This is a genomic window from bacterium (assembly GCA_021371935.1).
In the GTDB taxonomy this organism is placed as follows: Bacteria; Armatimonadota; UBA5829; order UBA5829; family UBA5829; genus UBA5829.
The window spans coordinates 1-57,671 of sequence record JAJFVF010000007.1; the positions used below are offsets into that span (position 1 = coordinate 1).

Here is a 57,671-nt window from a genome sequence, read left to right on the forward strand (position 1 = left end):
TTTCCTGGTGACCATACCGGTGGGGGTCCACCCGTTCCCATTCCGAACACGGAAGTTAAGCCCACCAGGGTCGACAATACTTGGGCGTTAGGCCCCGGGAAAATAGATCGTCGCCAGGGCTAAATTAAGGGGTTGCTCCGATTTGGAGCAACCCCTGTATTATTCAACCTAAATTGTATATTGCACAATCGATTTATTTTTTTATTATACGCCAGTAATAGAAATTCCGCTCTTGAGTCTTTGTCACGGTCATAAACGAGACATGACCATCGCAAAAACAGAAATTCCCACCTTTATTAGACCCGCTGGAGTGATAATACCAAAATTGTCCGACTGAACCCGTATCATCATTAGTCCAAGGTTCAGCAGACCAGTCGCCGTCCTTGTTTTCTGATACAAGAATTGTTCTGCTTAATAGTGGAACACTTGTCAACTTCCTGTATCCAACATATGCAGAAGCATCATCTGTCATTGTGATATAGACATTGATACCATAATGACCAGTTATCAGTGGACCAGGCACTCCATTGACTTTTATTGAAGAATCGTTAATGCCTTGTATTGGAGCATATACCGGAATTGGGCACAAGAGCACCGAATGGTTTTTTAAGTATTTTTTTTCAAGCCTGGTGCGCCAAGTGCAAGTCAGCCAACTATTCATATTACTGTTATCTACATCCCATGCTGCTGGCGTATAGCCATTGTTATCGTCAACATACATGTTCATTGCTTTACTGATCTGAGACATATTGTTGAGACACTTAGTCTTGTTCGCAGTGTGCTTGGCTGATGTGTAAACAGGAAACAGCATTGCTGCCAATATTGCTATAATGGCAATAACGACCAGCAGCTCGATCAGTGTGAAACCTTGATTCTCTCTCCCCATCGTTGATCCCTATTTTCGTGAACAATTGCCTGATTTGAGATATCAGACCGGCCCACCCGCAGTCCGAAAGGCCTGCCAGCAAGATCAGTGCTAATTACATGATGTGTTTGAATATGTTTTATTGTGCTATAATACGATACAATTAGCGCATCAAATTGTGTATCAATGTATTATGGGTTGCTTGTAGCAAATTGTCAAGGGTCATTGTTTGTCGGCTTCAAACATATTGACAAAGCCTCAGCAATATGACACACTGAGAGAGCGGATAGGATTCCTGGCAGCGTAACAAGTTCGTGCAAGGCAATAATCTGCTGATAACAAGCCCTACATGGAGGTATTTCGTGTATCGTCTTCTTTTCCTTCCCCTCATCTTATTTACTCTAATTACATGTGCACTGGGCGATGAAGTAAGTCTTTCATCTATCGACATCCAATCCATCCAACCAAATGTCAATCTGATTTCCAACGGCAGCTTCGAAGAGGTGGGTGCAGACGGCATGCCCAGCGGATGGCGATGGAACAAGGGGGATGTCGATGCTTCCTGCATAGTCGACAAGACATCGGCTCTGGACGGACGAATATCTCTCAGGATAACAAACACCACTCCCGCCGATGCTGGTATCAATGCTGATTTATCAATTTCCAAGCCAGTCGATCTTGAGCCGGGCAAACAATATACACTCAGCGCATGGACTAAGTCATATAATCCCGGTTTCACGCGGATATTCGGCAACGAGAATCTACAATATCGCATCATCATTCCCGCGACAAACGGCAAGTGGGAGCGCGTGTCGCTAACTTTCACTCCGACAGAAAAGGAAAGGAACTTTGAGATCAGTATACTCTCCAGGGGTGAGACGGACGGTATCTGGCTCGATGATATACGGCTTGAGCAGAGTGCGAGCGCATCTCTTGGGAATCCGAGTCTCGGTTCAAGCAAAGACATACGTCTATGTGCGGACAAAAGAGACGTAGAGATAATGACCGAGGGCGCTTTCAGTGTTCCCTTTTTAGTATATGCTTCCAGGGCTTTTTCTGGAGTAGTTAAGACTGACATGTCCGGCAAGCACTTTTCAAAGCATGTGGACATCAACCCGGGGTTCTCAAAGATAGTCATCAACGGTGTTTCGGAGAGTGCCGGCTATGGGACGAGGAAACTATCGCTGCGACTTCTTGAATCAAATAAACTGACAGCCTCAGCTTATGCTAATGTTCAATTCTTTTCGACACCATATGTAAAGTCCCGCCTGCAGGTTCTAAAACAGGAACTGTTATCTTTCAATTCAAAGCTCAAACAGCTAAAGGCTTGCAGGCAGGATATCTCATATCCTATGGTGAGCTACACGGTGCTGCAAAACTCAATCAACTATGCAATACCCGATGCGGATGCAGGCCGGATTAAGCGAGCGGTTTCGCAGCTTTCCGATATGGATCGAATTGAGAAGCAGTTAAAGGATGGCCTAAATCAGGCATTAGCAGGCAAGCTTGTATTTCCATCTGTCCCAAAGTGGACTGGTGATACCCGGCCTACCATAAAAGGAAGCTCATTTATTGCGCCGACAACCACCTTCGGCAACCCCGGAATCGAGATGCGTCCGGTCTTTTTCAATGGATATGGTCACTTTGCCCTTGCCCAATCGGACATAGGAATGTTTCCGAATATGGGGATAAACATCATCCAAATGGAAGCTGTGCCTATGGATGTTTTTAAGGAAGAGGGCAATCCCAAGAATCTCGGCCTCAATATTGCAAAGACTCTCGACAGGGCGCAGCAGGCAGGAGTAGCACTCAATCTACTCCTATCACCTCATTATATACCCAACTGGATGTTCACCAAGTATCCCGAACTGCGGAAAAAACGTGAGGGTTTCATTCAATATTGCACTCACTCTCCAAAAGGCATGGAACTGCTTAAGGAGCATATAGCACTAATAGTAAACCCGATCAAGGACAAGCCTGCGCTTCACAGCATATGTCTTTCCAATGAGCCTCGCAATGAGGAGGAGCCGTGCGAGTATGCGACGAGCGAATGGCGTATATGGCTCAAGGCTCGTCATGGTGACATTGATGTGCTCGATAGCCGCTGGGGAACGCAGTATGCAAGTTTTGACGATATAGAGCTGCCTGATCCTTTCAAGCTGGAACACGAAATCCCGACGCCCATGTGGTCCGACTACATCCGCTGGAACCAGGAGTTTTTCACGAGTTGGCACAAGATGCTGGCCGATGCTGTTCATGCCATTGCGCCGAATTTGCCGGTGCATTCCAAGGTTCAGTCGACGACCATGTGGACAACACCCGAGGTTATTTACGGCAACGATCCATATCTATATTCGTCAATTATGAATATAAGTGGCAACGACGGCATCAACATGTATACATACGGTGAGCAGCGGTTTGCCGGTGAGTGGCTCTCGAACGCTCTGACATACGATTTGCAGCGGTCGATGAAGGACGTTCCCATATACAATTCTGAGAATCATATAATGTGGGAATTTGATGAAAGGGAAGTTCCATCCCGACACATTCATACGGCGCTGTGGCAGCAGGCGATCCATGGCCAAAGTGCGACCACTCTATGGGTCTGGGAGACTGCAGATGCTCCAGATATTGAGGCGAGGCCGTTTTACGGTTGCATATTGTATCGGCCTGCGGACGCCAGGGCTGTCGGAATAGTCAATTGTGACCTGAACCGCGCCGCCAGAGAGGTCACGGCTCTGCAGGAGGCTCCTTTCCAGGTGGAAATTTTATATTCGACAAGCGCGATGGCATATCGCGAGAGGAGATATGAGCCATGTTTGAAGGACCTCTATACTGCTCTGGACTTTTCTGGTGTCAAGGTAGGGTTTATTACTGAGAGGCAGTTGGAGAACGGCATTATGCCCAAGACATCGGTGCTCTTTGTGCCGGATGTCAGGCGTCTCTCGAATGCCGCATTTGAAGCTTTGAAGAATTACAAAGGGAAAGTAGTGATGCTTGGCGACCAGTCTCTCGGATTTGATGAATACGACAAACCTAGGGTTGACCGGCTCTCATTCACATCAATACCTTATAACAAGACAACGACCATGTGCAATCTCTGGAAGTCGGTATCATCTGAATTGACAAACCTGGGTCTACGTCCTCGCATCGAGGTGCTGGATGAAAAGGGCGGATATGTATGGGGAGTGGAATGGCGTCAAGTCGATACATCCGACGGTACACTTATCAATATGTGCAACTATCTGAATGAACCGGTAAAGATTAAGCTCTGTTCAAAAGGAAAAAGCGTAAAGGCCGTTGATGTGCTTAAGAGTAAAAGTGTATCGGGAGTAATCAAGCTTCAGCCGCTCGAAACACGACTCCTTAGGGTGGTGGACAAATAAATGACCAAAAGGATACTGCTGCCTGCGATTTTTTTGCTTTGCACATTATGCTCGATGGCATACTGCGATGACGTGCGCCTTACGTCCGTGAAAGTGCAGACGGCTAAGGCTAATGCCAATCTGCTGTCCAACGGCGGCTTTGAGATTCTGGACGCTAACGGCATGCATTCAGGTTGGAACTGGGGCAAACACAACACTGACGCAACATGTGTCGTTGATGAGAGTTCGCCTTTTGACGGGCGGCGCTGCCTGAAGATAACCAACACTGTCCCATTGGAGCCGGGTCACACTGCGCTGTTGTCGATGGCTGAAGACATTGCGATCGAGCCGGGCAAGACCTATACTCTGAGCGCATGGGTCAAAACGAATGATGCGGTGCTCGGGTTTATCACAGGTGACAAAGCTTGGCGGTACCGTGCGATGCTGCCGAACACCAACGGCAAATGGAAGCCTGTGTCATTGACATTTACGGCGGACAATGCCGATAAGGCGTTCAATGTATGCGTGCAGATAGAGAGCCCGACGACTGGTCTATGGATTGATAACGTCAAGTTCGAAGAAGGCAGCTGTGCCACATACGATGCGCTGCCGGGTGGGTCGAGCGAATCGGTTGCGTTATGGCCTGAGAATAAGAATGTCGAGATGATGACTGACGGCGCGTTCAGCGTGCCGTTTGCTCTCAAGGTCGCCAAGCCTTTTAAGGGCACGATTAATGTGAGCCTCTCTCAGCCCAAGAAGAGTATTACGCAGCGAGTGAGCCTGAAGCCTGGTGTCTATCAGGTTGTCGTAAACGGGGAATCAAATACCGCAGGATATCAGCCGAGGATAGTCAAAGTCAGTGCGATTAAGGGTAGGCATGAACTTGCTTCGGCTACGACAAGCGTGCAGTTCCATTCATATGCGTATACCAAGGCTCATCTGCAATCGTTGAAGCAGAAACTACCCACCCTTAAAGCGAATCTGGGTGAGCTGAAGAAGCGCGGGCAGGATGTGTCCTATCCTATGGTGAGCTATACCGTTCTGGAAAACTTTACGGGCTATGCCGAGCTTGATGCGGACAAGGACGAACTCAGGCGTGCAGTGCTGCAGCTTTATGATATGGAGAAGATGGAGTCACAGCTTGAGGAGCAGCTTTCTCAGGCTTTGGCGGGTAAACTCACATTTGCAGCAGTCCATCGCTGGACAGGGGATGCCCGTCCGGTTATCAAAAGCAGTTCGTTCATCGCGCCGACGGTGACGCCCGGCAAGCCCGGACGCGAGATGCGCCCCGTGTTTTTCACGGGCTACGGTCACTTCGGCCAGGTGCAGGCAGATATCGAGAAATTCCCCAACTACGGCATCAATATAGTTCAAATCATAGCAGGTCCATGGTGTGTATTCCCCGAGGAGGGCAGGGTCGATGCCGGTCATGCCGAGTCGATCAAGGAAGTAATGGATCGCGCTCAAAAGGCAGGGGTCGCAGCAAATGTGCTGATAAGCCTGCCTTGGATTCCAACGTGGGATGCAGCAAAGATACGTGCCCGCGGAGGTGACCCTGATCATTATCTGCGTTCACCAGAGTGTCGGGACTTTACCCTTGCTTATTTGCAGGAGCTGATCCCAGTCATAAAGGATCATCCGGCTCTGCACAGCATATGCCTGACAAACGAGCCGAGTTACAGGGACGATGCATCCGAGTATGCCGTTCGTGACTGGCATGCATATTTGGCCGAACGCCATGGTGATATCAATACTCTAAACAGCCGGTGGGGGACAAACTACTCGTGCTTTGAAGAGATCAAGCTGCCTTATATGGACAAAGATGCCAACAATCCTGCGGGCAGGCGACTTGATTGTGTCCGCTGGAACGATGAATTTTTTGAGGGTTGGCACAAGTGGGTTGCCGATGCAATTCACAAGATTGCGCCTGATTTACCCGTGCATGCCAAGACACAGACCTTTACGATGCTGGATTATTCGTATGCAGATTACGGCAATGACGCCTATCTATACGGCCAGGCGACAGACATAAACGGCAACGACAGTATGAACTGGTACAGCTTTGGCGGCGGCGAGTTCGCGCAGGGCTGGATGCAGCATACCAGGGGTCATGACCTCCAGAGGTCGGTTAAGGATGCGCCTGTGTTCAATTCAGAGAACCATCCGATAGGCGATAAGGAGATCAGATATATTCCAGGCGAGCAGGTGCGCACAACCATCTGGCAGGAAGCCATCCATGGCCAGAGCGCCACAACCATATGGGTCTGGGAGCGCACATTCGATAGGCTCTATGACTTCGCCGGCAGCATAATGCACCGACCCGCATGCGCTGCAGCTGCTGGCTTGGTGAATCTGGACCTCAACCGTGCGGCATATGAAGTCACAGCTCTGCAGCAGTCTCCTGTGCAGGTTCAGATACTGCAAGACACCAGCGCATCGGTGCTGGATGGCGAAAGCTATGACACATGCTCGATCAAGACATATATGGCTCTGGGCTTTTGCGGCGTCAAGATAGGCTTCATCACTGAGAGGCAGTTGGAAGACGGCATATTGCCGAGCGCGCCGGTAGTTTTCGTGCCGAACGCCAGGCATTTGTCCGATTCGGCATTCCGCACACTGCAAAACTACAATGGCCGTGTGGTGATGGTTGGCGATGGGCTGCTTACATGTAATGAATATGGTCAGAGTAGGGAAGAGATGATTCCTGCGCGGATGATGTCGTATATCCCGACAAAGACAACTGCCCGCGACCTCTGGAAGCTGCTGCTTGCCAAACTGCCGCAGTGGGGCGTGAGCAACAAAATCGAAGTGACCGATGTAGATGGCAGCCCGGTTTGGGGAGTTGAATCCAAAGAGGCCGCTGTGGACGATGGCACGGTGATCAACCTTTGCAATTATCTGAACAAGCCTGTCAGCGTCAGGCTCCGGTCAAAAGGAATTGATATACAAGCTTTGGATGTGCTTACAAGCCAGAAAGTATCAACTATTCGGCTTGAGGCTCTTGAATATAAACTGGTCAAAGTAAACAACAAAGCCCGCGGGATATGAGGTGAAAACGTGTACAAGCTTCTAGTTATCGCAACAATGTTGGCTACAGCATGCAGCTGTGTTTATGCAGACGATGTCAAGCTGTCGGCCATAAGTGTCAATCCAAACAGCATAAACGCCAATCTGGTCACAAACGGCGGCTTCGAGCAGATCGTAGATAACTCTCTGCCGACCGGCTGGGGCTGGAACTCGAACAACACAGACGCAAGCTGTGTGGTGGAGACCGGATCGGCTGCAAGTGGTCAAAAGTCACTGAAGTTCCTTAACACCACGCCTATGGAGGCTGCATACACCGCACTGTTGTCCGGGTCGGATGCGATAAAGATCGAGCCCGGTAAGCCCTATACAATCAGTGCATGGGCAAAGACGACCGAACCCGGCCTTGCTTCGATAATTACGGGCAATGCCTGGCAGTATAGGCTGACCCTTGAGTCGACAGGCGGCAAGTGGGAGCCTTTTTCGATGACGTTCGTTCCAGGTGATCTGAGCAAAGAGCTTAATATGTATTTTCAGATCGAGAGCGCGACAAGGGGCATATTGCTCGATGATGTGAAGCTCGAAGCCGGTCCGCGCGCCACATTTGCCGCTGTGCCCGATGAACTGCGGGGAAGCATCGGATTGTGGTCGGCGAGCCGCCATATGCAGGTGACGAGAGAAGGTAAGTTCACTGTTCCGTTTGTTCTTTACGTTCCCAAAGACATTTCCGGCATACTTGTAGCAAGCATCTCTACATCCAAATCACGCATCGACCGGTCGGTCAGCCTGAAGAGGGGCATATATCAGATAGATGTGGACGGTCTGGCTTCGAGCGCCAATTTTGATCCGAGACAGGTCAATCTCCGCCTGGTCGAGGGAAATGCGCAGGTGGCCACCGCAAGTGCAAATGTCCGATTCTATTCCGCAAAATATGCGAAGGCATGCCTTGATGAGATAGACAGCAAACTGCCGGTCCTTAAGGCCGATCTGGAGCTTATTAAGGCCCGCGGCGAGGATGTATCATATCCTCAGGTCTCATACACCGTGCTCGAAAACTTCGTCGGCTATGCACGTGAGGACGATGAAAATGGCGATACCAGGCGTATGATCGAGCAGGCAGACGAGATGAGGACCATACTCACCTCTCTTGAGTCCGATATTTCCGATGCTCTCGCGGGCAAACTTACATTCCCCGCCGTTCCAAGATGGACAGGCGACACACGCCCGGTCGTGAAGGGCAGTTCATTCATTGCTCCTACTACTACTCCCGGCAAGCCTGGCCGCGAGATACGTCCGGTGTTTTTCACCGGGTATGGTCACTTCGGCCAGGTCCAGAATGAGGTGGAGAAGTTTCCGTATTACGGCACGAATATCATACAGACCGAGACTGCTCCAAGTGATGTTTTCCCATCCGACGGGGTGGTCAACGACGGTCCCGCCCAGTCGATGTTGAAACTGCTCGACCGTGGTCAAAAGGCCGGTGTGGCAGTCAATCTGCTTATCAGCCCGCACTATATGCCGCAGTGGGCGTATGAGAAATATCCCGATCTGAAGAAGCAGCGCGAGAGCTTTATACAATATTGCACGCACGACCCGGACGGCCAGGCACTGCTCAAGAAGTATGTCTCGATCATTGTCACGCCGATCAAGGATCACCCGGCTCTGCACAGCATATGCCTGTCCAACGAGCCGGTCAATGTCGAAGAACCGTGCGAATATGCCGCGAGTGAATGGCGCGCATGGCTAAAAAGTCGTCATGGCGATATAGCCACACTCAATTCCAGATGGAAGATGGATTACGCAAGTTTTGATGATGTAATGCTCCCCAACTTGTTTGCCGCGGATTGGAAGACCCCGACCGGCAGATGGGTAGACTTTGTCCGCTGGAACCAGGAGTTCTTCACCTCATGGCACAAGATGCTTGCCGACGCTGTCCATGCCATAGCGCCCAATGTTCCGGTCCATGCAAAGGCCATGACCTATACATTTTCTGATCCCAGCGGTGTCAAGTATGGCATCGATCCATATCTGATGAGTTCCATAAGCGACATCAACGGCAACGACACCATGGACTGGTGCAATTTCGGCCAAGGTGATTATGCGCAGGGCTGGATGACTCAGGCCAGAGGTTACGATCTTCAAAGGTCGGTCAAGGACGCCCCGGTTTTTAACTCCGAAAACCACATTATGGGCGACAGAGACACCAGATATGTCCCAGCTTCACAAGTCCGGTCATCGCTGTGGCAGGGGGCGGTTCACGGCCAAAGCGCCACCACAATATGGCTCTGGGAGCGCACGCTTGATCCTGACAGCGTTTTCTACGGAAACATAAAGGATCGTCCCGCCTGCGCAAAGGCTGTGGGGATCGTTAACTACGATCTGAACCGAGCAGCATATGAGGTCACTGCGATCCAGCAGGCCCCTGTTCAGGTGCAGATCCTGCATGGCATCAGTTCTCTCACCATTGACGGCGTTGACTATAGCACATGCGCGATGGAGCTTTATATGGCTCTGAGTTTCACCGGGGTAAAGATCGGTTTTGTGACCGAGCGTCAGTTGGAGGATGGGATTGCTCCTACGGCACCTGTGCTGTTTATCCCCAACGCAAAATACTTGTCCGATTCGGCATTCAAGACATTGCAGAAATATAAAGGCAAGCTGGTGACTTTGGGAGCCGATCCACTTGCGTATAACGAGTACAGCTCGCCAAGACAGACCAAGCTGCATGCTCAGAAAATCGACTACGTGCCGGGCAAGACTTACGCTGACGGCCTATGGACAACACTTCTGGCCAAGCTGCCTGACTGGAATATAAAGCCGCATGTCAAACTGACTGACTCCAAGGGCAGCCCTATATGGGGTGTGGAGTACCTCCAGGCAAATACTGCTGATGGAACCATAGTCAACCTCTGCAACTATCTCAATAACGCGGAGGATGTCAAGCTATCGGTAAACGGTAAGACTGTCAAGGTGATAGATATACTCACCGGCAAGCCAGTCACAGGTGTCATAAATCTCCAGCCTCTCGAAGTCAGGCTGGTAAAGATCGAACAGGTTGGAGGAAAATAAATGCGCAGATTATTATTAGCAGTCATAGCGTTATTTCTTGTTTGTCCGGCTGTCGCTGCAGTCGAGCCTGGGCTAAAGAGTGCGGATCAGATTAAGGTGGGTCTGGACGTCATAGAGAAGTCGCTGCCGTCCATAAAGGCAGATCTTTGCAAGCTGGAAGACGGCGGCCAGGATATCTCATATCCGATGGTCAGCTATACCGTGCTTTCAAATTTCATTGGTTACGCAAGAGAAGATGTCGATAAGAACGAAGTCAGGCGGGCATCGTATGCTCTGACGGACATGGAGTGGATGAAGCGTAAGCTCGAATCTGAGATATCCGGCGCATTGAGCGGCAAATGCAAGCTTCCCGCCGTGCCCAGGTGGACGGGCGACGCTCGTCCGGTAATCAAAGGCAGTTCTTTCATTGCCCCGACAACGACGCCCGGTAAAGCGGGCCGCGAGATGAGACCCATATTCTTCAACGGCTTCGGTCACTTTTCAGAGGTCTGCGAGTCTGTTGGAAAATGGACGGGCTACGGCACCAACATAATTCAGTTCGAGACCGGTCCGACAGTCGTGTTTCCCCAAGAGAATAAATTGGGTGATCCGACCCCCGGCATCTTGAAAATCCTTGACGAGGCGGAAAAGGCACGGGTGGCCGTAAACTTCCTGCTCAGCCCGCATTATTTTCCGGACTGGATGTTCGCGAAATACCCTGAACTCAGAAAGCAGCGCGAATACTTTTTCCCGATGTGCCTGCATGCTCCTGAGACTAAGGAGTTGCTCAAGCGCTATGTCAAGCTGGTTGTCGAGCCGATCAAGGACCATCCTGCGCTGCAGGCAATCTGCATTTCAAACGAGCCGCGCAATGTTGAGGAGCCTTGTCAGTATGCGAACGAGCAGTTCCATGCATGGCTCAAGGACCGCCATGGTGATATCGCCACTCTGAACAGCCGCTGGGGCACCAGTTACACCACTTTCGATGAGATAACGGTCCCGAACCCGTTCGCTGGTGCTGAGGCCGAAAAGCCTATGTGCAGGTGGGCTGATTTTGTCCGGTGGAACCAGGATTTCTTCACTGCTTTCCACAAGATGCTTGCCGATGCGGTCCATGAAGTTGCACCGAATATGCCTGTGAATGCCAAAGTTCAAAGTGCCACGTTTGGCTGTGCAAGTGAGCTTAAGTGCGGCAATGACGCATATCTTTATGGCACGATCACCGATATCAACGGCAACGACAGCAACTGCTATTATTCTTTCGGTGGCGGTGACGACGGCTACGCCAACGAATGGCTGGAGAATGGCATATATTACGATTTGCAGAGGTCTGTGAAAGATGCTCCGGTTGAAAATTCCGAAAACCATCTCATTCGTGATCGCGAGACCAGATATGTTCCGCCGGAGCATATTCGCACTGCTTTATGGCAGGAGGCGGTCCATGGCCAGAGTGCGACCACAATCTGGGTCTGGGAGCGCACATTCGACCAAAAGAGTGATTTGTACGGCAGTATAATGCAGCGGCCGGGCTGCGCGCGGGCAGTGGGTATAGCGAACCTTGATCTGAACCGCGCGGCATACGAAGTAACTGCGCTGCAGCAGGCTCCGCCGCAGGTGCTGATTTTGCATGACACCAGCGCTCTTATCTATGACAAGGAAGAGTTCGACAGGTGTATGTTCAGGACGTATATAGCGCTCAATTTCACCGGCCTCAAGATAGGTTTCGTGACAGAGCGTCAGCTGGAGGCCGGTATAGTCCCGACAACATCCGTTTTGTGTATACCGAACGCCAGGCACATTTCCAACGCCGCATTTGACGCCCTAAAGAAGTATAAGGGTCACATCATAATGCTTGGCGATGAGTCTCTGGCGTATGATGAGTTCGACAAGCCCAGGTCGGAGAAACTTTCCGGTGACGTGATTCCGTTTACGAGGGCAGGTACAGGCTCAAAGGAGCTTAAAGCCGCTCTGGTTTCAAAAATGAGCGCATGGAATGTCGTTCCGAATACGAAAGTTGTGGATGAAAGCGGAAACACGGTCTGGGGTGTTGAGTCGCGTGAAGCTAAAACATCGAACGGCACGGTGGTCAATCTGTGCAACTATCTGACCACGCCCGTCACTGTCACACTCATACATAACGGCAAACCAGCCTGCTCGACTGAGGTTCTCAGCGGCAAACCTGTATCGGCGCAAATAACACTACAGCCTCTTGAAGTCCGGCTGTTGAGAGTCAAATAATGACGCGAGAGGGAGGCAGACATATGCACAGATTACTATTGATTATGGCAGCTTTATGCTTGTCATGTTCAACTGTGTCTTATGCGGACGAGGCTAAGGCCGACAACACTCAGGCTGCCACAATAAAGGCCGGACTGCAGGCAATTGAGGACTCTCTGCCTCCCATAAAGGCCAATCTGGACAAACTCAAATCGCGCGGCCAGGATATATCTTACCCTATGGTGAGCTATACTGTGCTGCAAAACTTTGTTGGATATTCCAGGGAAGAGACCGATTACGGCGATATAAAGCGTGCTGTCGATCAACTCTCTGAGCTTGAGTGGATCCAGCGCAAACTCAAGTCTGATATATCGCTTGCTCTGGCCGGTAAGCTCAAGTTCCCCATTGTCCCAAGGTGGACAGGTGATACCAGACCTGTAATAAAGGGCAGTTCGTTCATTGCGCCCACAAAGGTTCCGGGTAAATCCACTCGTCAGATGCGACCGGTGTTCTTTAACGGCTACGGCCACTTCAGCCAGGTTCAGGACGACATCGAAAAATGGCCGAACTACGGCATCAATATGATCCAGTTCGAGACCGGTCCTATGATCGTATTTCCCGAAGAGGGAAAGGTGAAAGATGTCACACCGGACCTGCTGAAGACTCTTGATAGGGCGAAAAAGGCGGGTGTGGCGGTGAACCTCCTGCTCAGCCCGCATTACTTCCCGGAGTGGATGTTCAATAAGTATCCCGAACTCAGGAAACAGCGCGAATATTTCCTGCCTATGTGTCTGCATGCTCCCGAGTGTAAGGAATTCCTCAGACGCTATGTCAAGCTTGTTGTCGAGCCGATCAAGGATCACCCGGCCCTGCACAGCATATGCGTATCGAATGAGCCGCGCAATGTCGAGGAGCCTTGCAAATATGCAAATGAAGAATTCCGTGCCTGGCTCAAAGCTCGCCATGGAGACATCGCAACCCTAAATGGCCTGTGGAGGACAAGTTATGCCGACTTCGACGAGATAACTGTGCCGAACCCATTTAATGAACAGGAAGCCCAACAGCCCATGTGCAGGTGGGTAGAGTTTGTCCGCTGGAACGAAGAGTTCTTTACTGCATGGCACAAAATGCTTGCCGATGCGGTCCATGAGGTCGCGCCGAATGTTCCTGTGCATGCCAAGGTCCAGAGCTTTACACTTGGAGCTTCGAGCGAGGTCAAATGCGGCAATGACGCATATCTTTATGGTAAGATATTCGAGATCAACGGCAACGACAGTTCCAACAATTACGATTTTGGGAACAAGGATGATTATACGGACGCATGGCTGTCGAACAATATGTATTACGATTTGCAGAGGTCGGCAAAAGATGCCCCCGTCTTCAATTCTGAAAATCATATAGTTGAGGAAGGCAACGCAACTGCCGTGCCTGCCGAGCATATCCGCACGGCTTTGTGGCAGCAGGCCATACATGGGCAGAGTGCCACCACTATATGGCTGTGGCAGCGCGCAATCAATCCAAAGACCGAACTTTACGGCAACTTCATGCAGCGCCCATCATGCGCGAGGGCGGTCGGCATAACAAACCTTGACCTGAACCGTGCGGCCTATGAGGTCACAGCTCTTCAGCAGACTCCCGAGCAGGTAATCATTTTGCAGTCGACCAGCACCGCCACCTATGAAAAGGGTCTCAGCGACAGCAGCCTCTTCAGGACCTATATCGCGCTCAACTTTATGGGCATGAGGATAGGGTTCATCACTGAGCGGCAGTTGGAGGACGGCATAGTGCCCAAGGCCGGCGTGCTTGTTATTCCAAACACCAGGCATCTGTCGAACGCCGCTTTTGAGACACTCAAGAAGTACAAGGGCCACGTTATGATGATCGGCAACAGCAGCCTTGCATACGACGAATACGACAAAAAAAGGTCGGAGACAATTAAAGGTGAGATAGTGCCTTTCATCAGGGAGCAGACAAAGACCAAGGACATATACAGGGTGCTTAAGACACACTTTGCTGTGTGGAAAGTTGGCCCGAAGACGACGGTGGTGGATGAAAAGGGTGATTCTATATGGGGAGTGGAGTGGCGTGAAGCAGAAACTGCCACTGGCAGGGTAGTCAACTTGTGCAGCTATCTGACCACTCCCGTGACAATTAAGCTGCGCGCCAATGGAAAAGATGTCAAAGCAGTAGATGTCCTCACGGGCAAAGCCGTGTCAGGGGTGATAAAACTCAAACCTCTTGACGTGCGGCTGTTGAAGATAAAGAAGTAGAGTGGGGCAGTGGGAAGCTGAAAGTGGAAAGCAGACAGTTGATAGGCGGCGATTTGGAGATCGCCGCCTTTTTTGATCGGCCTTACTGGTCGAATGCTTCCTTGACAAGCTCAACTGCTTACTACATAATAGCACTTGGCGGAAGCTGAAGAAGAACATGGAGGTATTTGATGTATCGTTTCTTTGCCACGTTTGTTGCTTTGTGTGGAGTATGCACATGCGCATATGGCGCTGACGTAAACCTTGCGTCCATTGGTGTGCAATCGGCCAAGGCGAACGCAAATTTGATATCCAACGGCAGTTTTGAGCTGCCGAATGGAAAAGGGCTGGCCAAGTGGTGGAATTGGGGCACGAGATGGTCTGCCGATACGACCTGCACATTGGACGAGACGACTGCCGTCAGCGGGTTTGCCTCGCTCAAGATCACGAATAACACTCCTCTTGAATCGCCATACACAGGGCTTCTATCATACGGCAAGACTGTTGCCGTAGAGCCGGGCAAACCGTATACATTGAGCGCCTGGGTCAAGTCAGAATGTCCCGGTGTGTCGTCGATATGTGCGGGCATGGGCTGGCGATACAGAGTGACTCTTCAGTCGACCGGCGGCATCTGGCGGCCGTTTTCTATGACGTTTACTCCCGATAATGCCGACAAAGGCAATCTCGGCATATACGTTCAATCCGAATCTCCGACAAGTGGTCTGTGGCTCGACGACTTCAAGCTCGAACAGAGCGATCATGCAACCTATGACCAAGTTCCCAACGGCACGGCGTATATACTCCAGTTGTGGCCTGAGAGCCGGGATATGGAGCTTCTGACCGATGGAAGCTTCAGCGTGCCTTTCTTGTTGAACGTTACGAGAAGCATAAATGCCGTTCTTGAGGCATCAATATCCAAAAAGAGCATCAAAAAAAGTGTAAGGCTTGAGCCTGGGCTGGTGCAGATAATGGTCGGCGGCACTTCAAGCAGCGCAAAATATACGCCAAGGGTCGTAACCTTACGCATCCTTGACGGTGACACGGAACTTGCTTCAGCCGGGACCACTGTCAGGTTCTATTCTCAGTCATATACCAGAGCTGGTCTGCAGCGCCTTGAGCAAGTATTGCCAAGTTTGATGACAAAACTTGAACAGCTAAAGACCCAGGGTCAAGATATTTCTTACCCAATGGTGAGCTATACGGTGCTGGAAAATTTCATCGGTTATGCGAAAGAGGATGTCGATAAGAACGAAGTCAAGCGCGCATCCGAAGCTCTTTTCGACATGGATTCTATCGAGCAAAAGCTGGACAAGGAGATATCCGAAGCTCTGTCGGGTAAACGTGCTCTTGCCTGCGTTCCGAGATGGACGGGTGATGCTCGCCCGGTGATAAAGAGCAGTTCTTTTATAGCTCCGACAGTGACACCGGGTAAATCCGGGCGCGAGATGCGTCCCGTATTCTTTACCGGCTATGGCCATTTCGGTCAGGTGCGTGCGGATATGGAGAAGTGGCCGAATTATGGGACTAATATAATCCAGATCGAGGTCGGACCATCGAGCACTCTGCCCGAGGAGAATAAAGTAAATGACCAGCCTGCGCGCGACTTGTTGACATTGCTGGATAGAGCGCAGAAGTCTGGAGTCTGCGTAAATCTGCTGCTCAGCCCGCATTATCTTCCGGGATGGGTCAAGGACAAGATGCAGAGCAATTCCAAGAATGCCTGGATGCACTATATCAACCGTGACCCAGTTTGTCGAGAGATGATAAAGCGGCATGTGGGTGCGCTGATTCCGTTTATCAAGGATCATCCGGCTCTCCACAGTATCTGTGTTGCGAACGAACCGACTTCCTACGGCGACAACTCCGAATATGCCAATGCGGACTGGCATGTCTGGCTAAAGGATAGACATGGCGATATCAAGACTCTGAATGATCGCTGGGGCACTGATTATGCGTGTTTCGAGGATATAAAGCTGCCGTATGCGCCTTGTGAGACCGAGAAGAACCCTATGGGCAGGTGGCTGGACTGTGTGCGGTGGAACCAGGAGTTTGTTGCAAGCTGGTATCAGATGCTTGCGGATGCGGTGCATGAGATTGCGCCAAACCTGCCCGTGCATATGAAGATCCAGACACCGACCCTATTGGGTTATGCTGATCCCCAGAGCGGCAACGATCCATACCTCATTGGCCAGGTAAATGATATCAACGGCAACGACTCCGTGAACTGGCCGAGTTTTGGCGGTGGAGAGTTTGCTCAGAGCTGGATGACCAATGCAAGGGGCGAAGACCTCCAGCGGTCTGTGAAGGATGCTCCGGTGTTCGACTCTGAGAACCACATAATCGGCGACAGAGACACGCGGTATATTCCTGGCAGTGTGGTCAGGGCAGCATTGTGGCAGCAGGCGATCCATGGCCAGAGCGCGACCACCATCTGGGTTTGGGAGCGCATATATGACAGGACGCATGACTTTGCAGCCAGCATTATGCACCGTCCGGGGTGTGCGGAGGCCGTCGGCATCACCAATTGTGATCTGAACCGGGCTGCAGATGAGGTCACCGCACTCCAGCAGGCTCCAACGCAGGTGCTGATCCTGCATGATACGTCTGCCATGGTCTATGATGGCGAGCCGTATGATACATGTTCAAAGAAAGCATACATGGCTCTGGGCTTTTGTGGAGTAAAGATAGGTTATATTACCGAGCGCCAATTGGAAGCTGGAATTGTGCCGACTGCTCAGGTTGTGATGATTCCTTATGCTAAGCATCTATCTGACGCGGCATATCAGACTCTGCAGGCGTACAGAGGCCGAATAGTAATCCTTGGCGGAGATGACACTCTCGCATATAACGAGTATGACAAGAAGAGGTCGTCAAGTCTTGACGCGCAGAGGATCGCATACATTCCGAGTGTAACAAGTGAGCGCGACCTCCATGCCCGGTTCCTGTCGCAGTTGTCGGAGTGGGGAATTGCACCGAGGATAATGCTTGTAGACGACAAATCTGATCCCGTATGGGGTGTCGAATGGAAAGAGGTCGCAACTGCTGGTGGAATCCTGGTCAATCTATGCAATTATCTAAACGAGCCTGTAAGTTTAGGGTTATCCGACAAGGGTAAAAGTATAGGTGCAGTTGATGTTTTGAGTGGCGCAGAGGTGTCCGGTACTATTAAGCTGCAGCCTCTTGAAATCAAGCTGCTGCGAGTTAACCCGAATTATGCTTGTCGAGCATATTTCGGGTCCGGGCCGCGCATCATTCACGTTTCTCGTGAATAATGCGCGTTAAGAGTTGAACCTGACCATCAGTTTTTTCGTCTAATAATATAGATGGGGTAAATATCTCTTGTTACATGCAAAAAGAAAATATTTACCCTTGACAAGTTACTGAAATCAACCCATAATGTATATGTAGGTGCGATGCAATAACAATTGCAACATCAAGAAACACCGTAGTTCTGGCAAAGCGGTCAAGATATATTGGCAGTCGCACTGTGGGCGGGCAAATAATATTTGCCTAGGAGGAATCTGCTATGAGGAGAGGGTTTACTTTAATTGAGTTGCTTGTTGTTATCGCTATTATCGCCATACTTGCGGCGATACTGTTCCCCGTCTACACGAATGCAAAAGAACATGCTAATGCCACAAAATGTTTGAGTAATCTAAAGCAAATTGCAACTGGTGCTTTTATGTATTGTGATGCAAACAATGGCAAAATGCCATTAACCCAACCGCAAACTGGTGCCCATACCTGGTGCGGAGTTGGGCCTAGTGGAGCGTCCGATTGGCATGCGGAAAATGGAAGCCTTTTCAAGTATGTAAACAGTGTAGAAGTATTTCGTTGTCCTACTCTTTACCCCAAGTATCATATAGAAGTTACCTATGGAATGAACCAGGATCTTCAAACACAAAATTTGTCAGCTGATACTAGTGGTCGTGCAAGTCAGATCATGATGTTTCTTGAAGAAGAACGTAGCAACGATGGTAATACTGCGTGGGAGGATTTGGATTCTGATCCGGTAGGTATAACTCACTACAAAGGAGCCAATCTAGCCTATTGTGATGGTCATGCCGTATATAAGACGCAGCCTGTGTTATTAAAAGAAATATTAGCAAAGAAATGGTTGCCCAATCATAGATTAAAGGCAGATTAATTATTATTGGTGCGTGTAAAATCCCTCCAGCCTAAATAGCTGGAGGGATTTTTATTTTCAACCCATATTCCCCTATACTGAAGGACATGCGAGCATAATTGCAGAACGAAGTGGAAAGCGTCATTTTGACAACAAGGAGTTAAACTCAAATGTCTGAAGCAATCCCGGAGCCGGAATATATGGTCGTGGCTCCATATTCACCCGAGCATCCAAGAAACGGTGAGGGTGACATCATTCTTCTCAATGACGGCAGTCTTCTGCTGGCATACGGCAGATGGAACGGCGGCGGCGGCGATTTTAATTTTGCGGAGGTTTGGGGCAAGACTTCGACCGATGGCGGTAGGACTTGGGGCAATGACCGCTTGATTGTTCCCAACGAGGGCAAGGTTACCACTTTTTCCACTGCTCTGCTGCGCCTTGCCAATGGCGAGATACTGATGTCGTCTCTGAGCAAAGACTCTATGGAGGACTGCTCGATTTTCTTGCGAAAGTCCAGTGATGAATGCAAAACTTGGACGCCTCGCATCAAGTTCGAGACGCCGGATGGATATTCTGGTTATACCGGGATGAACAATGGACGATTGATCCAGCTAAAGAGTGGCCGCATACTTGGTGCCGGATTTGACGGATGGGTTAACGATCGCCCATTCGTTGCATTCACATTGATATCGGATGATAATGGTGACAGTTGGCGCGCGAGCAAGAATTATGTCAATATCCGAGATATTGACCCGACAAACAAGGATGGCGCGCAGGAACCCGGTGTCATAGAGCTTGCAGACGGCAGGATCATGATGTGGATACGCAACAGCCTCGGCTATGTTGCGAAAGCATATTCAACAGATCAGGGCGAGACTTGGAGCAAGCCAGAGCTTATAGAGCAATTGGAAGCGCCGCTTGCTCCGGCGAGCATAAAGAGGCTGCCTCAGACAGGTGATCTGCTGATAATTTGGAATAACAACCAGAAAGCTCGTCGCCCACTCAATTCTGCTATTTCAAGGGATGATGGCGAGACCTGGGAGAATATCAAAGTTGTTGATGACGGCGATGCAACATCATGGGGATTTGCATATACCAGCATCACACCGCTGGACGATATGGTTTTGCTTACATACTGGAATGGTGATAACTCGAACCTGAAGCTGGCTCGTATGGATTACAGGTGGTTTTATCAAAAAGGCTGAGTAAAAAAGGCCGTCTCATAAACATTGTTTAGAGACGGCCTTTCCGTGTCATACATCAAGTATGAGAGCAATTACCAGCGATCACCGCCTCTGAAGCCGCCGTCATTCTTCTGGGACTTGCGGATCTCCCTGCATGACTTGCAGCGAATCGGTTCGCTGAAACCTCTTGACTGGAAGAACTCCTGTTCGCCTGCGGTGAAGATAAAATTCTGACCGCAGTCCTTGCACTTGATTTCTTTGTCTTGGGACACTTGTTTACCCCCTGGGTATGTTTTAATGACTTCTGTGGAACGAAAGGACTTTTCGAGATGGGTACCCAAGGACTAAACTTTCCTGTTGCCATATCTTTGAGCCCGGCTCCCAGGCCCGGAATGTTACCCGGGTACAGAAGCGTTGTCTTATTATTATAACATGCAATTGCGAGTTTTGGGATAATTATTTGATCGACATCTGCTGTTGACGGGAAAGATTGCTATATATGTTATGATATAACAGATGAAGATACCAACGGATGATATCGACACACGCATATTGGACCTGACACAGGCTGAGTTTCCGCTTTATCCGGCTCCTTTCGAGTTGATCGGCAAAATGCTCTCGATTGATGAGGATGATGTGCTGGCTCGGATTGCGAGGATGAAGTCCGGTGGAATAATCAGGCAGATCAGCGCGATTTTCGATTCGGCCGCGCTGGGATATCACAGCGCACTTATCGCTTTCAAGGTATCGGATGAATTACTTGACCGTGTTGCAGCCGGAGTATCCATGCACGATAGTGTCAGTCACTGCTACAGCCGTGACTCTGACTACAACCTCTGGTTCACTTTGACAGTTCCTCCCGAATGTGATCTTCATGCCGAGCTTGCTACACTCACATCACTCGATGGCGTGATGAGCCATATGCTGCTTCCTAACGTAAAAGTATTCAAGATAGGTGTTATTTTGAAGATGAGCGGAGGAGAACAGGGAGCGGTGAGCAGAAAGCAGACTCCTGACTCTTCCGGCGGAGAGTGTCGGTGTGTGAGCGCTATTCCCATCAATATGGAAAACCAAGACTTCAAAACAGCCGTCCGTGCGCTTCAGACAGACCTGCCGCTTGTATCAAGACCTTTTGCCTGTCTTGCAGATGCTTTCGACATACCTGAGGACAAATTGCTGAACGTTGCGCACAGGTTACTTCAAAATTCAGTAATGCGCCGTTACGGAGCCGTTCTCAACCATCGTATGGCAGGATACACGTTCAATGCGATGGTCTGTTGGTTTGTTTCACCGGATATGATAGATGAGGTCGGTATAAGATTCTCTAAACATCCGAGTGTCAGCCACTGCTATCAGCGTCCCACATATCCCGATTGGCCATATTCCATATACACAATGATCCATGCCAGGTCCCAGGAAGAACTCGACAGGATCGTTGCCGACCTTGTGACAATATCCACAAATGCCGACCACCTAGTTCTCACAACTCTCAACGAATACAAAAAGCAGCGTGTAATCTACTTCCCATAGTGCCTTAACAGATCAATTATTTCTTGACTATTGAACAAACCTGGGCTAAACTACGCATGCATATTTAAGCTTGCATGTCATGGTCAAGAAAGGTGATCCCAAATGCGCAATTGGATAACAATCAGTCTACTACTCATAATGAGTGTGTGCTCTCATGCCGCTACCCTGGTCGATATTCCACTCGATCAACAGATAGATATAGGGCTGGGAGACGCGATAACGGATTATACGAGTTTTGAAAGCGACCAAGACGGCGGCTTTGTGCGCAAAAATTTGACTACAGGAAATGGCGCTGCCGGATATTATTGGGGACCGAACGTGGACCTGGTAAAAGCGGGTTATGGTCCATATGTGGACATGTCGGCTGACGAGACCGTCATTCAATACACAGCACGTTACTGTCAGGACTACGGCAACACCAACCCATATGCTGATGCGCCTATCTTCATCACTCTCATTGATATCAACGGCTACCAGCGCGGCCTCGGCATATCCTATGGACCGAGTCCTGATCCGCATTACCCGACTTGGATTACCTGCACGGATGATGGCTTCACGGCTGAGTGGCCCGATGATGATGATTTCGATTTGTCAAGGGTTGTAGCAATCAACTTCTGGGGAACCGATTGGGCAGGCATTGGTCAGGATTTCATCGACATCAAGAATCTGACAGTGCTCGACTCCACTGTGCACAACACCACTCCGGTCGGTCAGGTGAAGTTACTCGATGATGATGAAACGGTGGAAATTTACGGTTATGTAAGTGCATCGTTCGAGTCACAGGACTGCTTCTATGTTCAGGACAGTCTCATTCCGACCGGGATTCAGGTCAGATACAGCGGAGTCTTGCCCAGCATAGATGCAGGCGCATATGTATCGGGAACTGTCCAGACTGATCCCGACACAGGCGAGATGTATATCGATGCTTCAGTCTGGTTGCGCGGTGTCTCGGGTACGACTGAGCCGTTATGCATGCCAACGCGTTCTCTTGGTGGAGGAAGCCTCAGCAGACAGCAGGGCGTCTATGAAGGCGTGGGTCTCAATAATGTAGGGCTTTTGGTCCGAATTGCGGGCAAAATCACCGGTGTAAGCGAAGATGACGATTACGCCTATATCTCTGACGGTTCGTCCCTGACCGGCGACGGCGAATATGACGGAGTCAAGATAGATATCACAGGTGTCCCCGTATGGCAGAGAAATGCAATTGCCGAGAATAATAAAGCCATCGTCACAGGCATATCGAGCATATACCTCGGGTATGACAGCAACAAACATCGCACGATTCGCATAAGGCAGGCGTCGGACCTGATTAATCTCGACAGCGACGGCAACGAACCAAGGACGATGCGTGTTCTGGCTGTGAATTTCGATCCCATCTGTCCGGGATACGATTATATGATTACGCACGAGATTTTTGGCTGGAACGACCCATATCTTATTGCTCAGGGTTACATTGGCGATCTTTATGACGCAAGCGAAGGCTGGTGCAATTATGAGATAGTTGACTGGTTCGATGCCGACTATCATCCGTACTTCGAGGATGGTTTTCAATATAGTGCTGACGACTATGTATACGCATGGATGAACAGAGAGACCGATCCTATGCATGAGGGCACAGCCGATTACTACCGCCTGATCTCAGACACCACATATCCGCACAATCAGCCGTATACCATTGCCGAGCGCATCGCTAATGATGAGATAGACGAGGTATTCTTCTTTGGCGCACCGTCGGGCTTTGCCGGTTGGGAGGCTGCTATGGCGGGCCCTGACCCGTTCTTCGTGAACGGTGGAACCTACACCGTCTCCGAGGCAGGGCGCAATTTCGTGATGATGGGGTTTAATTACGAGCGCGATGTCGATTGCATGCTCGAAGACTTCTGCCACAGAACTGAATGTGTAATGAGCCATGTCTATTCACCGACAGACTGGTGGCTTCCGACCTGGCCCGTCACTAACAACTGGGACGCATTCAGGATGTACGATCAGATCGAGGCCGACCAGGCCGCATGCGGTATTTGTCATTATGCCCCTAACAGTGAGTCTGACTACGACTGGGGCAACACAAATTATGTCTGGAGCACATGTGACGACTGGCTGTATAACTGGCCGAACCTGCTGGGGGACGTCACCCAGCGGCTGGTGAACTGCAGCGAATGGGGCTATGGCGACATGCGGCTCCATCACATTTGGTGGCTGCAGCACCTGCCCAATAAGGCCGGTGTCAATTCAGACGGCAAGCAGAATAATTGGTGGAAATACTCCTGTGATTTTAACAACTATGCTGAAAGCCGTTGAGTCATATAAAACAACGAAAGGGAAACGGGATGAAGAGGTATTTGTTGAGGCTGGGTTTGTTTTTTATGCTGTGTGCGGTTAGCTGTATGATTGGACGCGTCATGGTGGTTCTGGATGCCAGAAAAATAGCTTCAGAGCGCGAGTCCAAAGCACGCACTATAGCCGCAAATATTCATGACAGCAGTGATGTCGATGCGCTCGGTGATCTTGTCGAGTTGATAACTCTTCCTGTGAAGCCGCCTCTGCCGCAGCTCTCTGAGAAAACGGGTTGGGCAGCAAATTTGGTCGGTCTCAAGAACGGGGATCAGGCTTTTAAGGATGCGGAAAAACATAAGCAGACTTTTGCGCTGTGGTTTGCGACTGTTTATTCTTATGTGAAGATGCAGAAGTCGATAGGCATGAGTCCTGTGCCGATCACAAAGGCTGAACTCGACAAAATCACAGTTCTTGCCGGAGCGAGGGTCATGGACAAATACTCCGGCATTATCGGACTGATGAACATTGGGTTCGCGGTTTGCATATTGTTGAGTGTGGTGATGCTGACATTTTGGTCGAGACCCTCAAGGAAGAAAAAAGTGGCATTGGATATGCAAGAGCCTGTCGACGAGGAGACTGCAAATGAAGAACCGTCCGGAGGCAGTGATGAGACATAGACAACTAACACTATATATCATTATGGCAGTATTAGCGAGCATATGCAGCGAGGGAACGACCGCTCCAAGTCGTCTCGAACAGATTCAGCAAAGAAAGGCGATTATTCAGCAGTATATAATTCCCGCAGCCACTAAGACCTGTGGGGAGGTAGACAACATGCCTCGCACGGAAGCAATGCTTGCCGTCGAAACGCTTAAGTATGCGGAGAGTTTGGCTCTTGCCGAGGAACAAGTTGGTGTGACATTATCAGCCGAACAGGACGGTCAGGTCGAAGGTACTCTCGAGCAGATAGAGCCGAGCAAATATGCAAACATGCTGATAAATCACATCGAGAGTATTCGTGACAGCAAGGATGCAGACAGCGTTAGCCGGATGGCTGCAGGCGGGCAGTTGTTTGAGGCAATCAGATCGATGCCTTGGCTTGTAACAATCAACGGCCTCGATCTTGCCAAGCGTCAATATAAAGCAGACATCAAAGACAGCAGAGAGGGCGATATAACATTTTCCAAAGCGCTGCTGGACGCAGCAAAGACGGCGGCAAGCCATAATGACCCAAAGGGATATATTCCGGCAGACTTGCTTGCTGTTTTTGCCGACGGATATGCTGAGGGTGAATCCACCTATACCGATGGTTCACTCTGCAGCAATCCATTCACTATCGACTGAGAAGAAAAGAAATTGTGCAAAGCCCTCTTCCACTAATGGATGAGGGCTTTGAGTTTATTCGTGCGGATTATAAACCGTCAGTTCGTCCATCCATGCGGCGGCGCAGATCGGCTTTTCCAGTTCTTTAAAGATTCCGCCGTCCACTGCATATTTTGCGGCATCAGATGCATTTTCGGCTACGAACGGATAGCATTTGCTCTCGACCCTGTCCATCTCATACGTGCAGATGACATGGCATGAGTTATTCTCAAGATCGAAGCTGGAGACTTCCACTCCATCCGCGCGCACAGTTCCTATATATCCGACCGTGTCGGTCACCACGCCTGCAATGCGAGGAGTGTTGTATTCGTCTTTTTCAAATCCCATTTCAGTAAGCACTGTCTGCAGAGCCATATCGGGAGCCATGCCTGCTTCAATCTTTTCAAAAATCGGGTCAGTGTGAGACCCGTTTGATACGACTGTGCCTTTTTCCGATACTCGGATGCAGTTGTATGCGATATACGGGTTCTTTTTCATATCCTCCGGGTCAAGCGGCTGTATAGCGGCTCCGATGCCGGTGATCCTGGCCACTCTGTTTGGAAACGACCTCGATGAGACTCTGTATGCCACAAACGGCTTATCAGTCTTGCCGACCGCAACTATTCTTCCAACGTACACTTTCATCCTCCTCGCGCATATAGCAACCAGTGCAAAGTGTACCATCACAGCCGATACGCTGTCAAACTTATTGGTCTTTTTGCAGGAGTCGGCCTGGAATATTGAGAATCTATGAGTATGTGATTCAACCATCCTGGGAGGGTCTGATGAAGAAGTCGGTATTAGCTATTCTGCTTGTAGCAGGCGTTATCGTTCTTGGAAGCATGGGCGCCGGCGTCTGGTTGCTGGTGAAGTATATGCCCCGCAGTGTGAGTATGCGCCATGCAAGTAAACCGATACACGTTCAGGTACCTAAGCAAAAGTCCACAGACACACTCGCCGTGTTCAATTTTAGTGGCGAAGGTGATTCGGATGCGATGTTATATTCAATCGGCTTTGCGCGTGCTCTGGCGGACAGGCTGCATTGTGCTCCGACTTGTCTCACTCAGCAGCCATCAATATCACAGATATCAGCAAGGCTGTGCCAGGATTTAGGCGATTCATTTGCTGTTCCGTCTATTGAACAGGCAGCAAAAATTGGCCGCTCTATGGGTGTACGATATGCCGTGACAGGGCAGTTGAAGATGTCCGGCAATAATGTCGACATAGTTATGTGGGCCTGTGATACGTATAAGCCCTCGTCAAAAAGCGAGATCAAGCTCTCTGGTGTGATTTCGGACATAGGCAATATGCAACTTCAGGCTGTCGATAAACTTCTGTCCGTTATGAAGCTCAAACCCACAAAACAGCAGTTTGCCGAACTCCGCAAACCAAACTTCACAAACCCGCAGATTCTAAAAGTTTACGCCAATAGCTTCAAAGAGCCTGACATGAAAAAGAAAGAGGCCATGCGCTGGCAGATGGTGGGAATGGACCCTGGATCATCTTTTGCCGTGATTCGATTGTTGGAATATTACTATTACAGTCCGTCCACGGCTCCACAGATCAAGTCAAATACTAGGCTCCAGAAGCTGCTCTCCGGGCTTGAGGTCAAATTTCCAGCAAACTCAGCCACAAGAATGCTGCAAGCCATGCTTTTTGTGTCGCAATATGACTATGAGCGTGCCGAGAAAGAGCTTACCTGGTTAGCGAAATCCGACCCCAAGATGGCAGGTGTCCATTCTATGCTCGCTTATGTGGCCAGATGCCGCCAGAACGGGAAAATGGCAGTAGCCGAGGGCAAAAAGGCAGTAAGTCTGTGGTCCGACAATACCTATTTGCGTGCGTCTCTTGCAAATGACTATAGTGCGGCTGCGTCATGTGCGCGTCAGGGTCACTATATGAGAAATATGAACAAACAGATGTATTCGGATTGGTTGGATAATTCAAACAAGTGTCTGCGCGAAGCAATGATCGCTGCAAAAGTGGACCCAAACTGCAGCCTGGCATGGTATCAAATGATGCAAGTCAGCCTGGAACTCGGCAATTACGACCAGAGAGACAAGGCATATAAAAAGCTTCTTGAAATCAGTCCAAAAGACACCAGCACATATATAGAGTATGGCCGTGGATATCTTCGGCAGTGGGGTGGGAGTAGAGATCAACTCGACAAGATATTCATGACGGCAGACAAAGCCTTTGGAGCAGGTTCTTCGGACGCTTGTTTAGTAAGGGCTTCTCTGCTGATGTGCCAAGCCAACAAGCCTGACGACCAGCCGGAGATACTAAACCTGGCAGAGCGGGGAATTAAGGCGTCAAAAGAACCCAATTACGGCTGTTTGCTGAAAAAGTGTCAGTCGCTTGCGGCTATGAAACGCCGGGACGAAGCGTACAAGATTGCTCAGGAAGGATATCGGCGCTGGGGTTCGCTGGACTGGTTGTTTCAATTGGCGAGGCTGAATGGGGCTTTGTATTATTATGAGCACAAAATGGACAACCTCCGCCAGGCTCGCGCGCAGTATGCCGAGTATGTGCGGCAAATACCCAATAATCCCGAGGGTCATGTCCAACTGGGTTGGTGCCTGTCTCACCTGGGTAATCGTGATGAGGCCAAAAAGCAATTTCTGCGTGCTCTGGAGCTCGACCCCACGAATGAGTCGGCAAAGGAGAAGATGAAGTATGTGCAGTAGTCACTGACCTTTGCAAATCTCCAGAAAAGCCCGTGCCGATGCGCTCAGATAGCGGTCGATTCTATATATGGCTGATGTCTTTCGCACCAAATTGGGCAGGCAGCTTGTCTCAAGTGCAATCAGCGTCCCCGAAGCAATCTCTTCTTCGACCGCACTCATCGGCAGGAATGAGACGCCCAGCCCGGACTCCACAAAGCTCTTGATGGCTTCCAAGCTGTCAGATTCCATCTTTACTTTGGGGGTTATGCCTGCGTTGGCAAAGATTCTATCCAGGTAATCTCTGAAACCGCTGTTCTTTGGAAAGAGTATGAGCGGAGCCTCGCTCAGATCATGCGCCGCAATAGAACTTCCTTTGCCGGACCATCCTGGGGATGCGACAAGTTGTATGCTTTCGTCACAGAGGCCGGTGATCCGCAGGTCCGCATGTTCGACAGGCGATGTCACAAACCCTAGGTCGATCTCTCTATTAAGGATCATCGAAGCCACTTCCCTGCTTCGTCCAGTGCGCACAATCACGTCTATATCGGGGTATTGTTTTCTGAATATACCCAGCCACTTAGGCAGAAGGAAGATACTGGTAGTGACCCCTGCGCCGATTATCAGCGTGCCTGCTTTACATGAGCCGAGGTCGGCAATGACTTGTCTGCATTCGTCCAGGATTGCGAGAGACTTCTTCGCATAATCCACCAGAGCGTGTCCCGCTTCAGTGAGTTGAACTCCTCGCCCGGTGCGATCAAATAGGGATGCCCCCAACTCCTTCTCCAGTGACTGAATATGTGCAGTCACAGCAGGCTGTGTAATAAAAAGTCCCTCGGCAGCGCGAGTGATGCTGCCTTCTTGAGCCACTTTAAGAAAACTGCGAAGTTGAAAGAGTTCCATGCATTAGTTCCTCTTATGTGAATCATAATAATAATCAATTTGAATTATACCACAATCAGAGGTAGAATACATCTGTCAGGCTAATATGGGTGTCAAAGGAAAGCAAACCTGTGTCATTCCCGCGAAAGCGGGAATCCAGATACCCAGCTTCCATAGGAGCGTAGGTCCTGGATTCCCAGTCAAGCTGGGAATGACAAGTTTATCTTAGGATGCACCCTGCGTTGGTAATGCATCCGGTTATCGGAGAAGGAGCAACAATCATGCCGGTCACAGTAGTAGCAGGAGTCCAATGGGGGGACGAGGGCAAGGGTCGAATAGTCGATCTGATGGCCTCACAGGCGGATATAGTAATCCGATGTCAGGGCGGTCCGAATGCCGGGCACACCATCGTCAACGAGTTCGGCAAGTTTGCCCTGCATGGTGTTCCATCGGGGATATTCAACCCAAAGGCTCTTTGTATAGTTGGGGCTGGCACAGTGATTAACCCATCCAGCCTGGTCGAAGAACTCAAAACTGTTGCAAAGGCGGGCGCTGATATCAGCCGGGTGCTCATATCGGATCGTGCGCATCTGATAATGCCATATCACAGGCTGATGGACAATCTCGACGAGCAGCATCGCAAGGGCGGCTCAAAGATAGGCACGACGGGGCAGGGGATCGCCCAGGCATATTCAGACAAGGCTTCACGCAGGGGGCTGCGCGCTGGCGACCTGCTGGATATGAGCGTGTTTCGCGCGAAGCTGGCTGACACTCTAGCCTGGCAAAACAGACTTTTGGCGACGTATGGCCATCCACCGATCACGACAGAAGAAGTGCTCGCACAAGTCGAAGAAGCAGCAGATTTCTTGCGACCCATGATCGGCGATACTATCAATCCGATCTGCGATGCGTTGGATGCGGGCAAGCAGGTTTTGCTAGAAGGTCAGCTCGGAGTAATGCGCGACCTGGACTGGGGCGCATACCCATTCGTAACGTCTTCCTGTCCAACTCCTGCAGGTATGGTCGCTGGTGCGGGCGTTCCGTCGAGGAGTGTCGAGCGGGTTATAGGTGTAGTGAAGGCTTACACGACCGCAGTTGGTGCTGGACCTTTCCCGACAGAGCTTTCCGATTCAAAGGGCGATGCGCTGCGTGAGCGCGGCGGCGAATTCGGCGCCACTACGGGCAGACCCAGGCGCTGCGGTTGGTTCGATGCAGTGGCGGTCAAGTGGGCGTGCCGTGTCGCGGGATTTACTGAGTTGGCGCTCACCAAGATTGATGTGCTTGACGGTGAGCCTACTCTGCCGATTTGCGTCGAATACAAAGACGGCGACAAGACTCTCAGCTCATTCCCGACAACCGATGCGATGTCGCGCGTAAAACCCGTATATAAAGATATGCCGGGCTGGTCCGAAAAGACCGCATCCGCCCGCAAAATGTCCGAGCTGCCCGTTGCGGCACAGGGTTATGTGAACGAACTTGAGCGTCTGGCTGGTGTGCCAATATCGATGGTGTCGGTGGGTCCAGAAAGGGATTCGATCATAGACAGGAGATAAGGATGAAATACAACGCAGTAATCTTCGATTTGTTTGGGACACTGGTCGACTACCTTCCTGCCCAGGACTGGCAGCGCTCACACGAAACTATAGCTCAGATATTTTCCGTGGGTTATGATGAGTTTCGCATGGCATGGCGGCAGATTATGCCCGACAGGGACCTTGGTCGTTACGGCGGTGTTGCGGATGATTTCAAACATGTATGCACTCTGCTGGGTATCCAGCCGAGCCGGGAGCAGATTGACGCAGCCATAGAGGTTCGACTTGACTACTATCGCCGCGAACTCCAGCCGAGAACAGGCGCAATAGAGACGTTGCACAAGCTGCGAGAGTCCGGCCACAAAGTCGGTCTGATCACTGTATGCGGGTCGGAGATACCCATGTTATGGGATGAGTCCGACTTCGGTCCATTGATGAATGCGTGTGTTTTCTCATGTCTGGAGGGGATAACCAAACCCGACCCGCTCATATATCAGCTTGCCTGCGATAGGCTTGGCGTAAAAGCTGAGGATTGTCTTTACGTGGGAGACGGCAGTTCTCGTGAGCTTACCGGCGTGCTGGAGGTCGGCATGCACCCGGTATTGATCCAGATGGAATATGATAGAGATTATGGTGTGGATCGTATCGATGCGGTTGAATGGCAGGGGTCGACAATTGATTCACTGAGCAAGGTCCTTGAGTTAGTAGTTTAGCCCAGTATGCTCTATGCTATTACAGAGTCCATAAAAGATTTGCCCGGCAGATCATATTGGATGGAGAGTATATCCGCTATTGTTGCCGATAGATCGCAGAAGCACGATCTTATTCCCAGGTCTACGCTGCAAGCAGCTTTCTTTCCATAGACCAAAAGAGGCACATATTCGCGGGTATGGTTCGTGCCCGGCGTAGTGGGGTCGCAGCCATGGTCGGCCGTAATGAATAGGATATCATCATTGCCCATCGCTCCCATGATCGACGGCAGCGCTGCATCGAATTCGATGAGGGCATTGGCATAACCTTTGGGATCATTGCGATGGCCGTAGAGCATATCGAAGTCCACCAGGTTTATAAAGACAAGCGAGCCTTCACCTCCGGCAATTGCTGCAATTGTCGCGCCAATCCCTTCGTGATTGTTGGCGGTATGGATAGATGTGCTGATGCCCCGGCCTGCATATATGTCGTTTATCTTGCCGATTGCAATTACGCTGCCGTCATTTTTCGCGATCAAATCAAGCAGTGTTTCATGAGGCGGTTCGAGAGAGAAATCTTTGCGGCGCTCAGTGCGTGTGAACGAACCAGGCTCACCGATAAATGGCCTGGCTATTACTCTCTGCACGTTGTGCGGAGATACAAGCATCTTTCGTGCGAATATGCACCACTCGTATAGCTGATCCACAGGCACTATGTCTTCATGACAGGCTATTTGAAAAACGCTGTCCGCGGATGTGTATACGATTGGCCGGCCTGTGCGCATATGCTCTTCACCAAGTTCCTTGATGATCTCAGTGCCGGATGCCGCCTTGTTGCCGAGTATTTTTCGTCCTATGCCCGCTGTGAATTTGCCGATGACATCATCTGGGAATCCATCCGGGTAGACAGGAAACGCGCGCTCCGTTATAACTCCCACCATCTCCCAGTGGCCGGTGGTAGTGTCTTTGCCTTGAGAGACTTCCGCCATTTTGCCATAGCATCCGGCAGGCTCCGTTGCAGGCTCCACGCCCATTATGGGCGAAATATTTCCCAGACCCAGCCTTGCCATATTAGGCAGATTGAGTCCACCTACAGACTCGGCAATATGCCCAAATGTATTGCACCCAGCGTCGCCGAATTTGTCTGCATCAGGCAGAGCACCTATGCCGACTGAATCGAGCACAATTATAATACAGCGTTGCATCAACTATATCTCCAATTCATTCAAATGCGACCACGTTTGAACCGCAATCCCAACCCGCCCAAGCCGACCATTAGCGAGAGTATGCTCGTGCACTCGGGAGTCGTTACCGGCTCCCACATAACCAGTCCGTCAGACGACGTCCCGTATATTCGCCCAGAATCGTCTATACAGAAGGCATTGCTCGCCTCTAGTCCGCTCATCTTTCCAAGATTTACAATGCCACTATCGGCAGTCCATACAAAAGCATATTCATTAGGCACCCATTCAAATGGGTACGGTTCATCAAACATGGGCTCCCAAACCCTGTAGAATCCGACAACCTCGCCGCGATCATTCACATCTGACAGGCAAAATCCATCAATATAAGGCAGGTCTATGGAGATGTCAATGACGCCTGTTTTACTGCTCCAGAAAAAACTACTGCCGATTACATTCCCTGAATTACTGATCTTGAAAGCTTCTCCATGACACAGTATCTGAGTAGTGCCATTCGGGTGCCGAATTGTCGCCCACATATCCTGGCCATTAGCGCCATCGCCACTCCAACCAACAATATCACCATTATCGTTAATATCATTTGCAACTCGTAAACCGTCTAGAGTAATTGCTATTCCGTATGGATTCCACATTATAGGACTACCAGACAATCCATCTGAAGCAAAACCCACAACCCAGCCCAAATTATTAATGGCATATGCCTGTGCATTCTGGTAACCTGGAACTGTCAACGAGGAGGCTGTTCCATCTGATGTCCATCGGATCGCGCTATAATTCCAATTAGGACACTCGGGGGATGTGTAGGAAGCAGTGCCTACAGCCTGCCCGGACCGATTGGCATCACAAACACCATAATCATAATAAGAAACTGGCGAAGGTAAGGCACTAAATCCGGTCTGAGATGACCAGGTGACAGCGCTGTTGCACATAGATTCATTATCCCAGCCAAAACCGAATATGCGTCCAGAATCGGACACGGCTGAAATTTGGTATAACGATAGGTTGCCACCAGTCATGTTGTCCAAAACCCGATAGTGATAATCCGCAGCTTGCAGTGGAATAGCGAGGCAGCAACAGAGCAGAACAACCAGTAGTGCTCTTTTCATTTTTGTCCTCCAATGGATAGGACCTCTTTATGTGTTCTTGGTTATCCTTTCGGAAGAACGAAGAGAATTCTGTAGGCAGTCATGCTCTCGGATGCGTTTCTTTATACACCTCGCGCAAATGGTCGCGGCTCACATGAGTATAGACTTGAGTAGTCGCTATGCTGGCATGCCCGAGCATTTCCTGCACGCTGCGCAGATCGGCTCCACGTTCGATCAGATGAGTGGCGAATGAGTGCCTGAGCATATGCGGAGTGATGGATTTGGTGATGCCAGCCTGTGCGGCGTATTTCTTGATTATCTTCCAGAACATTACGCGCGACATAGGTTTGCCTTGCTTGGTCAGAAACAAATATTCGGAGCGATGTATACCCGCAAGCCTGCCTCGCACGCGGTCGATGTAAGCCCTGACATACTCACCGGCAATCTCACCAATCGGTACGACACGCTCTTTGTTGCCTTTGCCCATGCACTTAATAAAGCCCATGTTCAGGTTCAAGTCTTCCACTTTCAGGGCAATGAGTTCGGAAACCCGAAGTCCGCATGCATATAATGTTTCAAGCATAGCCTTGTCACGCAGACCCAGGTCATCATGAATATCAGGCGAATCGAGCAGGCTGGCCAGGTCTTCCACATCCAGAGATTTCGGCAGTCTGATCGGGGGTCTTCGTGTCTCGAAAGCGTGCAGTGGATTTTTTTCGATAATACGCTCGGAGCAGAGATATTTGATGAACCCGCGGACAGCCGTGATCTTGCGTGCGATACTGGTTTGTGCATATTTTTCTTTACTGAGCATATCGAGGAACGCGACCATGCAGTCGTTATCGATTTTATCCGGCTCAGTGACGTTGCGCTTGAGCAGGAATGATGCGAACTGAGAGAGGTCCCGCCCATATGATGCCACTGTGTTTTGTGACAGTCCTCGTTCGACAGAAATATAGTCCAGAAACCTTTGGATATGATAGTCTATCATTTCTTGCGCTCATATATCTTTATCTGTGGGCTGACATATCGCATATCGTGCGGCAGATTCTCAGTATAAAGGTCCATACCGTCCAGTATCCCGCCATAGACCCTGCGCATGACATAGTGGTCGTCAATCATCTTCAGGTCGGCTAGAATGCGGTTAACCTGCGCCTTTTGATCCGGGGTCAGATTCCTGTTGTTATGAAGTCGGAGAGCGTCACGAATTTCATATTCGGAGACGATGACCCAGTCTGGCGCATCATTGCTCCACCACTTGTCCGGCTTGTCATATTTGGAAAATACAACGATCTTGTAAGGCGTATTGTTTATTGCCTCCATGCGCTGGGGCAGGGTGCCGAACCCGAAGTCTTTCGAGAGCGGCGGGCTGTAGAACCACGGTGGGTCGATCATGCCGATACTTGCGTGCCTGGGCACATTTTTGAATATCCATTTTGCCGCGCAGTCCTGCGGAGCCTGCATCACAAACAGCGTGTCGAGTATTATACTAAAGAAAAATGCAAAGGTTATAGCGCAAAAACAGAGCACTGCCCATATCCATCCCCCAATCGTGAGCATGGGTTTTCCCCTCAGCCAGTTCCACCATCTGCACATTACCCAGGCGCATAATATCGCAATCGCAGGATACAGCGGCAGTGTATAGCGGGCAAAGCGCACTTGAGAGAGTGAAATGAGCACATAATACGGGATCACAAAGGCAAGTATTATAAGTGTCTGCCTGTCGCGCTTTACTAATGCCGCGATTACCGCAAACAAGAAAATAAGTGCCAGTAACGGTCCCAGACCGGAGACGAGCGAGCTTGTGAACGTGTAGATAAATCCATTGCCGGTCGCCGCGAACACCAATCCATGTCCGCTGCTGACATGCTTCATTTCATATGTCAGGCCGTGGATAAATTCGTTTGTGTGCAGAATGCATCCGGGAGTCGAGACTACAAACGCTGCGATCATGCAACCTATAGATGCCCACAGCCTGCCTGACAGGATAGACGACCGGTTCAGCTTTGCGCGAAGGAAGTGGGCAGTGATTACAGATAAGATCACCAATACGGCGTTATACCTTGTGCCTGCGGCAAGGCCGGTCATGACCCCAGCCCACAGATAGTCACGCCAGTCGCCCCGTCTATACACAAGCGCGGCATATCCCAGCGCCAGTGCAATAAACAGTGTGCTCGGCACGTCCACTGTGGCGAAGTGTGAGTGTTGGACATGCAGCGGCGCGACAGCCAGTATAAGAGCCGCAATCAGTCCCTGGGCTTTACCGAAGAACTCACGCCCTGCCCAGTATGTAGCCACAACGGCACATATCGCTATGATGACTGTCACAGTGCGCGCAGCCAGATAAGGCGCGTCCAGACTGCCCGATAATCCATATCTGAAGGCTATGGCAATCGCGATAGTACACAGATATATGTACAGTGATGGGTAGTTATAGAGCTTTGGATCCAGCGAACGATTTAGATACACAAACAGCGCGGCTCCCAGGATCAGAAACTCATCGGGGTGGTATGAATAGGAGTGCAGTTCGTTCGGCAGACCCCACCTAAGGCCGATCAGCCTCAGCGCGGCAGCCAATATGATTATGCACGCAAGGGGTAACAGCGTGCGCCAGTTTTCTCGAACATCTCTGACAGTCAATCTACGCCTCAGCAGATGCTTTGATTTCTTTGTGCGAGGGCATACGCATTCCCACTATTATCGCAACGACGATTCCGAGTGTTATGAGGATATCGCCTATGCTGCAGATTTCAGGCAGCAGCGCATATGGCCATCGCATTGGTATTATATCGCACAAGAAACCGAGTTTTGTGCTTGAGTCCATCAATGAATTGTGGATGGGCATTTTCATGGCTTTTTTGCCGAAGACAAATACCACTGCCCACTTGGAAGCAGGCATAAGCCCGCCGTTCACGCTTAATGCCAGGAGATTTGCTACCATTCCCGTCACAACCAGCTTTGCCCCTGCGATCCTCAGATTTGCCAGCACAAAGGCCAGGAATGCGAACTTTTCGGCCATCTGGACAATTCCTGCCAGCCAGTGCATCTCCCTGAGTGTCGGTGAAAACCGAAACGCCCAGGAGGTGAAACTCAACGCCACGGCCAGGACCAGCACCCAGACACATCTGATTTTGAGGTCGGCGAGTCTGTCCAGCTTGCCGCCTGTCAGCCACGCTATAATCAGGCCGATTATTATAAGTTCCGGTAACAATGCATACCTCCTGTCTGATTGTTAAGCAATTTACGCTGAGTAAATGTGTTATAAGAGAGCTTATACTCCAAGCGTGATTATGATACCTGTAGAGATATAAAAAAGCAAATGGCATTTCATCATTATTGCTTTTTGCTAAAAGCCGGGAGTACGAAGCTCCTGCGTTCATTAAGCGTGCTGTTTCGTGCGTTGACACCTTTCAATCAGCGTGCTATACTCTGGTAAATCTAGCCCGCATTATTCACGAGAAATGTGAATAATGCTCTCAGAGACCCGGATTATTCACTAAGCGCATAATCCGGGCCAGAGGTATTATAGCGCGATGAGCGTGATTCGGACATGGAGCAGGCACATACGGAGCGAGGGGTTGTTGATCGTGCTCTCCGGTCCGTCTGGTGTCGGTAAGGACGCTGTGCTGCTTGAGCTTGCCAAGATATATTCCAACTTCAGTCGATGTGTGACGACCACAACACGCGATCCCAGGCAGGGCGAAGTCGACGGCATAGACTACACGTTCATTAGCGAAGATGAGTTTCAGCGCCGCATCGATGAGGGCGATTTTTTGGAGTATGCCAATGTTCATGGCAACATGTACGGCACTCCACGCAAATGGGTCGAGCAGCGGCTCTCTGAAGGTGTGGATGTAATCCTCAAGATAGATGTCCAGGGCGGCCTTTCAGTAAAGAAGCAGATGCCCTCCGCGGTGATGGTCTTCCTGGCTCCGCCGTCCATTGAAGAGTTGGAGAAAAGGCTTCGAGGCCGACTCACCGAGTCAGAGAACGACCTCGCGAAACGTCTATCGAATGCACGCGGTGAACTCGACCAGATCCCGCATTATGAATATATTATCGAAAACGACTCCCTGGCCAAGGCGGCACAGGAATTGAAGGCGGTAATCATTGCAGAACACCTCAGAGTCAAACAGTAATGGACACAAAGCCCCGCTGGTGGGCAAAAAGATAATCCTTGGAGTGACGGGCGGCATAGCAGCATACAAGTCCGCATATCTTGCGAGCGCACTTGTGCAGTGCGGCGCGGACGTGCATGTAGTCATGACCGAACATGCGAAGCACCTCGTCGGTGCGCCTACATTCTGGTCACTGACCAAAAATCCGGTCTTGTGCGGCTTGTTCGATGAGCCTGCAAAGCCCGAGATCAAGCATGTTTCTGTGACCCAGGACGCCGATTTGCTGCTGATAGCGCCCGCCACGGCGAACATCATAGGCAAAATGGCCAACGGCATCGCCGACGATATGCTCTCCACAATTTCTCTTGCGGTCAGGTGTCCGGTGATTATTGCTCCGGCGATGAATGTTAATATGTATACTAACCCGATTGTCGTCGCCAATATAGACCGCCTGCGCCAGTATGAGTATATCGTTATGGAACCCGAGGAGGGCATGCTTGCCTGCGGGTCTGAAGGTATCGGGCGTCTGGTCGACCCGGACAAGATCGTCCTTAGAGTTGAAGAAGTGCTCACTGGCGGCAGGAGAGACTATTCTATGGTCAATCTCCTTGTGACTGCCGGTCCGACCCAGGAACCGATCGATCCGGTCAGGTTCATCACAAACCGTTCCTCCGGCAAGATGGGTTACGCTATTGCCGAGATGGCGGCAAAGCGGGGCGCGAATGTCACTCTTATCAGCGGTCCCACTGACCTGCCTGCGCCGGATGGTGTTGAGTTGGTCGGTGTACGGACGGTGCATGAGATGCATGACGCAGTCCTGACACGGCTGCAGGATGTCAATGTTATGGTTTCGGCGGCGGCTCCCGCTGATTTCACACCGGCTCAGGTCCATGAGCAAAAGGTAAAAAAGTCTGCAAAGTGGACGCTTGAGCTGGATAAGGCGGATGATATCCTGGAAGAGGTCGGCCAGAAGAAAGGTGAGACGATCCTTGTGGGTTTTGCTGCCGAGACTGAGAATATTGAGGAATATGCCAAAGCCAAGCTGGAGCGTAAAAATTTAGACTTGATCGTGGCTAATGATGTCTCACCGGAAAGCGATGTTTTCGGGAGCGATACCAATCAGGTCACGCTCTATTCACGGGCAGGCGATAAGGTGTCCTGGCCCAGAATGTCGAAGCGGGAAGTCGCAAATGCGATTCTCGATTATGTTAAAAATCATCTCTTGGAGGAATTACGTTGAGTTCTCAAGCGCACATGTTCACCTCGGAATCGGTCACCGAGGGACATCCCGACAAAATGGCCGATCAGATTTCAGATGCAGTGCTTGACGCGATTATGGAGCAGGACCCTACGGGCAGAGTTGCGTGTGAGGCTCTACTTACCACAGGTATGGTAATGGTCGCGGGCGAGATCACCACTCGCGCGTATGTCGAAATTCCCGAAATAGTCCGCCGGACAATCGAGCAGATCGGTTATTCTCGGGCGAAGTTCGGTTTCGACTTCGAGACCTGCGGTGTGCTGACGGCCATTCAGTCGCAGTCGCCGGATATCGCGGTCGGAGTCGACACAGGCGGCGCGGGCGACCAGGGTATGATGTTCGGTTTCGCATGTGACGAGACCCCCGAGCTAATGCCCATGCCGATCATGCTTGCGCACAAGATGGCGCGCAGGCTTACAGCCGTGCGCAAGGACGGCGAGATAAGCTATCTACGGCCGGACGGCAAGACCCAGGTTACAGTGCAGTATGAAGGCGGCAAGCCGGTCCGCATCGATAAGGTTGTGGTCTCGACACAGCACCAGCCGAACATTCCGCAGAGCACGATCCGCGCGGACATGATCGAGAATGTTATAAAGCCGATACTGCCGCCGGACATGGTGGATGACAAGACAGAGTATTTTGTCAACCCGACCGGCGTCTTTTCGGTCGGCGGACCTCAGGGCGATACGGGTCTTACCGGTCGCAAGATCATCGTCGATACATACGGCGGCATGGCCAAGCATGGCGGCGGCGCATTTTCTGGTAAGGATCCAACCAAGGTCGACCGCTCGGCTGCCTATATGATGCGCTATGTGGCCAAGAACGTAGTTGCTGCTGGTCTTGCCAAGAAGTGTGAAGTCCAGGTCGCATATGCCATCGGTAAAGCTGAGCCAATGGGGATCATGGTCGACACATGGCGGACGAACGCGATTCCAGAGGACAAGATCGCCGACCTGATTTGGAAATACTTCGATCTGACACCTCGCGGCATCATCGACAAGCTCAACCTCAGACGGCCTATATATAAGCAGACGGCTGCTTACGGTCATTTTGGCCGCACGGACCTGGATGTGCCGTGGGAAGCGACAGATATGGTCAATCTGCTCAAGAAAGAAGCCGGTATCTAGTTGTATGCAAGGGTTTTGGTGGACACAGGGGCGTCCAGCCCGTTAGATTCACTGACCTATGAGATACCTGATGGCCTGACGAATGCCGTCGGCATCGGCTCATGTGTGCTGGTTCCGATAGGTTCTCGTCAGGCCATCGGCTATGTGATCGGTTTGGAGCAGACCACCGATGTCGAGAAGACTCGCCCGATCATTGCCGATATAGACAGCCCCATCCATTTATCATCCGATATGCTCGACCTTGCCGGGTGGATATCAGAACAATATATTTGTTCGCTGCCCAGAGTGGTGAGCGCAATGCTTCCCGGCGGCATGCAGCATAAAGCGCAGGCAAGGGTTGTTTTAACCGCATCATCTTGCACTCATCCGCATCTCACCCCCTCAGAAATTCGCCTGATGCAGCAGATAGAGGCATCTGACGATCAGCCGACAGTCGAGAGTCTTTGCAGCGAGGATAACAAGTCTTCAGTCCAACGACTGCTTAGACAGCTCGAATCAAAAGGCGCTATAAGGAGGCAATGGAGTATTGTCGCTCCTGCGGGCAAGCCGCGTGTTATGCGCGGGGTGCGTGTAAGTGGAGAGTGGAGAGTGGAGAGTGGAGAGTCGAGTGTGAGTCTGACGAATAAACAGTCAGACCTTCTCGAACTCATCAAGAGCCTTAACCGCGACATATCCACAGTCGAGCTTACACAGAGATATGGTGCATCGTCAGCAGTCATTGCAGCCCTCGAAAAGAAAGGCTGCCTTGAACGCATAGAAATGGCATTTCGCCGAACACCGGCATTCTCCAAGATCGAGCAGGTTCGTGTTCACCTCAGCAAAGAGCAGCAGCTTGCCGTCGATGAGATTATCCGTGCCATAGATTCGGGCGCATATAATCCTTTTTTGCTCTTTGGTGTTACTGCAAGCGGCAAAACAGAGGTATATCTGCGCTGTATAGAGCATGCTCTGGCTCTTGGTCGCACCAGTCTGATACTGCTTCCTGAAATAGCTCTCACCACACAGGTGATGAATATATTCAAGAGCCGGTTTGGCGACCAGGTGGCTGTGCTGCACAGCGCTCTGTCCGCAGGTGAGAGGTTCGACGAGTGGGCACGTATCGAATCCGGTGAAGCCAGGGTCGTGCTGGGCGCAAGGTCAGCCGTCTTTGCTCCAATAAGTGATATAGGGCTGGTGATTGTAGACGAGGAGCATGAGCCCAGCTATAAGCAGGACAACCCACCGCGCTATAATGGCCGTGATGTTGCAATTCGTAGAGCGACTCAGGCTGGAGCCGCGCTTGTATTGGGGAGCGCCACGCCGAGTATAGAGTCATTCACACTTGCGCGCAATGGGCAATACAAACTGCTTGTAATGTCCAACCGGATAGAGAACCGTCCTATGCCGACAGTCCATATCGCCGATCTGCGCGAGGAGTATTCCAAGGGCCGGCTCACTATATTCAGCAGCCGTCTTGAAGGCGCGATTAATGATTGCCTATCACGCGGTGAACAGGTAATGCTCTTTCAAAACAGGCGCGCATATTCCACTTTTTTGCTCTGCCGCGACTGCGGACACGTTGAGCGCTGTCCCAATTGCGCTGTCTCACTCAAGTTTCATGCTGCCGCCAAAAAACTGAGCTGCCATCATTGCGATTATGAGATGCCTGCGCCCGATAAATGTCCTAAGTGCGGCAGCATCAGGATAGGCAAGTTCGGAATAGGCACTGAGCGCGTGGAGGAAGAGGTCAAAAAGACTTTCCAAGGAGCGCGTGTGATCCGTATGGATCGCGACACGACTGCCCGCAAGGGCGCGCATGGCTCCATTCTTGCGACATTTAGAGCTGGGGAGGCCGATATACTCGTGGGCACTCAGATGATCGCGAAAGGGTTGGACTTTCCGAACGTGACCCTGGTCGGAGTAATCAGCGCGGACACATCTTTAAATCTTCCTGATTTCCGTGCATCAGAGCGCACATATCAATTGGTTTCGCAGGTGGCGGGACGGTCGGGCAGGGGAAAGCGCCCCGGCGAGGTGGTGATTCAGACATTCGACCCTGAGCAATATGCCATCAAGTGTGCTGTCAATCACGATTATACGGCTTTCTATGAGATTGAGCTGGAGGAACGGCGTGAACTCGACTATCCACCATTCGGCTCACTGGTAAATATTATTTCGCGTGACAAAAATGACAACGAGGCCAAAGCCAGGCTGACACGACTCTTTGCGGCGATCAAATCCGGCAGAATGGCCAATCGAATGGGGGTTACAATAATGGAACCACAACCGGCTGTATTATCCAAGCTGCGTGGTGAATATAGATGGCACATGCTGCTGAGGTCTGTCGACCGTCAGAAGATGCTTGATTTGCTGAATGGCGTCTTTGATTCCAATCCGGCGCTGCGAAGGCAGATCGGTGTGGATGTCGATCCTATCTCAATGCTTTAGCGCTTATGAAGGAGTGGAAAGCTGAAAGTGGAAAGCGGAGAGCAAAATGTGATACGTTCAGACTCTATGTTCGGGCGCGATATCTGATCGCGACCGGAACATAACCTTGCAATATCCGATTGCGACAATCATTGCCAAAATCGGAAGGCATTTCAGGGGTGTATTCCAAACTAAGGTGTATCTTATATGTCATTCCCAGCTTGACTGGGAATCTAGGAATCAGCGCTGCGATGAAAGTAGGGCGCCTAGATTCCCGCTTTCGCGGGAATGACACATGCTTGGTCACCTTATGTTTCTTAGCTCTCCACTCTTGGCTGTTTTTTAGGGGATAGCCGATGATAAACACATATCTATTTACCGAGGGCAAATTCAAACAGGACGTGTCACTTGATGACTGGCGCTCGCTGGTCAGCGGCAATTGTGCGCTGCTCTGGGTCGATATAAGCGAGTTCAGTAAGAATGAAATGGAAGACATCGCGAGCAAATTCGGCCTCCATCAGTTGGCGATAGAGTCCTGCCTGGACGGATATCGCAGGCCTCATCTGTATGAGTTCGAGGATCATTTCTACGTTAACATGACTCTGCTTGGTCAGCGCAACCACAAGAACCACGGCGTCAAGCCTGGCGAGATGCACCTGTTCGTGGGCAGCAAGTATATCATAATCGCCTCGAAAGACAAGACCAGTGACGCCGTGAGTAATGCGATCAAAGAATATCAGGACACGCCGGGATTATGTTCTCGCGGACCGATGTATGGAGTGTATTTGCTTGCAGAGGATTTGGTGGAGAGCTATTTCCCGATCGTGGAGAACCTGGACAATCAGGCGGACGACATTGAGTCACAAATGCTGGAAAACGCGACCAAGCGGTCACTCAACAAGCTCTTCAGCCTCAAACGTGATGGTTTCGAGCTTCGACGACTGCTTGGACCCCAGCGTGACATATTCAGCGAGCTTGCCAGACGCGATTTCTCGTTCATCGGTGGTGAAAATAAGGTCTATTTTCAGGACGTATATAACCGAATGATCCGCATTTTCGACATGCTCGACACCATCAGGGAGATATTGAGTGGGAGCCTGGATATATATTTGTCCACCGTATCCAACCGGCTCAATCAGGTGATGAAGGTCCTGACGGTCGTGGCCACGATACTGATGACTCTTTCATTCATCACCGGGTTTTACGGCATGAACTTCAAATACTTGCCGTGGCTTCATGCGCCGAATGCATTCCGCAACGTTACTATTCTCATGATCGCGATAACCATAGGGATGCTGTGGTGGTTCAGAAAGATCAAGTGGCTGTAGCTTGGTTTGATGGTCTGATAGTTGGATAGTCTGATGGTTTGGTAGTTAAATCAGCTCAACGTATATAACTGCCGGGAGGACGAGGCTCCTGCAGCCGTAATGACGAGTGAAAGTGGGAGGGCGAAGCTCCTGCCGAGCCGTATGATTAATCAAGCAGTTTTGCCGAGTCCGGCCTATTGACTACTATCGGCTTTTCCTGATAGAATATTCTTGCGTGGCGGAGTACCTCAGCTGGTTAGAGGACCCGGCTCATACCCGGGGCGTCGTCGGTTCGAGCCCGACCTCCGCTACCACCTCACCGCACTTTTCACTTTTTCATCCAGCAGCGCTGGGAACCACTTCTCTTTCAGGCGCATGAGTATTCGGCTTGTGGTCGAACACGGGCAGATAGTCTCTCCAAACTTCGTTATTTGCGCCGGCCATGAACTTTGTCAGGCTGATGAACGGTACATATTTCGGTTTTTTCGGCATTTGCTTGAGAGTGTAATTAAGCTGAGAGAGGGTCTTGTCGCCTTTTTTTGCATTGCACTTCTTGCAGCAGGCCACAAGGTTATCCCATGTGTTTTGTCCGCCGAGCCTTCGGGGGATCACGTGATCCACTGTCAAATCGCTGCTCTTATGCCCGCAATACTGGCATGTATAGTTGTCTCTGGCAAGTATGCTGCGCCTCGAGAGTTTGAGCTGTGGCACAGGCCGTCTTACATGGGTTCTGAGCCTGACGACCGACGGCGAGACATAAGTGGCGCTTACGGTGTGAATCGTCTTGGGGCTTTCGTGAAGCACATCGACTTTGCCCAGAAACACAAGCGATATCGCCCGCCTGATGTTGCAGATATTGAGCGGCTCATAGTCGCTGTTTAGGACGAGGACATCATGATTCATAATACCGAACTCTCCCAACAAAAAAGCCCACGCCTGACACAAAGTCAGCGTGGGCCATTTCTAAGTAATGTCATACAGCCAGTGTTGGTGATGCATACGCGAGCACATGCCGTCTTCCAGGATTCGCAGAGAGTGCGCTCTGGAGCCGCCGACGAAGTTAGTTGTTTGTGATATCGTCATCGATGGCATAAGCGTGTTTCACCTACTCACATTGTAACAGCATATGTGAGCATGTGTCAATGCATTGTTGCGTCAATAATTTGTGCGCCTTTTTCGAGCGCGGCTGTGTTCAAAGGTATGAACTTGTGGTTTCGCTTTGGCAGAGCCTGGGTCATGGACTCATTTATGGATTCCATTGAGACCGGCTTGACAAGCTGGACGTAAGCTCCCAGCATCACCATGTTCGCCGCCATCGAGCTGCCGAGTTCTTCGGCAATATTGCTTGCGTCGATGCCGACAATGTCGCAGTCATCCCGATAGTCCGGCTTTTTTGCAAGTGAAGTGTTGACCACGATCAGCCCTTCACGCCGGACGGTCGGTGCGAATTTGTCGACCATGTCCTGAGTGAGCGCTATAAGGGTGTGCGGCGATTCTGAGACCGGTGAACCGATCTCGTCGGTCGACATAATTACAGTGCATTCAGCCGATCCGCCTCTGGTCTCGGGACCATATGACGGAAACCAAACCACATTTCTATCTTCAAGCACTGTCGCGTATGCCAGAAGCTGGCCGATCAACATAATCCCCTGGCCGCCAATGCCCGCTATTCTAACTTCCTGATGCATATGTTTCTCCTGGGTGTCGGATGTCGGGTGACGGGTGACGGTAAACATGCCGCTCCGGCACCCAACACCCGACACCTGTTACCTATCTACAAATACTCCGACGGGAAAGAACTCGCTCATTTTTTCGTCTATCCACTTGAACGAATCGATAGGGGTCATTCTCCAGTTGGTGGGGCAGTTGCTGAGCACTTCCACCAGCGAGAACCCTTTTCCATCGATCTGATTCTGAAATGCATGTTTGATCGCTTTTTTCGTCTTACTCATGCCTGCCGGGCTTGTAGGCGCCACTCTTTCGATATAAGACGGGCCATCCAGGGTCGCCAGCATCTCACACACTCGTATTGGGTAACCGTTCACATGCGGGTCTCTGCCGGATGGACATGTGGTCGTCTTCTGGCCGATCAGAGTGGTCGGAGCCATCTGGCCGCCGGTCATGCCGTAGGTGGTGTTGTTGATGAAGATGACTGATATATTTTCGCCTCTGCCTGCCGCATGGACGATCTCCGCGGTGCCTATGGAGGCCAGGTCACCGTCACCCTGATATGAGAAGACTAGCCTGTCCGGCAGCATACGCTTGACACCCGTCGCAACAGACGGCGCTCTGCCGTGAGATGCCTCGATAATGTCGCAGGCCATATATTCATACATGAACACTGCGCAGCCTACCGGGCAGACCCCGACAGTCTGATGAATGATATCCATCTCCTCCATGATCTCAGCTATCAGCCTGTGGATGGTGCTGTGAAGACATCCCGCGCAGTATGTAAACTCAGTGTCAGTAAGTCCTTTGGGTCTTTCAAATACTTTTTGCACTAGACCGCACTCTCCTTCCTGCTGGAGTAGTGCGACACAACAGGTGGTTTGCCGAACCTTGCTCGCACTTCATTAAGGATTTCAGTGGGTGTCGGGACGGCTCCGCCGCTGCGGCCGTAGAACTCCACGTCCGACGCCCCGTTCACGGCCAGCTTCACGTCTTCGACCATCTGACCACAGCTCATCTCCACAACAAGAAACCGTTTGCCATCTTTTGCCATATCGTTGATTTGCATGGCGGGGAACGGGAAGAGAGTGATCGGACGCAGCAGCCCGACTTTCATTCCCTCTTCGCGAGCCATATCGACCACACTCCGGCATATGCGCGCAGGGCTGCCGTATGCCACCATCACCAGTTCGGCATCCTCGGTCTGATATTCCTTGAACCTGACCTCATGCACCTGCATGTCGGCATATTTTGCCTGCAGTTTCTGGTTCAGTCCCTCCATTGTCTTCGGATCGATCCATAGTGAGTTTATGATATTGTGAGCGCGTCCCCTTGCGCCATTGGTCGCCCATGGCTTAGGATACTCGACAATGTCAAAATTTTTGTGCATATCCACCGGCTCGAGCATCTGTCCGATGATCGCGTCCATCAGTATCATGGAAGGGTTTCGATACTTGTCCGCCAGATCGAATGCAAGCGGCATGAACTCATAGCATTCCTGCGCGCTCCATGGCGCAAGCACCAGCAGCTTATAGTCACCATGCCCGCCGCCCTTTACCGCCTGGAAATAGTCCGCCTGACCAGGGAGAATGGTTCCAAGACCGGGACCTCCGCGTTGGACGTTGACGATTACGCAAGGCAGCTCACAGGCCGCAATATACGAGATCCCTTCCTGCTTGAGGCTCACACCCGGGCTGGATGATGATGTCATCGCTCTCTTGCCCGCGCATGCCGCGCCATAGACCATATTGATCGCTGAGACCTCGCTCTCGGCCTGAATAAACACACTGCCGTTTGCGGGCATCAGTTCGGACATACATTCCGGCACTTCATTTTGAGGAGTGATCGGGTAACCGAAGAATGCGTCGCATCGGGCAGCGACCGCTCCATGACACAGGGCAATATTGCCTTTAAGTAATTTCTTTGTCGCCATAGACTATCTCCACACCTCAATTGCGACATCCGGGCACATACGCGCGCATATGGCGCAGCCCGTACACTCGTCTTTCTTAACAAAACACGATGGACGATAACCCTTATGATTGAAAGAGTCCTCCATCGTTATGCAGCCGTTCGGGCAAAAGTGAACGCACAGCTCACAGCCCTTGCACCTTTCACGGTCGATTTTGATTGTGCCTGCCAATCAGCGCACCCCCAATCTTCGGTCGATAAATCTAAGCACTCTGTTGCTCTCGATCAGAGCCGACATAGAATGCTTCTCGGAATAAAGGTGGATTGCAACGATAATGACAATTGCGCAGGCTTGGAATATCGCGCCTGTGCTCAGAACCATAGTCAGCCCCAGAGCCGTACCCAGCGCATTTGAACCCGAATCGCCCATCATTGCCCTGCCTTGAGAATCCATGACCGAAAACATAAGTGTGACGGCTGCCACGGTCCCGACAATCCAGGGAGCCGTTATATGACCGCCCACCGCGATACATGTTACACCTAATCCCAAAAAAAATACAGCCACAGCCCTGCCGGGTCGCAAATCAAATAAATTGAGGATGTTCGAGGCCAATGGGATCAGCATGGCCGCAAGAACCCACTGTATTGGCTTGCCGCCTGAAATCCACCATCCTGCAGCAATCCCGACAATTCCTCCGCCGATAGCTTTGATGGCTCCCGTGGTAATTTTGCGCTCGAAAATGAGACTTTTGAAGTGACCTTTGAACCCGCCGACCCTACGCGTGCCCCATATATCGTCGATAATCCCAAGCACCCACATCGCGCCCATCGGCACAAGGTATGTCCAGACCATCTTCATCTCGACGTAATGCAGCTTTGCCAGGCCGATCATCACGGCAGCCATATAGACGAAAGACACGATGCCGTATGAGGCCATGATCGGGGTCTTTTTATAGTTGGGTTTCACCAGCCCGATTTTGGGAGCAAAGCTGAAGATTGCGGCGTACCAAAAGATGGCGACTAGACCTACTATTGCGGGTATGATGTGGTTCAAATTATCTCATATTCCTTATTTCAGCGATAGGATAATCCATGATTCCAAAGACTGATGCACTGCTCCTGCCTGGGAGGGCGAGGCTCCTGCCGAGCCACCATGATATCGCACACAATTATCAACTAACCTCGAAAATCTCTCCTTGGAAAGGCCATTGGTCTGATCTTTGTACAAGACCCTGTCTGACAGGATTGTTTTTAACATAAACCCATTTGTTGTAATAACTATCATCTGAGCGCAAGCGCGTATCCCAGTGGCTGCTTTGCCAACGGTGCTCAGGTTTTTTGTGTTTTTTGCTGAACATAGATTTCCAATAAGTGATCCACCGCTCAAGTGAAATATCATCTTGCGCAAGTCCTGCAAAGAGATGGATATGATCCGGCATAATGACATATTTGCCAACATGCCAGGCTTGTGCCTCTTGCCATACTGAACGCAATAAATCGTGGATATCGGGTGATGCAAGCCATGGCAGCCGATCCTTTGTGCATATGGTCAGATAGACAATAATAGTGTGATTTGGTTGGATGTAGATGCCATGGATAGGGTTTTTTCTCTCATTTTGAATTTTCATATAATTGAGTTGATGTTCAACAATGGCTCAGCGGGAGCTTCGCCCTCCCAAATTAGTCGTTCTTACAAACAAAGCGGGTACAGCATATTGGCCTTAAGCCTATCTCCGTTCGTTATCATCATCACCGAACGAATCATCAAATAACTTGCGCAGCCGGTCTTTATCGCGTCGTTCTTTGATCCTTGCGAATGGGTTCAGGCTGTGCATAATGCTTCTGCGCCTGTGAACATGCACGACTTGTCCTGTATCCTGCCCGGCTCGCATTCCAAAACTGTGAGGTTGGATATACCAATAGGAAAATGCACAGCCGATCAAGGCAAACACACCCAAAAGCAGGTGAACCTGTCCGTAAAATATCAGAACAAGCACTACATCCAGCAGCGCCAGATATTTGAGCTTCATAGGAATAATAAAGAAGAACAATATCTGCTGTTCGGGGTTCATCATTGCCCAGGCAATAGTGACGCCTGCAAGCGGCAGCCACAGCCCGATAAGCGAGATTGGTATGTTCAACAGGACGGAACCTGCCCATAGGCCGCCGGCAGTTATCGCGCTCATCAGGAAAAAGTAGAGCGCATAACGCCTGGTGTCCCATGACCTTTCAAGACTGCCCCCGGCGATCCACAGCCAGTATGCTCCGAAGAGCAGACTGATGATGTCCCCTCTCATAGCTACCAGGGGATATGTAACGAATGTCCACGGCATCTTCAAGGCTATAGGCGAGCTGAATCCGAGCAGGTATGTGATCACGTCGAGTTTGAACAAGGTGACCGCAAGAAAGGTTGCCGCATTCGCAATGATAATCAGCTTCGTCAGCGGTATCCTATCTTGAAATAGCCAATAATTTATCCTGTCACCCGTCGTGTATCCTCGCATATTCACTCCAATAAGAATAACTTAGAATTCGCATGTTCGGGTGCGATATTGATCGCGCCCGGAATAAAATCACCGCGATTTGAAATCGCGAAGTTCTGTTTCGAGTCGGATCGGACATCCGACCCGAACGAAGCGAGAATTTTTTTCTACAACCTTAGGTTCAAAGCAGATTCCTCACATTCGTTCGGAATGACTGAATTTGAGAGGCTGTATGTCTTTGCAATAGGCTCTCAAAAATTCAGAATTCAAAATTCAGAATTCAAAATTTTGATTTAGTGCCTTTCCTTTTCCACAGCGCTCGCACAATATCTATAAACTGCTGCCCTCTATGCACAAAGCCCTTTAAGTTGCGCCCGGACACCCGATGATTCAAGGGCAGGGGAACCTCCACAATTTTATAGCCTTTTCGGAGTGCATCGATAGTGAGCGCTGTTTCCACTCCGAAGCCCCTTTCAAACCCGCCGATATCCTCGATCAGTCTGCGCCGGATCGCTCTCTGGCCGGAGATGGGCGCTGTCACCAGGATTCCGCCATATTTCTTGATTCCCCACCTCGCCAGTTTCAACACAAATCCAAACCCGCCTTTATGTCCCGGCGGAGCCTTCATAACTGCGATGGCCATATCTGCCTGGTCGGCTAATATCGGTTCGAGCAGCTTATATGTCTCAGCCGCGCTGGGACCAAGATCGGCATCGATTATCAGCAAAATCTCGGAATTCGTTTCAGCAGCCCCACGGTTCATGGCGGCGCCTTTGCCCGAATTTTGGTTCATCTGGATTACACGCGCTCCGGCGTCATAAGCGACAAACGGCGTTTCATCTTCAGAACCGTCGTCGATCACGACCACTTCTTCAATGTCCGGCATGCCCAGCGCCGCCTGCACGGTCTGGCCTATTATATCCTGCTCGTTATATGCAGGTATGAGAACGCTTACTCCAGCCAATTACTTCTTCTCCAGGCTCTGAGGAATGAGTCTGTCGGCGGTGTCTTTGACACCGAACCGAGCCTTTTCACCATTAAGCGCGCAGATCAGAGCTATCTGACCTATAGCCGAATCCACATTGTCAACCGTCGCAATACCGGATTTATGCCATATTGGGACATACGAGCTTATGCATTGGGTCCCTTCGCATCCAACCACGACGCAATCGGGCTGGTTGAACTGCGCAATCAACTGAGTGTCGATGTAATGTGGGCTGAAAGTGGTACGTGACTGGGCTCCACCGACCAATACAATGAACCGGTTGTGCCTGGTGTATTCACCTGTAAACTTGGCGACGCCTGAGTCCTCCAGCCTTGAAAGAAAATGCTGATAGTCGCCGGTATAGAGCATATTTGCAAGAATAGAGAAAATCTTATCGCGTGCCTCTTTCGGGTCGCCGGGCGGGGTTATTCCGCAGTTTATCAGCGCAGCGCTGATCTTTGCATCGTCATCAAATGGAAATAGGCGATTGATGTCAGTGACCGAGTTAACTCGTGCCCCGGCCATCTCCAGAGCAAGTTTGACGTTGCCCGACAGTTCGTCATAATCACCTGTCTGGACTATAGCCACATTTCTCCAAGCCAGTCTGTCTTTGACGACCGTTGGGAGAATTACTCTGCAGAGATCTTCGCAATTTTTTGCAACTTCTGCCTTTTTCGCGGCATCATCAGCGGCTATGTCTATCTCACGCTTGAGAACACGCATTGAGTTCTCGTAACGGGCGATTGTGCTCCGTTCCGTGCCTGTGACCGGTGTTCTTTTGGCGAATGAGGTGCCGATCACTATCCCGACCGCAAGCGCGAAGAAAACCGCTGCCAGGCTGTATATGTGATATCGAATGTCAATCATTCTATCTCTTCCATTCCCACGGGCGTGTCTTAGTATAGAACTGCCAGAACTGTGATCTGAGATTGTCTATCACGGACTGCACTCTGTCCTGTATTGTGGGCGACAGCGCCAGCACTGTCGCTATTACAACCAGCGCCGCCAGGGCAAGAATTCCGACATACTTTACGCTTGGCTGCGCCCGATACAGTTTACTTACACCTTTTGCGTCGACTAACCTGTTTCCGACTTTGAGCCTGACGAGAAATGTGCTGGACATGCCTTTGCGGCCTTTGTCCAGAAAGTCGATCAGGTGCGAGTGAGTGCCCACAGCAACAATCAACTCCGCGCCTTTCTCATACGCCAAAAGCAGTGCAAGGTCTTCGCTGGTTCCCGGTATTGCGCAGACATGCGGTTCCAGACCGAGCGAGCGCACACGCGGCAGTCCTGGAGCTTTTCCGCTGGTGTATGCGTGCACGATGAGTTCGGCTCCGCATTTGAGCGTGGTATCGGAGACGCTGTCCATATCGCCGATTATGATATCGGGTTTCAGACCGATCTCGACCAGAGCGTCCGCGCCCCCGTCCACACCGATCAGTACGGGCTTCATCTCACGAATATAGTGCCTGATAATCGCGAGGTCCTGCTTGTATGTCTCGCCCCTGACGACCACCAACACGTGCCGATTGTTGATCTGTGTCAGCACATCCGGCAGCGCAGAGGGGTCAAGCAGCAGTGACTTTTCCTTGGTGACGTAGGTGAGAGTATTCTTTGCAAAGTCTTCGAGCACAGTGCCCAGGTTCGCCTTAGCCTCTTCTATGAGCGTGTCGATTTTCTCTTTTGTAAGGACCTTACCACGCGAAAGAGTGTCATCATTTCTGCAGATTGCGCCATCTCTGATCTCGATTTGCTCGCCCTCTTTGATACCTTTGAACAGCTCTTCGCCGGCATTGTCGATGAGCGCGATCCCTGCGTCGATGAGCACACGCGGGCCGAGGTTGGGGTAATGTCCCGAGCATGACTTGGCAGCATTTATGACGGCAGCGACATCCGCATCCACGAGCATCTGCGCGGCTGTGGAGTCGATATCTTCGTGGTTTATTAATGCTATATCGCCCGGCTTCAGGCGTTTTGCAAGGTCTTTTGTGCGTTTGTCGAGCCTAATGGTCCCTCTGATATGCAAGTGACAGCATCTCCCTGGCGTGTTGGGTGGCGGCCACGGACGATTCTGTTCCACCCAGCATCCGTGCCAATTCAGCAACTCTCTCTTCATTTTCAAGCGCAGTTATTCTTACCATGCTACGCCCATCTAATACGACTTTGTCGACGGAAAAGTGCCTGTCGGCTTTACTTGCCACCTGTGGCAGGTGAGTGACACACAGTACCTGACAGTTTTTTGCCAGAGACGCAATCTTGTCACCGAGGACTTGCGCGGTCCTGCCGCCAATCCCTGAGTCTATCTCGTCGAAGATGAGAGTGGGGACCGATGCGCCCGCCGTCACCGACTTCAGTGCAAGCATGATCCTGGACATCTCGCCGCCGGAAGCTATCTTCGCAAGTGGCTTAACCGGTTCACCAGGGTTAGGTGAGATCATGAACTCGAGTTCATCGGCGCCCTTAAGTCCGGGATCTATCGGTTGCATACTTACCTCAAATCTTGTTTTACCCATCGCAAGGTCGGATAGTTCGGACTCCACAGCCTTTTCAAATTTTGGTGCGGATGCTTTTCTGAGTTTGGTGAGTTTTTCACATATGCCATGCAGCTTGTTTTGCATATCTTCTATACGGTTTGCAAGCGAACCTGAAAGCTCCTCGGCATTGGTGAGTTCCTCAACCTTGCCGGAGAGTTCACTTGCGTATCTTAGTATATCCTCGATGGTATCGCCATATTTGTGCTTGAGAGTGCGGATCAGTTCGAGCCTCTCCTCGACCTGCTCCAGCCTGTTCGGGTCGGCCTCGACATCTTCCATATACTGCCTGACCTGACTGAGTGCATCCTGCGATGCGATAAGCGCGGTGTTCATGTTTTCGACGAACTCGCCCATAGATGGGTCCATGGCCGAAATCTTCTCAGCGGAACCGGCGGCGGCGCTCAATGAATCGATGCACCCCCCGTCCGCACCGAGCGCATCATGGATTTCGGAGGCCGCCGCGTATAGTTTTTCTGCGTTGGCGAGCCTGTTCCTTTCAATGAGCAATTCTTCATCCTCGCCCGGTTGAAGTTTTGCGTCCGATATTTCCTGCGCCTGGAAGTTGTAGAGGTCGAGCAGCCGTGCTCTTTCGCGTTCGTCGGTGCGCAGTCTGTCGCGTTTACTGCACAAGTCCGCCAGCTGCGTATATATATCCTGGGCCTGGTCTCGTAAACCTATGATATCCTCGCCGCACCAATCGTCATAGATGTCTATGTGTGTCGACACCGACAGAAGTGACTGGTGCTCATGCTGGCCATGTATGTCTATCAGGTGCGAGGTTATGTCCTTGAGCACGGAAGCGGTCGCGGGGCGTCCGTTTATGCGGCACTGCGACCTGCCTTCGTGTGCGATCTCACGGCTGAGGATCAATACTCCGTCTTCAGGCTCAAAGCCGTAATCACTCGCCGTGCGTATCGCCTCGGGGTTGTCTGAAACATTGAAGACCGCCTCAACAAAAGCCCTGTCAGTGCCTGTCCGCACGACTTCGCTGCCTGTGCGTTCACCCAGCGCCGCACTCATCGCGTCCACGATGATCGACTTGCCCGCGCCTGTCTCACCCGTGAGCACGTTGAATCCCTGTCCCGTTTCCAGGTGCAGTTCGTCTATCAGAGCAAAGTTTTGGATGTGGAGTTCGATCAGCATTGTTCTAGAAAAGTTGTCGGTTGACGGTTGGCTGTTGGCAGTCAGCTTATACTATCAAACTATCCCGCCATCAAGCCATCAATCCATGATTATTGTCCACCGCTGAACCTCTGTCCCCAGTGCAGTCTGCGCTGCAGCTTGGAATAGAAGCTGTGAGCGTTGAGTTGGACCAGTCTGGCGGTGAAGTCTGCCTTGCTCACCTCCACCTTATCGCCGCAGATCAGGTGCTGCCCCAGTTGGCCGTCCACCGTGACCATTATATCGGGTTTATCTTCGCGGCATTCGGGCACGATCTGCACGCTTTCGGTATCGGGTACTACAAGGGATCGCGCGTTCATAGTGTGGGGGCAGATGGGTGTGATGATGAGCACGTCGACGTCCGGGTGGACCACCGGTCCGCCTGCAGACAGTGAATATGCTGTGCTGCCGGTAGGGCTTGCGATGATTATTCCGTCAGCGGTGTAGGTCACGATAAATTTGTTGTCGGCGAATGTGTTCAACCCGAGCATTCGTGCGAATGGCCCTTTTGATACCACGACATCATTGAGTGCATAAAACGATCCGATCTGCTCATCATTACGAGTCACAGTTGTCTTGAGGACCACTCTTTCGCTTATCGTGTAATCACCGTCCAGAATCCTAGCCAGTGCAGCTTTTGCTTCATCAGGATGCGTCTCCGTGATGAACCCGTATTGACCGAAGTTGACGCCGATCATAAGCGTTCCGCGAGGAGCCGCGAGCCTGCCCCAACGCAGCATTGTCCCGTCGCCACCGAGCACCATCAGCAGGTCTGCGTCCAGCACTTCCGCCTCCGTGACGGCGAACTGCGGCCTTCCCATGCCTTCGGCCACATCCTCTGCTATAAGTGGACGCACGTGCCGCTCTGCGAGCCAGTCCACCAGTTCGGCGGCAAGCTGCACGGCGTCCTCTTTATTCGGATTTGGCGCAAGACCGATTGTCTTCAATATTTTTACTCACGTTCGGGCTAAAAGCAGATTCCTCGACTTCCAAAGAGCTGAGAGTGGAGAGTGGAGAGCAGAGAGTCCAGACTCCACGTTTTCATTCTCAGTGACGGATCGGCATCTCATGACTTGATTCTTAAGAAACCGTCCTCAAAATTGTGCCGATCACCGTCACCCGTCACCCGTTACCCGTTACCTGGCACCCGATACCTGGCACCCGATACCTGGCACCCGTCACCCGACACCCATCACGCTCCGGGGTTCTCAAGTCCGGGTTTTTCACCAAAGCGCTCAAGGTTCTTGATGGCTTCTTCGTTCTTAGGGTCTATCTGAAGGGCTTTGCGATACTGCTCTTTGGCCTGATCGATCTGGCCTTTCTTTTCAAGCTCCACACCCAGGTTATTGTAAGCGGGCGCAAATTTGGGATCCAGGCTGATCGCTTGCTTATACTTCTCTATGGCCCCGTCCGATTTGTCCATTTTCGCAAGAGCCGATCCTATGCCGAAATATGCGCTGCCGGATTTAGGGTCGAGTTTTACAGCAGTATTATATGCTTCCAATGCCTTGTCGTTTTTGCCGTCTGTGAGATAGATGTATCCAAGGTTTAGTGCTGCGCCTGCATTGTTCGGGTCTGCTGCAAGCAGCCCTGTCCAGGCCTTTTCCGCCTCGGCATTTTTGTCCAATGAGGTGTAGACAGTTGCGAGGTTCTGCCATGCCGGTGCAAATTTCGGGTCTTTTGTGGTCGCTTCAGACATCTTTTCGATTCCTTCATCGACCTTACCCGCCTTGAACAATGCCCATCCCAAGTAGGCCAGAGTCTCGACATCATCGGGTTTTGTTTTAAGAGCAGCTCTGAACGCTTCCGTAGAATCCAGGAATTTGTTCTCTTTCAGATAGAGCACACCAAGGTTATACTGAGGGATAAACTCTTCAGGTTTGATCTTGGCGGCGGCTTCATATTGCGCCAGAGCTTTTTCATCTTCGCCCTTAGCAGCAAAAATTGCGGCAAGGCCGGTGCGTGCGGCATAGTTCTGTGGATCGGCAGCGCTCGCTTTTTCAAAAGCTGAACATGCATCCCTTGTGTTGTTATTGTTATTAAGCGCTATGCCCAGATTCACCCAGAAGTCGGCATTCTGCGGCGTTAATCTGGTGGCTTTTCGCAGTTCGGCTATTCCCTCGTCAGCTTTGCCGATCTCTCCAAGCGCGAGGCCGAGGTTGTTGTGAATATTTGCATCATTCGGGCTTAGCGCGGCCGCTTTATTGAACTCTTCGACTGCATTCTGCGAGTCCTGCAACTTGAAATATGAGTTACCCAGCCAGTAATGTGCTTCAGCCCAGTCCTTGCGCTGATTAGCGGCCTCTTGGAATTCAGGCACAGCAGATTTGGCATCGCCGGTCTGCAGATAGGCCATGCCCAGGTTGAACCGCAGGTCCGAGCCGTCGGAATTGAGCGCACGCGCCTCTTTGAGCACCACCAGCGCATCGTCAAATTTCTTCTGTGACAGGTAAATGTAGCCCAGCCAGCGCCTGCATGTGGCGTCCTTAGGGTTGGACTTTGCTGTCTGTGAAAGCGAGACTATCGCCTCGTCCACTTTGCCCTGCTTGTAGAGTTTCACACCATCTTCGGTGTTTGCGTTTGCCGCCATCGGCACCAACAACGCGACCAGTATAATTGGAAGAATATTACGCATCATGAAGCAGAATCTATTCATCTTATACAGCTCCGTCAAGTGTTGATCGTGCGGCATTGCGCGCACCGCCCATATTATACCAGCGCCTGTTCTTCAAAACAAGTTCGCAAGCTCTTGCATTTTATAAGTTTTCAGAGGTAACATAAAGTTTATGAGAATAGTCGATCTTACGCATGGCGTCAATCGAAAGAATGTGACAGGGGATGTAATTCCGGTGGTTGTCCGTTCCGCCGATCCTATCAGTCGTATAGCGTTGGATGATTTGGTCACGCTTGCGACGGTGGTCGATCTTACCGACCGCGCCGACGAGACAGAGATCAGCCTTGGGGATATATCGAAAACAGGTGTAGCCGATATAGGTGGGTGCATACTGCACACGGACTGGTGCGATCACTATATTTCCGGCCTGCGCACCAAGTCACCTGTGCTGACGATAGGGGCCGCTTCATATCTGCTGCAGGGCGGCGTACGCACGATTGCTTCGGACTTTCCGATCACAACGGAAGCAGCAGACCTGCTCATCCACAACAACTGCATACTCGTTCACTGCCTGAGCAACATAGGCGAGCTTTGCAAGTCGATAGTCCGGCTTGTTGCGCTCCCGCTCAAGGTTGATGATGTATACAGCGCCGAGGCGCGCGTGATCGCTATAGAAGAATAGTGTTATTCGTCCTCGACAAACACTTTACGCCGCACTTCGTCTATTGTGGTAAGCCCCGCCATGATTTTTTCTACGGCATGGTCTTTCATGGATCTCATGCCGGCTGCGACAGCCACATCG

The 57,671-nt window shown here is 50.9% G+C and carries 45 protein-coding genes, 1 tRNA gene and 1 rRNA gene (1 of these 47 running past the window's edge); 23 read left to right on the top strand and 24 right to left on the bottom strand.

Going from position 1 to position 57,671, the window contains the following annotated elements; all coding sequences use genetic code 11:
• Positions 1-3: 3 nt before the first annotated feature.
• Positions 4-119, top strand: a 5S ribosomal RNA gene (gene rrf, locus LLG46_05390).
• Positions 120-193: 74 nt separating this feature from the next.
• Here rrf and LLG46_05395 read toward each other — a convergent pair.
• The gene (locus LLG46_05395; GenBank protein MCE5322737.1) at positions 194-886 is read right to left on the bottom strand and encodes a prepilin-type N-terminal cleavage/methylation domain-containing protein; all 693 of its coding nucleotides are present in this window, start codon (positions 884-886) and stop codon (positions 194-196) included.
• A gap of 341 nt (positions 887-1,227) precedes the next feature.
• Between LLG46_05395 and LLG46_05400 the strand changes: the two genes are divergently transcribed.
• From LLG46_05400 to LLG46_05435, 8 genes are all read left to right on the top strand, one after another.
• The gene (locus tag LLG46_05400; protein MCE5322738.1) at positions 1,228-4,251 is read left to right on the top strand and encodes a beta-galactosidase; all 3,024 of its coding nucleotides are present in this window, start codon (positions 1,228-1,230) and stop codon (positions 4,249-4,251) included.
• Positions 4,252-7,278 (top strand): beta-galactosidase, encoded by a 3,027-nt coding sequence (locus tag LLG46_05405; GenBank protein ID MCE5322739.1) that lies wholly within the window; start codon positions 4,252-4,254, stop codon positions 7,276-7,278.
• Positions 7,279-7,287: 9 nt separating this feature from the next.
• Entirely contained in the window at positions 7,288-10,323 is a 3,036-nt protein-coding gene (locus LLG46_05410) for a beta-galactosidase (GenBank protein ID MCE5322740.1), read from the top strand.
• Positions 10,324-12,540: a beta-galactosidase gene (locus tag LLG46_05415; GenBank protein MCE5322741.1), complete on the top strand. Its 2,217-nt coding sequence runs from the start codon at positions 10,324-10,326 to the stop codon at positions 12,538-12,540.
• Between the two features lie 23 nt (positions 12,541-12,563).
• Complete coding sequence (locus tag LLG46_05420) at positions 12,564-14,789, top strand: beta-galactosidase (protein MCE5322742.1); 2,226 nt, start codon at positions 12,564-12,566, stop codon at positions 14,787-14,789.
• A 170-nt stretch (positions 14,790-14,959) separates the two neighbouring features.
• On the top strand, positions 14,960-18,040 hold the full coding sequence (locus LLG46_05425; GenBank protein ID MCE5322743.1) for a beta-galactosidase: 3,081 nt from the start codon (positions 14,960-14,962) through the stop codon (positions 18,038-18,040).
• A gap of 254 nt (positions 18,041-18,294) precedes the next feature.
• Positions 18,295-18,915: a prepilin-type N-terminal cleavage/methylation domain-containing protein gene (locus tag LLG46_05430; protein MCE5322744.1), complete on the top strand. Its 621-nt coding sequence runs from the start codon at positions 18,295-18,297 to the stop codon at positions 18,913-18,915.
• Positions 18,916-19,064: 149 nt separating this feature from the next.
• Positions 19,065-20,099 carry a glycoside hydrolase gene (locus tag LLG46_05435; GenBank protein MCE5322745.1) on the top strand — a complete coding sequence of 345 codons (1,035 nt, stop codon included), beginning with the start codon at positions 19,065-19,067 and terminating at the stop codon, positions 20,097-20,099.
• A 71-nt stretch (positions 20,100-20,170) separates the two neighbouring features.
• Here the strand turns inward: LLG46_05435 and LLG46_05440 are convergent, their stop codons facing one another.
• Complete coding sequence (locus LLG46_05440) at positions 20,171-20,350, bottom strand: zinc-ribbon domain-containing protein (protein MCE5322746.1); 180 nt, start codon at positions 20,348-20,350, stop codon at positions 20,171-20,173.
• A 244-nt stretch (positions 20,351-20,594) separates the two neighbouring features.
• Between LLG46_05440 and LLG46_05445 the strand changes: the two genes are divergently transcribed.
• The 4 genes from LLG46_05445 (at position 20,595) to LLG46_05460 (ending at position 25,226) form a co-directional block, all read left to right on the top strand.
• Positions 20,595-21,608 (top strand): Lrp/AsnC family transcriptional regulator, encoded by a 1,014-nt coding sequence (locus LLG46_05445; protein MCE5322747.1) that lies wholly within the window; start codon positions 20,595-20,597, stop codon positions 21,606-21,608.
• Positions 21,609-21,710: 102 nt separating this feature from the next.
• Positions 21,711-23,906, top strand: a complete 2,196-nt coding sequence (locus LLG46_05450) for a hypothetical protein (GenBank protein ID MCE5322748.1) — start codon at positions 21,711-21,713, stop codon at positions 23,904-23,906.
• An 86-nt stretch (positions 23,907-23,992) separates the two neighbouring features.
• A complete protein-coding gene (locus tag LLG46_05455; protein MCE5322749.1) occupies positions 23,993-24,559 on the top strand; it encodes a hypothetical protein in 567 nt (188 codons plus the stop codon).
• On the top strand, positions 24,549-25,226 hold the full coding sequence (locus tag LLG46_05460) for a hypothetical protein (protein MCE5322750.1): 678 nt from the start codon (positions 24,549-24,551) through the stop codon (positions 25,224-25,226). The genes LLG46_05455 and LLG46_05460 overlap by 11 nt, the downstream gene beginning before the upstream one ends.
• 54 nt (positions 25,227-25,280) lie before the next feature.
• On the opposite strand, the gene LLG46_05465 is transcribed toward LLG46_05460, so the two are convergent.
• Complete coding sequence (locus LLG46_05465) at positions 25,281-25,883, bottom strand: IMP cyclohydrolase (GenBank protein ID MCE5322751.1); 603 nt, start codon at positions 25,881-25,883, stop codon at positions 25,281-25,283.
• A gap of 146 nt (positions 25,884-26,029) precedes the next feature.
• Between LLG46_05465 and LLG46_05470 the strand changes: the two genes are divergently transcribed.
• Complete coding sequence (locus LLG46_05470; GenBank protein ID MCE5322752.1) at positions 26,030-27,931, top strand: tetratricopeptide repeat protein; 1,902 nt, start codon at positions 26,030-26,032, stop codon at positions 27,929-27,931.
• On the opposite strand, the gene LLG46_05475 is transcribed toward LLG46_05470, so the two are convergent.
• Positions 27,932-28,810 carry a LysR family transcriptional regulator gene (locus LLG46_05475; protein ID MCE5322753.1) on the bottom strand — a complete coding sequence of 293 codons (879 nt, stop codon included), beginning with the start codon at positions 28,808-28,810 and terminating at the stop codon, positions 27,932-27,934.
• Between the two features lie 260 nt (positions 28,811-29,070).
• On the opposite strand from LLG46_05475, the gene LLG46_05480 reads away from it, so the two are divergent.
• Both LLG46_05480 and LLG46_05485 read left to right on the top strand, forming a co-directional pair.
• Complete coding sequence (locus tag LLG46_05480; GenBank protein ID MCE5322754.1) at positions 29,071-30,342, top strand: adenylosuccinate synthase; 1,272 nt, start codon at positions 29,071-29,073, stop codon at positions 30,340-30,342.
• A 2-nt stretch (positions 30,343-30,344) separates the two neighbouring features.
• The gene (locus LLG46_05485; protein MCE5322755.1) at positions 30,345-31,034 is read left to right on the top strand and encodes an HAD hydrolase-like protein; all 690 of its coding nucleotides are present in this window, start codon (positions 30,345-30,347) and stop codon (positions 31,032-31,034) included.
• A gap of 11 nt (positions 31,035-31,045) precedes the next feature.
• On the opposite strand, the gene LLG46_05490 is transcribed toward LLG46_05485, so the two are convergent.
• The 5 genes from LLG46_05490 to LLG46_05510 form a co-directional block, all read right to left on the bottom strand.
• Positions 31,046-32,215 (bottom strand): phosphopentomutase, encoded by a 1,170-nt coding sequence (locus LLG46_05490; GenBank protein ID MCE5322756.1) that lies wholly within the window; start codon positions 32,213-32,215, stop codon positions 31,046-31,048.
• A gap of 20 nt (positions 32,216-32,235) precedes the next feature.
• Positions 32,236-33,318 (bottom strand): DUF3466 family protein, encoded by a 1,083-nt coding sequence (locus tag LLG46_05495; GenBank protein ID MCE5322757.1) that lies wholly within the window; start codon positions 33,316-33,318, stop codon positions 32,236-32,238.
• 79 nt (positions 33,319-33,397) lie between these two features.
• Positions 33,398-34,288 carry a site-specific tyrosine recombinase XerD gene (gene xerD, locus LLG46_05500; GenBank protein MCE5322758.1) on the bottom strand — a complete coding sequence of 297 codons (891 nt, stop codon included), beginning with the start codon at positions 34,286-34,288 and terminating at the stop codon, positions 33,398-33,400.
• On the bottom strand, positions 34,285-35,937 hold the full coding sequence (locus LLG46_05505; GenBank protein ID MCE5322759.1) for a glycosyltransferase family 39 protein: 1,653 nt from the start codon (positions 35,935-35,937) through the stop codon (positions 34,285-34,287). Before LLG46_05505 ends, xerD begins: the two co-directional genes overlap by 4 nt.
• Before the next feature lies 1 nt (position 35,938).
• The gene (locus LLG46_05510; GenBank protein MCE5322760.1) at positions 35,939-36,508 is read right to left on the bottom strand and encodes a DUF5317 domain-containing protein; all 570 of its coding nucleotides are present in this window, start codon (positions 36,506-36,508) and stop codon (positions 35,939-35,941) included.
• 322 nt (positions 36,509-36,830) lie between these two features.
• On the opposite strand from LLG46_05510, the gene gmk reads away from it, so the two are divergent.
• The 6 genes from gmk (at position 36,831) to LLG46_05540 (ending at position 43,827) form a co-directional block, all read left to right on the top strand.
• Positions 36,831-37,436, top strand: a complete 606-nt coding sequence (gene gmk / locus LLG46_05515) for a guanylate kinase (GenBank protein ID MCE5322761.1) — start codon at positions 36,831-36,833, stop codon at positions 37,434-37,436.
• Positions 37,408-38,655, top strand: a complete 1,248-nt coding sequence (gene coaBC, locus LLG46_05520; GenBank protein ID MCE5322762.1) for a bifunctional phosphopantothenoylcysteine decarboxylase/phosphopantothenate--cysteine ligase CoaBC — start codon at positions 37,408-37,410, stop codon at positions 38,653-38,655. The genes gmk and coaBC overlap by 29 nt, the downstream gene beginning before the upstream one ends.
• A 14-nt stretch (positions 38,656-38,669) precedes the next feature.
• A complete protein-coding gene (gene metK, locus LLG46_05525; GenBank protein ID MCE5322763.1) occupies positions 38,670-39,800 on the top strand; it encodes a methionine adenosyltransferase in 1,131 nt (376 codons plus the stop codon).
• 18 nt (positions 39,801-39,818) lie between these two features.
• Positions 39,819-42,227, top strand: a complete 2,409-nt coding sequence (gene priA / locus LLG46_05530) for a primosomal protein N' (protein ID MCE5322764.1) — start codon at positions 39,819-39,821, stop codon at positions 42,225-42,227.
• Between the two features lie 335 nt (positions 42,228-42,562).
• Positions 42,563-43,534, top strand: coding sequence for a magnesium/cobalt transporter CorA (gene corA / locus LLG46_05535; protein ID MCE5322765.1), 972 nt, complete (start codon positions 42,563-42,565; stop codon positions 43,532-43,534).
• A 216-nt stretch (positions 43,535-43,750) separates the two neighbouring features.
• A tRNA-Met gene (locus LLG46_05540) sits at positions 43,751-43,827 on the top strand.
• A 22-nt stretch (positions 43,828-43,849) separates the two neighbouring features.
• Here LLG46_05540 and LLG46_05545 read toward each other — a convergent pair.
• From LLG46_05545 to LLG46_05610, 14 genes are all read right to left on the bottom strand, one after another.
• Positions 43,850-44,416 (bottom strand): HNH endonuclease, encoded by a 567-nt coding sequence (locus LLG46_05545; GenBank protein MCE5322766.1) that lies wholly within the window; start codon positions 44,414-44,416, stop codon positions 43,850-43,852.
• A 236-nt stretch (positions 44,417-44,652) separates the two neighbouring features.
• Entirely contained in the window at positions 44,653-45,201 is a 549-nt protein-coding gene (locus LLG46_05550; protein MCE5322767.1) for a 2-oxoacid:acceptor oxidoreductase family protein, read from the bottom strand.
• 78 nt (positions 45,202-45,279) lie between these two features.
• Positions 45,280-46,014 carry a thiamine pyrophosphate-dependent enzyme gene (locus tag LLG46_05555; GenBank protein ID MCE5322768.1) on the bottom strand — a complete coding sequence of 245 codons (735 nt, stop codon included), beginning with the start codon at positions 46,012-46,014 and terminating at the stop codon, positions 45,280-45,282.
• On the bottom strand, positions 46,014-47,114 hold the full coding sequence (locus tag LLG46_05560) for a 3-methyl-2-oxobutanoate dehydrogenase subunit VorB (GenBank protein MCE5322769.1): 1,101 nt from the start codon (positions 47,112-47,114) through the stop codon (positions 46,014-46,016). The genes LLG46_05555 and LLG46_05560 overlap by 1 nt, the downstream gene beginning before the upstream one ends.
• 3 nt (positions 47,115-47,117) lie before the next feature.
• Positions 47,118-47,324, bottom strand: a complete 207-nt coding sequence (locus LLG46_05565) for a 4Fe-4S binding protein (GenBank protein ID MCE5322770.1) — start codon at positions 47,322-47,324, stop codon at positions 47,118-47,120.
• Entirely contained in the window at positions 47,325-48,146 is an 822-nt protein-coding gene (locus LLG46_05570) for a hypothetical protein (protein MCE5322771.1), read from the bottom strand.
• A gap of 118 nt (positions 48,147-48,264) precedes the next feature.
• Positions 48,265-48,720 (bottom strand): transposase, encoded by a 456-nt coding sequence (locus tag LLG46_05575; GenBank protein MCE5322772.1) that lies wholly within the window; start codon positions 48,718-48,720, stop codon positions 48,265-48,267.
• 99 nt (positions 48,721-48,819) lie between these two features.
• Complete coding sequence (locus LLG46_05580) at positions 48,820-49,596, bottom strand: rhomboid family intramembrane serine protease (GenBank protein ID MCE5322773.1); 777 nt, start codon at positions 49,594-49,596, stop codon at positions 48,820-48,822.
• 259 nt (positions 49,597-49,855) lie between these two features.
• Positions 49,856-50,539, bottom strand: coding sequence for a glycosyltransferase (locus LLG46_05585; protein MCE5322774.1), 684 nt, complete (start codon positions 50,537-50,539; stop codon positions 49,856-49,858).
• Positions 50,540-51,427, bottom strand: a complete 888-nt coding sequence (locus LLG46_05590) for a copper transporter (GenBank protein ID MCE5322775.1) — start codon at positions 51,425-51,427, stop codon at positions 50,540-50,542.
• Position 51,428: 1 nt separating this feature from the next.
• Entirely contained in the window at positions 51,429-52,586 is a 1,158-nt protein-coding gene (locus tag LLG46_05595; GenBank protein ID MCE5322776.1) for a hypothetical protein, read from the bottom strand.
• Entirely contained in the window at positions 52,564-54,237 is a 1,674-nt protein-coding gene (recN, locus tag LLG46_05600; protein ID MCE5322777.1) for a DNA repair protein RecN, read from the bottom strand. The genes LLG46_05595 and recN overlap by 23 nt, the downstream gene beginning before the upstream one ends.
• Before the next feature lie 89 nt (positions 54,238-54,326).
• Entirely contained in the window at positions 54,327-55,202 is an 876-nt protein-coding gene (locus tag LLG46_05605) for an NAD(+)/NADH kinase (GenBank protein ID MCE5322778.1), read from the bottom strand.
• Between the two features lie 245 nt (positions 55,203-55,447).
• Positions 55,448-56,911: a tetratricopeptide repeat protein gene (locus tag LLG46_05610; protein ID MCE5322779.1), complete on the bottom strand. Its 1,464-nt coding sequence runs from the start codon at positions 56,909-56,911 to the stop codon at positions 55,448-55,450.
• 130 nt (positions 56,912-57,041) lie between these two features.
• Between LLG46_05610 and LLG46_05615 the strand changes: the two genes are divergently transcribed.
• Positions 57,042-57,551 carry a cyclase family protein gene (locus LLG46_05615; GenBank protein MCE5322780.1) on the top strand — a complete coding sequence of 170 codons (510 nt, stop codon included), beginning with the start codon at positions 57,042-57,044 and terminating at the stop codon, positions 57,549-57,551.
• A gap of 2 nt (positions 57,552-57,553) precedes the next feature.
• Here LLG46_05615 and tadA read toward each other — a convergent pair whose 3' ends face one another.
• On the bottom strand, positions 57,554-57,671 hold the end of the coding sequence (gene tadA, locus LLG46_05620) for a Flp pilus assembly complex ATPase component TadA (GenBank protein MCE5322781.1). 1,598 nt of this gene lie beyond the right edge of the window; 118 of the gene's 1,716 nt are visible here — the last part of the coding sequence; its start codon lies off the right edge, out of view; its stop codon occupies positions 57,554-57,556.

Excerpts from the sequence above, each read along its gene's own strand:
- LLG46_05560 (MCE5322769.1), bottom strand. The coding sequence starts at position 47,114 with ATGGCGACAAAGAAATTACTTAAAGGCAATATTGCCCTGTGTCATGGA.
- LLG46_05395 (MCE5322737.1), bottom strand. The coding sequence starts at position 886 with ATGGGGAGAGAGAATCAAGGTTTCACACTGATCGAGCTGCTGGTCGTT.
- LLG46_05420 (MCE5322742.1), top strand. The coding sequence starts at position 12,564 with ATGCACAGATTACTATTGATTATGGCAGCTTTATGCTTGTCATGTTCA.
- LLG46_05455 (MCE5322749.1), top strand. The coding sequence starts at position 23,993 with ATGATTGGACGCGTCATGGTGGTTCTGGATGCCAGAAAAATAGCTTCA.
- LLG46_05425 (MCE5322743.1), top strand. The coding sequence starts at position 14,960 with ATGTATCGTTTCTTTGCCACGTTTGTTGCTTTGTGTGGAGTATGCACA.
- LLG46_05490 (MCE5322756.1), bottom strand. The coding sequence starts at position 32,215 with ATGCAACGCTGTATTATAATTGTGCTCGATTCAGTCGGCATAGGTGCT.
- LLG46_05460 (MCE5322750.1), top strand. The coding sequence starts at position 24,549 with ATGAGACATAGACAACTAACACTATATATCATTATGGCAGTATTAGCG.
- xerD (MCE5322758.1), bottom strand. The coding sequence starts at position 34,288 with ATGATAGACTATCATATCCAAAGGTTTCTGGACTATATTTCTGTCGAA.
- LLG46_05550 (MCE5322767.1), bottom strand. The coding sequence starts at position 45,201 with ATGCATCAGGAAGTTAGAATAGCGGGCATTGGCGGCCAGGGGATTATG.
- LLG46_05495 (MCE5322757.1), bottom strand. The coding sequence starts at position 33,318 with ATGAAAAGAGCACTACTGGTTGTTCTGCTCTGTTGCTGCCTCGCTATT.
- LLG46_05445 (MCE5322747.1), top strand. The coding sequence starts at position 20,595 with ATGAAGATACCAACGGATGATATCGACACACGCATATTGGACCTGACA.
- LLG46_05575 (MCE5322772.1), bottom strand. The coding sequence starts at position 48,720 with ATGAAAATTCAAAATGAGAGAAAAAACCCTATCCATGGCATCTACATC.
- LLG46_05485 (MCE5322755.1), top strand. The coding sequence starts at position 30,345 with ATGAAATACAACGCAGTAATCTTCGATTTGTTTGGGACACTGGTCGAC.
- LLG46_05610 (MCE5322779.1), bottom strand. The coding sequence starts at position 56,911 with ATGAATAGATTCTGCTTCATGATGCGTAATATTCTTCCAATTATACTG.
- corA (MCE5322765.1), top strand. The coding sequence starts at position 42,563 with ATGATAAACACATATCTATTTACCGAGGGCAAATTCAAACAGGACGTG.
- LLG46_05480 (MCE5322754.1), top strand. The coding sequence starts at position 29,071 with ATGCCGGTCACAGTAGTAGCAGGAGTCCAATGGGGGGACGAGGGCAAG.
- LLG46_05450 (MCE5322748.1), top strand. The coding sequence starts at position 21,711 with ATGCGCAATTGGATAACAATCAGTCTACTACTCATAATGAGTGTGTGC.
- LLG46_05615 (MCE5322780.1), top strand. The coding sequence starts at position 57,042 with ATGAGAATAGTCGATCTTACGCATGGCGTCAATCGAAAGAATGTGACA.
- metK (MCE5322763.1), top strand. The coding sequence starts at position 38,670 with ATGTTCACCTCGGAATCGGTCACCGAGGGACATCCCGACAAAATGGCC.
- LLG46_05545 (MCE5322766.1), bottom strand. The coding sequence starts at position 44,416 with ATGAATCATGATGTCCTCGTCCTAAACAGCGACTATGAGCCGCTCAAT.
- LLG46_05435 (MCE5322745.1), top strand. The coding sequence starts at position 19,065 with ATGTCTGAAGCAATCCCGGAGCCGGAATATATGGTCGTGGCTCCATAT.
- LLG46_05415 (MCE5322741.1), top strand. The coding sequence starts at position 10,324 with ATGCGCAGATTATTATTAGCAGTCATAGCGTTATTTCTTGTTTGTCCG.
- LLG46_05580 (MCE5322773.1), bottom strand. The coding sequence starts at position 49,596 with ATGCGAGGATACACGACGGGTGACAGGATAAATTATTGGCTATTTCAA.
- gmk (MCE5322761.1), top strand. The coding sequence starts at position 36,831 with ATGAGCGTGATTCGGACATGGAGCAGGCACATACGGAGCGAGGGGTTG.
- LLG46_05430 (MCE5322744.1), top strand. The coding sequence starts at position 18,295 with ATGAGGAGAGGGTTTACTTTAATTGAGTTGCTTGTTGTTATCGCTATT.
- LLG46_05590 (MCE5322775.1), bottom strand. The coding sequence starts at position 51,427 with ATGATTGACATTCGATATCACATATACAGCCTGGCAGCGGTTTTCTTC.
- LLG46_05475 (MCE5322753.1), bottom strand. The coding sequence starts at position 28,810 with ATGGAACTCTTTCAACTTCGCAGTTTTCTTAAAGTGGCTCAAGAAGGC.
- LLG46_05405 (MCE5322739.1), top strand. The coding sequence starts at position 4,252 with ATGACCAAAAGGATACTGCTGCCTGCGATTTTTTTGCTTTGCACATTA.
- LLG46_05470 (MCE5322752.1), top strand. The coding sequence starts at position 26,030 with ATGAAGAAGTCGGTATTAGCTATTCTGCTTGTAGCAGGCGTTATCGTT.
- recN (MCE5322777.1), bottom strand. The coding sequence starts at position 54,237 with ATGCTGATCGAACTCCACATCCAAAACTTTGCTCTGATAGACGAACTG.